45 protein-coding genes, 1 other RNA gene and 2 pseudogenes (1 of these 48 running past the window's edge) are annotated in these 57,671 nt (G+C 38.7%); 29 read left to right on the forward strand and 19 right to left on the reverse strand.

What is annotated here, in order from left to right; genetic code table 11:
- Window positions 1–56: 56 nt before the first annotated feature.
- The 5 genes from rpsG (at window position 57) to rimI (ending at window position 5,811) form a co-directional block, all read left to right on the forward strand.
- Entirely contained in the window at window positions 57–527 is a 471-nt protein-coding gene (gene rpsG / locus PYV58_RS04115) for a 30S ribosomal protein S7 (RefSeq protein WP_004655203.1), read from the forward strand.
- Window positions 528–714: 187 nt separating this feature from the next.
- Window positions 715–2,853 carry an elongation factor G gene (fusA, locus tag PYV58_RS04120; RefSeq protein WP_004723654.1) on the forward strand — a complete coding sequence of 713 codons (2,139 nt, stop codon included), beginning with the start codon at window positions 715–717 and terminating at the stop codon, window positions 2,851–2,853.
- A 93-nt stretch (window positions 2,854–2,946) separates the two neighbouring features.
- Complete coding sequence (tuf, locus tag PYV58_RS04125; RefSeq protein WP_004723653.1) at window positions 2,947–4,137, forward strand: elongation factor Tu; 1,191 nt, start codon at window positions 2,947–2,949, stop codon at window positions 4,135–4,137.
- Window positions 4,138–4,357: 220 nt separating this feature from the next.
- Complete coding sequence (locus PYV58_RS04130) at window positions 4,358–5,239, forward strand: metal-dependent hydrolase (protein ID WP_004817558.1); 882 nt, start codon at window positions 4,358–4,360, stop codon at window positions 5,237–5,239.
- A gap of 113 nt (window positions 5,240–5,352) precedes the next feature.
- On the forward strand, window positions 5,353–5,811 hold the full coding sequence (rimI, locus tag PYV58_RS04135) for a ribosomal protein S18-alanine N-acetyltransferase (RefSeq protein ID WP_004723651.1): 459 nt from the start codon (window positions 5,353–5,355) through the stop codon (window positions 5,809–5,811).
- Window positions 5,812–5,849: 38 nt separating this feature from the next.
- Here the strand turns inward: rimI and PYV58_RS04140 are convergent, their stop codons facing one another.
- The 4 genes from PYV58_RS04140 to trxB all read right to left on the reverse strand — a co-directional run bounded on the left by PYV58_RS04140 (window position 5,850) and on the right by trxB (window position 10,103).
- Entirely contained in the window at window positions 5,850–6,665 is an 816-nt protein-coding gene (locus PYV58_RS04140; protein ID WP_004723650.1) for an arginyltransferase, read from the reverse strand.
- Window positions 6,666–6,688: 23 nt separating this feature from the next.
- Window positions 6,689–7,420: a leucyl/phenylalanyl-tRNA--protein transferase gene (gene aat, locus PYV58_RS04145; protein WP_004723649.1), complete on the reverse strand. Its 732-nt coding sequence runs from the start codon at window positions 7,418–7,420 to the stop codon at window positions 6,689–6,691.
- Window positions 7,421–7,488: 68 nt separating this feature from the next.
- Window positions 7,489–9,039, reverse strand: coding sequence for a class I SAM-dependent methyltransferase (locus PYV58_RS04150; protein ID WP_034614100.1), 1,551 nt, complete (start codon window positions 9,037–9,039; stop codon window positions 7,489–7,491).
- Between the two features lie 110 nt (window positions 9,040–9,149).
- Entirely contained in the window at window positions 9,150–10,103 is a 954-nt protein-coding gene (gene trxB / locus PYV58_RS04155; RefSeq protein WP_004723647.1) for a thioredoxin-disulfide reductase, read from the reverse strand.
- Between the two features lie 312 nt (window positions 10,104–10,415).
- On the opposite strand from trxB, the gene PYV58_RS04160 reads away from it, so the two are divergent.
- Complete coding sequence (locus tag PYV58_RS04160; RefSeq protein WP_034614098.1) at window positions 10,416–13,538, forward strand: DNA translocase FtsK; 3,123 nt, start codon at window positions 10,416–10,418, stop codon at window positions 13,536–13,538.
- Window positions 13,539–13,565: 27 nt separating this feature from the next.
- Here PYV58_RS04160 and PYV58_RS04165 read toward each other — a convergent pair whose 3' ends face one another.
- Window positions 13,566–14,117, reverse strand: a complete 552-nt coding sequence (locus PYV58_RS04165; protein WP_034614096.1) for a hypothetical protein — start codon at window positions 14,115–14,117, stop codon at window positions 13,566–13,568.
- Between the two features lie 219 nt (window positions 14,118–14,336).
- Between PYV58_RS04165 and rhtC the strand changes: the two genes are divergently transcribed.
- Window positions 14,337–14,957 (forward strand): threonine export protein RhtC, encoded by a 621-nt coding sequence (gene rhtC, locus PYV58_RS04170; protein ID WP_034614094.1) that lies wholly within the window; start codon window positions 14,337–14,339, stop codon window positions 14,955–14,957.
- 71 nt (window positions 14,958–15,028) lie between these two features.
- Here the strand turns inward: rhtC and PYV58_RS04175 are convergent, their stop codons facing one another.
- Window positions 15,029–15,520: a copper resistance protein NlpE gene (locus PYV58_RS04175; protein ID WP_004817543.1), complete on the reverse strand. Its 492-nt coding sequence runs from the start codon at window positions 15,518–15,520 to the stop codon at window positions 15,029–15,031.
- 175 nt (window positions 15,521–15,695) lie between these two features.
- Here PYV58_RS04175 and PYV58_RS04180 point away from each other — a divergent pair, with 175 nt between their 5' ends.
- From PYV58_RS04180 to PYV58_RS04200, 5 genes are all read left to right on the forward strand, one after another.
- Window positions 15,696–16,049, forward strand: a complete 354-nt coding sequence (locus PYV58_RS04180) for a hypothetical protein (RefSeq protein ID WP_034614091.1) — start codon at window positions 15,696–15,698, stop codon at window positions 16,047–16,049.
- A 176-nt stretch (window positions 16,050–16,225) separates the two neighbouring features.
- Window positions 16,226–16,819, forward strand: a complete 594-nt coding sequence (locus PYV58_RS04185) for a 1-acyl-sn-glycerol-3-phosphate acyltransferase (RefSeq protein ID WP_004817539.1) — start codon at window positions 16,226–16,228, stop codon at window positions 16,817–16,819.
- 354 nt (window positions 16,820–17,173) lie between these two features.
- Window positions 17,174–18,748 (forward strand): amidohydrolase, encoded by a 1,575-nt coding sequence (locus tag PYV58_RS04190; RefSeq protein WP_034614088.1) that lies wholly within the window; start codon window positions 17,174–17,176, stop codon window positions 18,746–18,748.
- 45 nt (window positions 18,749–18,793) lie between these two features.
- Window positions 18,794–19,801, forward strand: coding sequence for a GTP-binding protein (locus PYV58_RS04195; protein WP_034614086.1), 1,008 nt, complete (start codon window positions 18,794–18,796; stop codon window positions 19,799–19,801).
- Window positions 19,802–19,928: 127 nt separating this feature from the next.
- Window positions 19,929–21,320, forward strand: coding sequence for a cytosine permease (locus PYV58_RS04200; RefSeq protein WP_034614083.1), 1,392 nt, complete (start codon window positions 19,929–19,931; stop codon window positions 21,318–21,320).
- Between the two features lie 302 nt (window positions 21,321–21,622).
- Here the strand turns inward: PYV58_RS04200 and PYV58_RS04205 are convergent, their stop codons facing one another.
- The 4 genes from PYV58_RS04205 to PYV58_RS04220 form a co-directional block, all read right to left on the reverse strand.
- The gene (locus PYV58_RS04205) at window positions 21,623–21,961 is read right to left on the reverse strand and encodes a hypothetical protein (protein ID WP_034614080.1); all 339 of its coding nucleotides are present in this window, start codon (window positions 21,959–21,961) and stop codon (window positions 21,623–21,625) included.
- Window positions 21,962–22,104: 143 nt separating this feature from the next.
- Entirely contained in the window at window positions 22,105–22,836 is a 732-nt protein-coding gene (locus tag PYV58_RS04210; RefSeq protein WP_004817531.1) for a sulfite exporter TauE/SafE family protein, read from the reverse strand.
- Between the two features lie 246 nt (window positions 22,837–23,082).
- On the reverse strand, window positions 23,083–24,789 hold the full coding sequence (locus PYV58_RS04215; protein WP_034614075.1) for a flotillin family protein: 1,707 nt from the start codon (window positions 24,787–24,789) through the stop codon (window positions 23,083–23,085).
- A 30-nt stretch (window positions 24,790–24,819) separates the two neighbouring features.
- Window positions 24,820–25,464: a YqiJ family protein gene (locus PYV58_RS04220; protein ID WP_275059711.1), complete on the reverse strand. Its 645-nt coding sequence runs from the start codon at window positions 25,462–25,464 to the stop codon at window positions 24,820–24,822.
- A 964-nt stretch (window positions 25,465–26,428) separates the two neighbouring features.
- Between PYV58_RS04220 and pnuC the strand changes: the two genes are divergently transcribed.
- From pnuC to PYV58_RS04235, 3 genes are all read left to right on the forward strand, one after another.
- The gene (pnuC, locus tag PYV58_RS04225; protein ID WP_034614071.1) at window positions 26,429–27,013 is read left to right on the forward strand and encodes a nicotinamide riboside transporter PnuC; all 585 of its coding nucleotides are present in this window, start codon (window positions 26,429–26,431) and stop codon (window positions 27,011–27,013) included.
- 22 nt (window positions 27,014–27,035) lie between these two features.
- Complete coding sequence (locus tag PYV58_RS04230; protein ID WP_034614068.1) at window positions 27,036–27,332, forward strand: hypothetical protein; 297 nt, start codon at window positions 27,036–27,038, stop codon at window positions 27,330–27,332.
- A gap of 740 nt (window positions 27,333–28,072) precedes the next feature.
- Complete coding sequence (locus tag PYV58_RS04235) at window positions 28,073–29,233, forward strand: GGDEF domain-containing protein (protein WP_171077774.1); 1,161 nt, start codon at window positions 28,073–28,075, stop codon at window positions 29,231–29,233.
- Here PYV58_RS04235 and PYV58_RS04240 read toward each other — a convergent pair.
- On the reverse strand, window positions 29,230–30,504 hold the full coding sequence (locus PYV58_RS04240; protein ID WP_034614067.1) for an MFS transporter: 1,275 nt from the start codon (window positions 30,502–30,504) through the stop codon (window positions 29,230–29,232). The genes PYV58_RS04235 and PYV58_RS04240 overlap by 4 nt on opposite strands.
- A gap of 194 nt (window positions 30,505–30,698) precedes the next feature.
- Complete coding sequence (locus PYV58_RS04245) at window positions 30,699–30,902, reverse strand: amino acid transport protein (protein ID WP_081407382.1); 204 nt, start codon at window positions 30,900–30,902, stop codon at window positions 30,699–30,701.
- Between the two features lie 204 nt (window positions 30,903–31,106).
- On the opposite strand from PYV58_RS04245, the gene def reads away from it, so the two are divergent.
- Window positions 31,107–31,586, forward strand: a complete 480-nt coding sequence (gene def / locus PYV58_RS04250; RefSeq protein WP_034614064.1) for a peptide deformylase — start codon at window positions 31,107–31,109, stop codon at window positions 31,584–31,586.
- Window positions 31,587–31,673: 87 nt separating this feature from the next.
- Here the strand turns inward: def and glpK are convergent, their stop codons facing one another.
- Entirely contained in the window at window positions 31,674–33,155 is a 1,482-nt protein-coding gene (glpK, locus tag PYV58_RS04255) for a glycerol kinase GlpK (protein ID WP_034614061.1), read from the reverse strand.
- A gap of 130 nt (window positions 33,156–33,285) precedes the next feature.
- Here glpK and ssrA point away from each other — a divergent pair.
- The 4 genes and pseudogenes from ssrA to PYV58_RS04275 form a co-directional block, all read left to right on the forward strand.
- Window positions 33,286–33,644, forward strand: a transfer-messenger RNA (tmRNA) gene (ssrA, locus tag PYV58_RS04260).
- A 307-nt stretch (window positions 33,645–33,951) separates the two neighbouring features.
- Window positions 33,952–34,935, forward strand: a complete 984-nt coding sequence (locus PYV58_RS04265; RefSeq protein ID WP_034614059.1) for an amidohydrolase family protein — start codon at window positions 33,952–33,954, stop codon at window positions 34,933–34,935.
- 63 nt (window positions 34,936–34,998) lie between these two features.
- A pseudogene (locus PYV58_RS04270) lies at window positions 34,999–35,283 on the forward strand (MFS transporter); the annotation flags it as partial.
- A 53-nt stretch (window positions 35,284–35,336) separates the two neighbouring features.
- A pseudogene (locus tag PYV58_RS04275) lies at window positions 35,337–35,570 on the forward strand (hypothetical protein); the annotation flags it as partial.
- Window positions 35,571–35,704: 134 nt separating this feature from the next.
- Here PYV58_RS04275 and PYV58_RS04280 read toward each other — a convergent pair.
- Window positions 35,705–37,306 carry a bifunctional aspartate transaminase/aspartate 4-decarboxylase gene (locus PYV58_RS04280; protein ID WP_034614055.1) on the reverse strand — a complete coding sequence of 534 codons (1,602 nt, stop codon included), beginning with the start codon at window positions 37,304–37,306 and terminating at the stop codon, window positions 35,705–35,707.
- Window positions 37,307–37,360: 54 nt separating this feature from the next.
- On the reverse strand, window positions 37,361–39,046 hold the full coding sequence (gene aspT, locus PYV58_RS04285; RefSeq protein ID WP_034614053.1) for an aspartate-alanine antiporter: 1,686 nt from the start codon (window positions 39,044–39,046) through the stop codon (window positions 37,361–37,363).
- Between the two features lie 534 nt (window positions 39,047–39,580).
- Here aspT and PYV58_RS04290 point away from each other — a divergent pair.
- The 3 genes from PYV58_RS04290 to bamE all read left to right on the forward strand — a co-directional run bounded on the left by PYV58_RS04290 (window position 39,581) and on the right by bamE (window position 47,880).
- Window positions 39,581–47,182, forward strand: coding sequence for an ESPR-type extended signal peptide-containing protein (locus tag PYV58_RS04290; RefSeq protein WP_227504242.1), 7,602 nt, complete (start codon window positions 39,581–39,583; stop codon window positions 47,180–47,182).
- A gap of 6 nt (window positions 47,183–47,188) precedes the next feature.
- Window positions 47,189–47,362, forward strand: a complete 174-nt coding sequence (locus tag PYV58_RS04295) for a YadA-like family protein (RefSeq protein WP_227504243.1) — start codon at window positions 47,189–47,191, stop codon at window positions 47,360–47,362.
- A 101-nt stretch (window positions 47,363–47,463) separates the two neighbouring features.
- The gene (bamE, locus tag PYV58_RS04300) at window positions 47,464–47,880 is read left to right on the forward strand and encodes an outer membrane protein assembly factor BamE (protein ID WP_004717738.1); all 417 of its coding nucleotides are present in this window, start codon (window positions 47,464–47,466) and stop codon (window positions 47,878–47,880) included.
- A 173-nt stretch (window positions 47,881–48,053) separates the two neighbouring features.
- Here bamE and PYV58_RS04305 read toward each other — a convergent pair whose 3' ends face one another.
- Entirely contained in the window at window positions 48,054–49,115 is a 1,062-nt protein-coding gene (locus PYV58_RS04305; RefSeq protein ID WP_034614051.1) for an alpha/beta hydrolase-fold protein, read from the reverse strand.
- Here PYV58_RS04305 and PYV58_RS04310 point away from each other — a divergent pair.
- Window positions 49,114–49,422 carry a hypothetical protein gene (locus PYV58_RS04310; protein WP_034614049.1) on the forward strand — a complete coding sequence of 103 codons (309 nt, stop codon included), beginning with the start codon at window positions 49,114–49,116 and terminating at the stop codon, window positions 49,420–49,422. The two genes, PYV58_RS04305 and PYV58_RS04310, sit on opposite strands and share 2 nt — an antisense overlap.
- Before the next feature lie 132 nt (window positions 49,423–49,554).
- Here PYV58_RS04310 and PYV58_RS04315 read toward each other — a convergent pair whose 3' ends face one another.
- Window positions 49,555–50,364, reverse strand: coding sequence for an IclR family transcriptional regulator C-terminal domain-containing protein (locus PYV58_RS04315; RefSeq protein WP_034614048.1), 810 nt, complete (start codon window positions 50,362–50,364; stop codon window positions 49,555–49,557).
- A gap of 137 nt (window positions 50,365–50,501) precedes the next feature.
- On the opposite strand from PYV58_RS04315, the gene pobA reads away from it, so the two are divergent.
- From pobA to PYV58_RS04330, 3 genes are all read left to right on the forward strand, one after another.
- Window positions 50,502–51,734: a 4-hydroxybenzoate 3-monooxygenase gene (pobA, locus tag PYV58_RS04320; protein ID WP_034614046.1), complete on the forward strand. Its 1,233-nt coding sequence runs from the start codon at window positions 50,502–50,504 to the stop codon at window positions 51,732–51,734.
- Between the two features lie 436 nt (window positions 51,735–52,170).
- A complete protein-coding gene (locus PYV58_RS04325) occupies window positions 52,171–52,605 on the forward strand; it encodes a hypothetical protein (protein WP_004717730.1) in 435 nt (144 codons plus the stop codon).
- Window positions 52,606–52,876: 271 nt separating this feature from the next.
- Window positions 52,877–53,557 carry a GntR family transcriptional regulator gene (locus tag PYV58_RS04330; RefSeq protein ID WP_004717728.1) on the forward strand — a complete coding sequence of 227 codons (681 nt, stop codon included), beginning with the start codon at window positions 52,877–52,879 and terminating at the stop codon, window positions 53,555–53,557.
- A 65-nt stretch (window positions 53,558–53,622) separates the two neighbouring features.
- On the opposite strand, the gene PYV58_RS04335 is transcribed toward PYV58_RS04330, so the two are convergent.
- Both PYV58_RS04335 and PYV58_RS04340 read right to left on the reverse strand, forming a co-directional pair.
- On the reverse strand, window positions 53,623–54,567 hold the full coding sequence (locus PYV58_RS04335) for a PDR/VanB family oxidoreductase (RefSeq protein WP_034614044.1): 945 nt from the start codon (window positions 54,565–54,567) through the stop codon (window positions 53,623–53,625).
- Between the two features lie 12 nt (window positions 54,568–54,579).
- Entirely contained in the window at window positions 54,580–55,656 is a 1,077-nt protein-coding gene (locus PYV58_RS04340) for an aromatic ring-hydroxylating dioxygenase subunit alpha (RefSeq protein WP_034614042.1), read from the reverse strand.
- A 634-nt stretch (window positions 55,657–56,290) separates the two neighbouring features.
- Between PYV58_RS04340 and PYV58_RS04345 the strand changes: the two genes are divergently transcribed.
- Both PYV58_RS04345 and PYV58_RS04350 read left to right on the forward strand, forming a co-directional pair.
- Window positions 56,291–57,637 (forward strand): MFS transporter, encoded by a 1,347-nt coding sequence (locus PYV58_RS04345; protein WP_034614040.1) that lies wholly within the window; start codon window positions 56,291–56,293, stop codon window positions 57,635–57,637.
- Between the two features lie 31 nt (window positions 57,638–57,668).
- Window positions 57,669–57,671, forward strand: partial view of an OprD family outer membrane porin gene (locus tag PYV58_RS04350; protein ID WP_034614038.1) — the 5' end (the start) only. It continues 1,281 nt past the right edge of the window; only the first 3 of its 1,284 coding nucleotides appear in the window; its start codon is at window positions 57,669–57,671; its stop codon lies off the right edge, out of view.

Genomic DNA, 57,671 nt, shown 5'->3' on the forward strand with positions numbered 1-57,671 from the left:
ACACTTTGTGCTGATGCTGGATAAACCTGAAGTGTCATATTTATAGGTAGATTAAAATGCCAAGACGTCGCGTAGTCGCTGCTCGTGAAATCCTTCCGGATCCTAAGTTCAGTAGCCAAACAATCGCTAAATTCATGAACCACGTAATGCAAGATGGTAAAAAGTCTATTGCTGAAAGTATCGTTTACGGTGCTTTAGACCGCGTTCAAGAAAAAAATAAAGTAGACCCAGTTGAATTTTTCGAGACTACTCTTGAAAAAGTTCGTCCTATGGTCGAAGTAAAAGCACGCCGTGTTGGTGGTGCTACTTATCAGGTACCTATGGAAGTACGCCCATCCCGTCGTACTGCCCTAGCTATGCGTTGGTTGGTAGATGCTGCTGCTAAGCGTTCTGAAAAAACTATGGCGTTACGTCTTGCTGGTGAGTTGCTTGATGCAGCTGAAGGTAAAGGCGCAGCGATCAAAAAACGTGAAGATGTGCACCGTATGGCTGAAGCTAACAAAGCCTTCTCTCACTACCGCTTCTAAGCGGCTAAAACAGTCCCTAATCAGGAGAATACTCATGCGTACTGCAGCACGATTTAACATCGCCCTCTACCAAAGTGGGGGATTTGCGGGTATTTAAGTTGCCCATTACGTATCGAGTATCCGTACGCATCAATGCTTCATTGATGCGTCCTGTTTTAAACAACAAAATTTAGGAATGCAAGAAATCATGGCTCGTCAAACCCCAATTTCTCGTTATCGTAACATTGGTATTTCTGCGCACATTGATGCCGGTAAAACTACAACTACTGAACGTATTTTGTTCTACACAGGTGTATCTCACAAAATTGGTGAAGTACATGACGGTGCAGCAACAATGGACTGGATGGAACAAGAGCAAGAACGTGGTATTACAATCACTTCAGCTGCTACGACTTGTTTCTGGTCTGGTATGGGCAAGCAGTTCCCTGAACACCGTATCAACGTAATTGATACACCGGGACACGTAGACTTCACAATCGAAGTTGAACGTTCTATGCGTGTTCTTGACGGTGCGTGCATGGTTTACTGTGCTGTAGGTGGTGTTCAACCTCAGTCAGAAACTGTATGGCGTCAAGCAAATAAATATAAAGTGCCTCGTTTAGCATTCGTGAACAAGATGGACCGTACTGGTGCAAACTTCTTCCGTGTTGTTGAACAAATGCGTACTCGTTTAGGTGCTCATCCTGTACCTGTAGTGATTCCAATTGGTGCTGAAGAAAATTTCCAAGGTGTTGTTGACCTGATCGAAATGAAAGCAATCATTTGGGATGAGGCTTCTCAAGGTATGCAGTTCGAATATGGTGATATTCCTGCTGATCTTCAAGCATCTGCTGAAGAATGGCGCACCAATATGGTTGAAGCTGCTGCAGAAGCATCTGAAGAGTTGATGGACAAATACCTAGAAGAAGGTGATCTTTCTAAAGAAGACATCGTTGCAGGTATTCGTACGCAAACTTTGGCTGGCGAAATCCAACCAATGCTTTGTGGTACAGCATTCAAAAACAAAGGTGTTCAACGTATGTTGGATGCTGTAATTGAATTCTTACCATCGCCTACAGAAGTTAAGCCTATCGAAGGTATTCTTGACGACAAAGCTGAAACTAAAGCGATTCGTGAAGCATCTGATGAAGCGCCGTTCTCTGCATTAGCGTTCAAAATCATGAACGATAAGTTCGTAGGTAACTTGACTTTCGTACGTGTTTATTCTGGTGTTCTTAAACAAGGCGACCCAGTATATAACCCAGTTAAGTCTAAACGTGAACGTATTGGCCGTATCGTACAAATGCACGCAAATGATCGTCAAGACGTTGAAGAAATTCGCGCTGGTGACATCGCTGCATGTGTAGGTCTTAAAGACGTAACAACTGGTGATACGCTTTGTGATGAGAAAAACATCATTACACTAGAGCGTATGGAATTCCCAGAGCCAGTAATTTCTCTTGCTGTTGAGCCTAAAACTAAGGCTGACCAAGAAAAAATGTCTATCGCTCTTGGTCGTTTGGCTAAAGAAGATCCATCGTTCCGTGTACGCACAGACGAAGAATCTGGTCAAACGATTATTGCGGGTATGGGTGAGCTTCACCTTGACATCCTTGTTGACCGTATGAAGCGTGAATTTAACGTTGAAGCGAACATTGGTAAACCAATGGTTGCTTACCGCGAAACAATCAAAAAGAGTGTTGAGCAAGAAGGTAAATTCGTACGTCAAACAGGTGGTAAAGGTAAATTCGGTCATGTATATGTTCGTTTAGAGCCTATGGATGTTGAAGAAGCTGGTAAAGAATACCAATTCGCTGAAGAAGTTGTAGGTGGTGTAGTACCTAAAGAATTCTTCGGTGCGGTTGACAAAGGTATTCAAGAACGTATGAAGAATGGTGTATTGGCTGGTTACCCTGTTGTGGGTATCAAAGCGACATTATTTGATGGTTCTTACCATGATGTCGATTCTGACGAATTATCGTTCAAAATGGCAGGTTCTTACGCATTCCGTGATGGTTTCATGAAAGCAGATCCTATCTTGCTTGAACCAATCATGAAAGTTGAAGTAGAAACTCCAGAAGACTACATGGGCGATATCATGGGTGACTTAAACCGTCGTCGTGGTATGGTTCAGGGTATGGACGACTTACCTGGCGGTACTAAAGCAATTCGTGCTGAAGTTCCACTTGCTGAGATGTTTGGTTACGCGACTCAAATGCGTTCTATGTCTCAAGGTCGTGCGACATATTCTATGGAATTTGCTAAATATGCTGAAACTCCACGTAACGTGGCTGAAGGCATCATTTCTAAATTCCAGTCTGGCGGTAAAAAAGGTGACGACGAGTAATCTTTCGATTACTATAAGCCCAAACTAATTCATAGTTAAAAACCAAGTGCTCATGCAGTGACCCTGCATGAGTAGTTTAAAAAGGAAGCTCTCATGGCTAAGGCTAAGTTTGAACGTAATAAGCCACACGTAAACGTGGGTACAATTGGTCACGTCGACCATGGTAAAACAACTTTAACTGCTGCAATTGCAACAATTTGTGCAAAAACTTACGGCGGTGAAGCTAAAGACTACGCAGCAATCGATTCTGCACCAGAAGAAAAAGCACGTGGTATTACAATTAATACTTCACACGTAGAATACGATTCTCCAATTCGTCACTACGCTCACGTAGACTGCCCAGGTCACGCCGATTATGTTAAAAACATGATCACTGGTGCTGCTCAGATGGACGGTGCGATCCTAGTATGTGCTGCGACTGATGGTCCAATGCCACAAACTCGTGAACACATCCTTCTTTCTCGCCAAGTAGGTGTACCTTATATTCTTGTATTCCTTAACAAGTGTGACCTTGTTGATGATGAAGAATTACTTGAATTAGTAGAAATGGAAGTTCGTGAACTTCTTTCTACTTATGACTTCCCAGGTGATGACACACCTATCATCCGTGGTTCAGCACTTGCTGCACTTAATGGTGATGCTGGTCAATATGGCGAATCAGCTGTACTTTCACTTGTTGAAGCGCTTGATTCTTATATTCCAGAACCAGAACGTGCTATCGATAAAGCATTCTTGATGCCAATCGAAGATGTATTCTCTATTTCTGGTCGTGGTACAGTGGTAACAGGTCGTGTAGAATCTGGTATCGTTAAAGTCGGCGAAGAAGTTGAAATCGTTGGTATCAAAGATACAGTTAAAACAACTGTAACTGGCGTAGAAATGTTCCGCAAACTTCTTGACGAAGGTCGTGCGGGCGAGAACTGTGGTGTTCTTTTACGTGGTACTAAGCGTGAAGACGTACAACGTGGTCAAGTACTTGCTAAACCAGGTACAATTAAGCCGCACACTAAATTCGACGCAGAAGTATATGTACTTTCTAAAGAAGAAGGTGGTCGTCATACTCCGTTCCTTAACGGTTACCGTCCACAGTTCTACTTCCGTACAACTGACGTAACTGGCGCAATCCAATTACAAGACGGCGTTGAAATGGTTATGCCAGGTGACAACGTTGAAATGTCAGTAGAACTAATTCACCCAATCGCAATGGACCCAGGTCTACGTTTTGCGATCCGTGAAGGTGGTCGTACAGTTGGTGCTGGTGTAGTTGCTAAAGTAACTGCATAATCGCTGATTGTGTAAAAGAGCGCTCCTTTGGAGCGCTTTTTTTTGTGGATAAAATAAAGCGTCTATAAATTGTTAGACAATACCCATCAAAAGCTGTCCTTAACTGATATTTGTGTGACCTAATCTGCAATTATTAAACTTTCATAAAAACGTAATATAAAGAAAGAGAAAAACAAACATAAAGAATTTAAGTGAAACTCACTTAATAGGAGGAATCGCAATGAATGCAAAAGTGAATATTTCAAACCGTGCTGGTGCATCTTTCCCTGTACGTCGTATGGATTTTAATTTTGACGATGTACCTGAATATTGGGCAAGTGGTTCAGCGGGTATTACACATTTCATGACTGCATTGTCAGCATTGTTCCCAGATGGTGAAAAACTTTTTATTGATTCTGTGCGTGCGGTACGTTATCACCCTGCGATTAAGGACAATGAAGCATTACAAAAAGAGATCAGTGCTTTTATTGGACAAGAAGCCATGCACACCAAAGAGCATGAAAACTTTAATGCTTCAGCAAAAAAGTTTGGTCATGATGTTGAGAAATACGAGCGTGAAACAGGTGTGTTAATTCAAGGCGCACGTAAATGGTTTGCACGTGTAGTCAAGCCTTTTGGTATGACTCAAGAAATGGTGGATTTAACCGCGACCACTGCATTAGAGCATTTTACTGCAACAATTGCTTCGCAACTGTTGGTCAATGGACATATTCAAAAGTTAATGACTGATCCAACCATGTCGTATATGTGGTATTGGCATGCTGTAGAAGAAAATGAACATAAAGCAGTGGCTTATGATGTTTATGAAGCGGTGTTTGGTAAAGGTATCAAAGCTTATGGCTTACGTACCACGGCTTTAGTTTTTGCAATGGTACTCATCTTTATGGCGCAATCATCTTTTGTGGTGCGTTTATTAAAAGAAGATGGCAAGCTCAACCTAAAAGAGCTCGGTATTATTTATAAATATGCTTATAGCCCATCTAAAGGCATTATCACAGGAATGACCAAAGAAATGTTGGCATACTTTAAGCCAGGTTTTCATCCAAATGATCTCGATACAGTGAGTTTGCTTGAGACATGGAAAGCAAAACTGGGTCTGTAACGCGTTTTAAAGTCAGCATTTTGATTAAGGAGCAACAATTGTTGCTCTTTTTTATTAGACTTATTGGTTTAATTTCTTATAATTCATTTTTAATATTGAGTTGATGAACGCAGATGATTCGTTTAATGCAATCTTCAGATCTGCACGCTGTTTCTCAAATTGAAGACTTGGTACAAAGTCATCCTTGGAAAAAAAGTCAATTTGAAGAGTCTATAACAAGTTATTTAAGTACGGTGATTGAGCAAGACCATCAAGTGGTGGGCTTTTGTATTCTGCAACCTGTTTTAGATGAAGCCAATTTATTACTTATGGCGATTCATCCGAGCCAGCAGGGTAAAGGATTAGGCTATCAACTGTTAGATGAATCGATTGCATTATTAAAAAATAATCCAGTGCAAATCTTTCTTGAAGTGCGTGAGTCAAATAAAGCTGCGATTGCGCTGTATGAAAAAGCCAACTTTCATCAAATTGATTTAAGAAAAAATTATTATCCGAATCAACAGGGTGGCCGTGAACATGCAATTATTATGGTCAAAGCCTGTAGTGATGATTTTTCAAAGTTATTTAAATAAGTCTAAGCAATATCGAGAATGCGAACAGCGAAAGCCGATTATTTAATAATCGGCTCATTCCATTCTGAAGGCAGGGTGGTCATCAACATATCGCCCAACTCTTGAATTTCTTTGGCTTCCAAATGACGATTGATCCGTCGCCATTGTCCATCTAATAATAATTCAAATGGTGCATATTGAGATTTGTAATTCATTTTCTCGGCATGTGGAACCCAATACCCGAGGTAAACAAAATCTAGATTCAACGATTTTACATATTCAATTTGTTTGAGAATCGCAAAAACCCCCAGTGAACGCTTACTTTCATTTGGATCAAAGAAGGTATATACCGCAGAAACGCCATCATCCAATTGATCACAGGTAGAGACACTAATTAAACGATCATCTTTCCACAATTCAAGGAAAAAGCTGTTGGTACAACTGTGAATCAGGAATTTTTCAAATTGGTCATAACTGGGTGGGAACATATCACCATCGGCGTGTCTTTCAATAATATAACGCTCGTACAGATGATAATGCGTTTGTGTGGCCTCTTGGGTCGAAATAATTTTAACGGTTAAATCTTGATTGCGTTTCCAGGCTTTTTTCTGAGCACTGCTCATTTTAAATTCAGTCACTGGCACCCGACAAGATAAGCATTGGCGGCAAAGATGACATTCAGGGCGATAAACAAAATCACCACTGCGTCTAAAACCTACACGCGATAATTCGGAAAGTGTGACAACATCAATACGATGTACAGGGTCGAGAAACACCATACGTGCAGATTTATTTTCTAGATAACTGCAATCATGCGGTGGTGTAATATAGTACTGTAAGTCGTTTAATAGGGACTTAGGATGATAAGAATTCATAAATCATGTCCCTCCTTTTATTTTCATTCCATTAAGCGCGATAAAATCGCTATTGTTTTACTTGAAAATACACGCTCTTGATAACTTTTCCAATCTATAGAGGGTTGTTTTATTACATCTTGTAACGATTTAAGGTATTCATGGCGAGAAAGTGTACAAGCACCAAGGCTGAGTAAGTGATCATTGACCAACTGACAGTCAATCCACGGTAAATTATTTTCTCGGCCCAATAACATCAGTGTGTAAAAAGCCATTTTGGAAACATCGGTTTGAGTGCTAAACATCGACTCACCAAAACAACCATGGCCAATTGTCACACCATACAGCCCACCTACAATTTTGTCTTGATCCCAGACTTCAACACTATAGGCATAGCCAGCTTCAAATAGTTGGCAATAACCGTGAATAATCTCCTCAGAAATCCACGTTTCATCCGCATAGCTACGTGGGAGCGAACAAGAACGAATGACCTGTTCAAAAGCATGATTGATGGTAATTTTATAATCAAACTTTTTCATATTTCGCAGTAGTGATTTACTTGGGTGATAATCCTGAGGGCGAATGATGCAACGGGGTTCTGGACACCACCAACAAATTGGTTCACCTTCGGAAAACCATGGAAATAAGCCATGCGTATAAGCTTCATATAATGTAGAAGGCGCTAAGTCTGCACCTATACAAATTAAGCCTTGTTCATCTGGATCAGCTTCTATTGGATCTGGAAAAATAAATTGTGAAAGGGGGAGTTGATTCACGAGAATTCATCAATAAAAAAGATCAGCTTTATCTTAGCTGATCATGTGATTAAATGTCTAAACAGACCTTATGCAAAAAGTTTCAAATGTTTTGCAATTTTCAGTTTGTCACTATCTAGAAAGAATTGGGCTTTTTCTTGAATGACTTCAAGGCTGGTTTTTGGATCTGAAACGGTATTGCCTTGTTGATCTAATACTAACCAGCCTAGTTGAGTTAGCACATCCCAAACATATTGTGCAAATTCTGTGGCAGAGTCTAAACCATCGATAAAGTGAGCGCGGTAGAAGAGTTGGGTAAACTGATCGGCTGGAATACCAATCCCTGTGAGTGGACAGGCCAATACTTGATAATTGGTATGATAGCTGGCTTGTTCAAGGAAATAACGATTTAATTTCTGAGCATGTTCAACCATATCTTGATTTGAAGCCGCCTGACAAGGTTGTGCCAAACCTAAGTGGCATAAAATCACCAAGGCATTGAGCAGCTTTGAATAGGTAATATCAGGAATGGCCTGTTCAAGCTCTGCAATCGTCTGTGGCTTATAGTCACATTGCTTAAAATAAGCACCGAGTGGTTGATAAATCTCTTGGATTAAATCGAATTCCCCTAAGTATCCTGAAATTGTTTTTGGCAATTTTTCTGGTGCTGTTAATAAGACAAAGGCTGTATTTCTCAAACGATGCTGAATTTCTAATGCAGTTAAGGTATTTTTCCCGCGGATATATAAATCTTTTCTAAATTGTGTATTGGCAAAATAATCACGGCATTGCTCTTTAAAAACAGGATGTTCAATGGTGTTTAAAAATTGCTGATGTTGTTCACTAAAATTAATGTTATCTAGATGTGAATTTAAATCTGTTGAACCCGCATAGGTCAGTTTAATTTCTTCTAAAATTCGCACCACTTGTTGAAAAGAAAAACACTGCCAATCTTGATTTAAGTATTCGTGGATCAAATAGTTTGGATTTTGTTTTTTTAAATCTTGCACTTTGTTGAGTGCATTTGGATTTCTCTGAGCAAAGAGGGGATTTTGCGCTAATAGCTCTTCACTAAAGTTAAGTGAATCATTTACTTTTTGTAGCGGGTTGGTACTGGTGCTATTAAATTTAAAATGACTGTGAAATAACTCGCGGACTGGCATATTGGCAGCCCAACCGGTCAGGCAGTTATAGCTGATATAGACAATCCCATTGGGACTTAAAAATTTTCGGATAAATTGCAAAATTATATGTTGGTTTTCGTGGCTAATCCAACTCCAGATTCCATGTAAACTAATCGAGTCAAACATCGGTAAGTCTTTGTTGAGTAACTCTTCAAAACTTGCATCATAGAAGTGATGCGGAACTTGATTTTGTTCAGCCAAGACATTGGCATGGGCAGCATGAGCAGGGTTAAAGTCTGTACCAAAAAATAAACCAAAACTGGATGCAGCATGAATATTTAGACTGACACCTTGACCAAAACCGAGTTCACAATGTTTGTGACGTTCATTGGTGGGTGGGCAATCAACCCCATTGAGTAATAAGCAAAACTTTTGGTAATTCGGGCTTAAGTCTCTATAGTAACCATAGGTGTAATTTACTTCTGTCTGGTAGCCATCGGTCCACGCTGTTGTCATGTTTTTTCCTATAATTTGTATTCGTTTAAAGTCATTGCTCTTGTTTATTTATAAATCAAAAATAAACAAACCGCCATGTAGGCGGTTTGTTTTTACACAAAATAAATCAATTATTCTAAGCCATCTAAATAGCGGTCAGCGTCAAGTGCAGCCATACAGCCTGAACCTGCAGATGTGATTGCTTGACGATAAACATCATCAGCAACATCACCCGCAGCAAATACACCCGCTACAGATGTCGCTGTGGCATTGCCCGCAGTACCACTACGTACTTGAATATAGCCATTACGTAGTTCAAGTTGATTTTCAAACATTGCCGTATTTGGTTTGTGACCAATCGCCACAAACATACCTGATACGTCAACGTCTTGAGTTGAATCATCTTGGGTAGACTTAATACGTACAGAGGTCACACCAGAATTGCTGTCACCTAAAACTTCATCAACTTGATGGTTCCAGATGATCGAAATTTTACCTTCTTTAACTTTTTCATTGAGATGGTCTTGAAGGATTTTTTCCGAACGTAATTTGTCACGACGGTGCACAAGGGTAACGTGTGAAGCGATATTAGAAAGATATAGTGCTTCTTCAACGGCAGTGTTACCACCACCCACAACCATCACTTTTTGGTTTTTATAGAAGAAACCATCACAAGTTGCGCAAGCACTTACACCTTGACCCATATAAGCCTGTTCAGACTCAAGCCCTAAATATTGTGCTGTTGCACCTGTTGCAATAATTAACGCATCACAGGTGTACTCGTCCATATCGCCTTTAAGCACGAAAGGGCGTACCTGAAGATCAACTTCATTGATATGATCGTATAAAATCTCAGTACCAAAACGTTCAGCATGCGCTTGCATACGATCCATTAACGCTGGACCTGTTAAACCTTCAGCATCGCCAGGCCAGTTCTCAACATCAGTCGTGGTGGTTAATTGACCGCCGAGTTGCATACCTGCAATTAAGGTTGGTTTTAAATTTGCACGCGCTGCGTAAACAGCAGCACTATAACCAGCAGGGCCAGAACCTAAAATAATTAACCGAGAGTGACGAGCGCTCATGAGTCATCCTTTTTTATGAAAAATATAGAAATTGTTTGAATTATACGTGAAACTTTATCAAAGTTGTGTGGCTTCAATGTCGATAATATTGATCATCTAAATCGAATTGAGCTATATAGAATAATCAAATAATATTGTTTGGCATTTTTATCGAAATAAAAGCTTAAATTTCTAACAATGCTTTACAACACAAGTAAATAATAGTGCATCTTTTTTTTAAGAACAGGTGCATAATATAAAAATTTCTTCTCTCAAGAAAGCTGATCAAGCTTCAGAAAAGAGTAATTTGAACAATTGGTTACAGGATAGTATATGACTGCGGTGTCAAATGTTTATGCACAGCGCTTTTTAACAACAATATTCTTGATTTCATTTGGGATATATCTGTTCCTTGCAACAGTCACATATACCCCATTTGATCCAGGCTGGATGCATATTTCGAGTGATACACAACAGGTTTCAAATGCCAGTGGTGTAGCGGGTGCTTGGATTGCTGATTTGTTGTTTGGTTTTTTAGGTTGGGCAAGTTTACTCATTCCTGTATTTATTTTTATAGAAGCAGTCCAAGTATGGTGGCCACGAAGTTTTGTGAGTCGTCCGTTTCGTTATGCTGCTCAATTTTTTATTTTGCTTGCAACCTCAAGCCTATTGTACTTGCTTTGGAATGTACCAGCAGACACATTAGCCAATGCTTCTGGCGGAATCATTGGTTATGAGCTCGGTGAAAGCCTATCTCAACTGATGAGTATTTATGGCGCAGTTGTATTTATCTTACTCTTGCTTGTTGTTCTATTTACCTTAGCATTTGGTATTCAATGGAATAGAACATGGGCAACATTGAAAGCCACGCCTGCTTATTTACAAGATTTGTTTTATAAAAATGTTCCTGAAAGTGAATCTGCTTTTGATTTGACATCTCCGCAGAAAAATAAAAACCACGCGCATACGCATAAGGCTGAACCAATAACAGCTCAAGCTGAATTTGTCGAAGCTGATGATCAGGCATCAGTAAAAGAGCATTTGGTTGTTAAAAATACGAAACACAATCAAACAGCTGAACGCTTATTTGATGACATGATTGAGCAAGAAAATAAAACTCAACATCATGTTCAATTTGATCAAGACGATATTGATGATTTGGAATTAGAGCGGACTTTAGAAAAAGCACATCGTCTAGAACAAGACAGTCAACGTACTGTTTCATCTGGTGAAGTATGGAAAGCCTTACATCAAGATCAAGACCATAATCGTGATATTGATGCCTTGATCAAAGCGTCAGAAGATCAAACTGAAGATAAATATGCAGATCATTTGCCACGTGTGCATCAACATGATGTTGATCATGTGCAGATCAATAAAAAATCTTCACTTGATTGGGATGATGACCAAGTGTTTGATGAATTGTTGTCAGTTGTACCAAATGGACAAACTGCCACAGATATCCATAGCCCATTTAATACTCCTACGGCGCAGACTCATATTGAAGCAGCTTATGTAAATACTGCTGTTCAGGGTGGGCAAAGCGTTGCGAGTGGTGTCGCAGTAGCGGCAACTTCAGGCGTGGCAATACAAAATTTAGCCAATGAATTAGATGAGCTTGCATCGCTTGCAGATGAAGAGCTTCCTGAAAGCCCAACTGCGTACCAACCAAATCAGCAATCTGTAGATGTTCGTACAACTAGTAATTATGCGCAATCTACGCCATTTACCCGTGCCAATATTCAAACCAATTTAAATGCATCAACCTTGGTCAGTGAAGAAGAAAAGTCTTTAATTGCTGCAGATAAAGATGCATTTAGAGATGCTTGGCAAGAAACTGCGGGTAAACCTCAAGACGAATTGCAAAGTGAGTTTGCAGAACTTGAAGATGATTTCGACTTAGATGCACCATTAACCGATGCATTTGGTCGTCCGATGTCACGTGCAATGCAAGTTGCAAATAAGCGTCGAGACTTACCAACATTGCCGGGTTATGAACTGTTAGATAAAGTCGATCCAAATAAAAAAGTCAACTTTACCGCAGAACAATTGTCACGTTTATCTGAACTGTTAGAAATTAAACTTCAAGAGTTTAACGTCAAAGCCAAAGTCATCGAAGCTCAACCTGGACCAGTGGTTACACGTTTTGAGTTAGATTTGGCACCTGGTGTAAAAGCCTCGAAAGTGACCAATATCTCCCGAGATTTGGCACGTTCTATGTCAATGGCATCTGTACGTGTGGTTGAAGTGATTCCCGGAAAACCTTATATCGGGATTGAAGTGCCGAATAGCAGTCGTGAAATGGTACGCCTGATTGAATTGTTAGAAACTCCCGTTTTTAAAGATCCAAATGGTTTGCTTTCAATGGCAATGGGTAAGGATATTTCTGGTAATCCTGTGATCACTGACTTAGGTAAAGCGCCGCATATGCTGGTTGCGGGGACAACAGGTTCAGGTAAATCAGTTGCTGTAAACTCAATGATCCTGTCGATGTTGTTGAAATATACTCCTGATCAATTGCGTTTGATTCTGATCGATCCAAAACAATTGGAATTAGCGAACTACAATGATATTCCTCATTTATTGACACCTGTTGTGACTGACATGAAAGATGCTGTCAGTGCATTGAATTGGTGTGTCAATGAAATGGAACGTCGTTATAAGCTGATGTCTTTTTTAAAGATCCGTAAATTAGCCGACTATAACCGTAAAGTGGAAGAAGCCATTGCAAATGGTGAGGATCTCATTGATCCGACGTGGAAACCAAGTGATTCTGCAACACAAGACAGAGCGCCACGTTTGCAACCATTGCCTTCGATTGTGATTGTTGCCGATGAATTTGCAGATATGATTATGCAAGTGGGTAAAAAAGCGGAAGAAATGATTACCCGTCTGGCACAAAAATCTCGTGCAGCAGGAATTCATTTACTGTTAGCAACGCAACGTCCATCGGTAGATGTCATTACTGGTTTGATTAAAGCCAATATTCCAACCCGTGTGGCATTACGTGTAAACAGTAAAATTGACTCGCGTACCATTCTGGATGGTGGTGGTGCAGAGGATCTCTTGGGCCATGGTGATATGTTATTCCTCGGTCCTGGTAAAATTGATCCTGAGCGTGTACATGGTGCATTTATTTCCGATGATGAAGTCAACCGTATTTGTGACGCATGGCGTGAACGCGGTGAACCGAATTATGTTGATGAAATTCTCACGCCGTTTGACGAAGAACCGACCACACGTGGTTTCGAAGATGGTGATGGTGATCCGAACCGTGATGCACTCTATGACCAATGTGTTTCATTTGTCTTAGAAACACGTAAGGTGTCGGTATCTTCACTGCAACGTAAGTTTAGCTTAGGTTATAACCGTGCTGCCCGTATTGTTGATCAAATGCAGGAGCAGGGTATTGTCAGTGAACAAGGACCGAATGGTAAGCGAGATATTTTGGTCTAATTTAAACAGCTTGCAATGAGCTTAGGCTCATTGCAATGATGTAGGATTGAGAAACAGAGCGAGTAAATACAAGCACCAAAAAATAGAAAATAACACGATAAGTATCATTTGAGCTTTACTAAATTTCTTTTGTTCAATGACCACAAATTGATTGGATTGTTGTTTGGCAAAATTGAGTGCCTTAAATGCCGGTATTAGAAAAATGAAATTCAATACGGTAATCAGATCATAAGGCTCAGGCAGTTTAGTCAGCACTGAAAAAAATATAAATCCTATAAACATCCAGCCTGATGAGAAATTTTCTGTATATCCTTGTTGCTTGGCATAGTTATTTATTTTTTTTAACAAGGGGTAAAGGAAAATAATATAAAGGACTGTCCGAAAAGCCGGCATGATGTCTAATTTGTCTTTTTGCATAAAGAAGCGCCATGCTTTAAACATCCACCAAATCAGATATAAACCCATCGTCAAAAAACATAAGAGCATAAATTTATTGATGCTGATGATCTTTTGCACTTCCATGGAATGATGTGGTGCTTGCTCAATGAGCGTGGTTGAATTTTTTTCTAAATTAAGCATGATTTATTTTTTAGTTAGGTTTTAGTTTTTGATTATAAAGATAAAATACTATTTTCTCCAATAATTAAAATCCGTCTTTTTAAAAGATCGTTAATTTTTATTTGTGATGTAGATTCATTGACGTTCAGCCTAAAGGATTTTATTGAAGTACAGATATCGATGGAAAAACATGAATTTTCACACTAATATAAATCTGTCTCGCTGAACGGAATCTAGTCCATGTTGATCGCATTATGTACGTTAATCTTTATTCATTTTTGTGCCCTGATTACGCCAGGCCCTGATTTCTTTCTGGTCTCGCAAACCGCAATTAGCCGTTCAAGAAAGCAATCTATTTTTGTGGTTTTGGGGATTACCGCAGGGGTGATGTTTTGGGCTTTTTTAGCTTTGGCGGGGTTGAATATCATTTTTGAAAAAATGGCATGGTTAAAGCAGGTGATGTTGGTTGTTGGTGGGATTTATCTGTGCTGGTTAGGCTACCAAATGCTTAGATCAGCTTTGAGTAAGAAAGAAAATGTATCACAGCATCATTTTGAGTTACCACAAAACAATCTACGTTTTTTTCTCAAAGGTTTCTTAACCAATTTATCAAACCCGAAAGCGGTGATTTATTTCGGTAGTGTATTTTCAGTGTTTTTAGCCAATCCACATTTAGATGGTGTGCATTCATTATTATTTATAATTGTTTCCGTGGAAACGCTGATCTGGTTTAGCTTTGTTGCCTTTGTATTTTCATTACCTAGCTTTAAAGCCGCTTACCAAAATGCCTCAAGATGGATTGATGGTATCTCAGGTGGGATCTTCACGCTCTTTGGTGCATATTTGATTGGTCATCGCTAAAAGCATGCTCCCAAATTTAAAAACCTGCTTGAAGCAGGTTTTTGTGCTCTTATTCGGAAATAATTTTTAAATTATTCCACGTCTTTGGTTAATTGATAAAGTTCAGCATTTGGACCCTCAATCTTTTCACCCGTTGCAAAACTACGTGCTTCTAAGATATTTTCGCCAACAAAGTATTTGCGGTTATCTGCATTTTTATCTAGACCGATAATCGATCCAGATTCATCAAAACTAAAATGACCTTGAGTTTTAAATTCTTTGCCTTCACCTTTAACCCCTTCATATTCTTCAGTCAGTTCATAAGTGTGATCTGATTTTAGGATGAGTTTGGTTTTGATTCCTGAGCAATCAGCACACGGAAGCAAACCTTTGTATTCACCAGCCCAATCCAAGCTATTTTGAGCATTATGTTCTGAATCAATCGTTGGGCTTGCTGCTTCATGCGATGCAGCAGCCTGTGTTTGTGCTGTCGCTTTGATATCCTCTGATGCATTATGAGTCGGTTTAGAACAAGCGCTTAATGACAGCGCTAAAATAGACATAACGAAGAGCGTTTTTTTCATAACATAACCCAAATGAATAAATAATTATATGTGAATGATTTTATCCAGAATATAAATTATCTCCCTGATATGAAATGTGAATTATGTAAGAAATTGCTGAGTAATGTAGTTCGATGTTAAAAAGTTAGGCTATTATAGGTGTTCTCTTAGTGTCCTATTTTAAGTATTCGAATCTATGTCTCATTTGGCTGAATATGTTGCTTGTATTTACAATGAAAAAAACGACAATCAAAAAAGCAATGATCAAATCAAAATTGAAAATGTCACTTTGCAATGCGAAAAAAATTATGAGCAAGATATAGAGATCACTCAGACCACCAAAATTTATACATTTTCAGATGGCACACAATTGAAACAAACCATAGAACAAGACAATCAGTTGTTTGAAGTGGAGTCTTGTCTAGAAAGCTGGATTGAATATCAGATCATCCAGCAGTCAAATACGAATATTCAGCCACAAAAAATTCATTTTGATAATCATTGTCGTGAATTACATTGGATTAACTATTTTAACCAAACGAAAAATTGATATATGCAAATTCATTGCAGAATTTAATCAAAACTGAATATTTACTGACAAGTTTTACAATGAATTAATTTTATACATTTATATATTAATTGCTGGTTTTCTATACAAAGTGGATTTTTATCTGATCTATTGGTTGTTACAATCCAGCGCGAATTCTTTATGTTTTGGTGTGCTGGGTGTTTGAAAAATTAGCTGAACAAAGTTTGGGCTGGATGGGATGGCAAATTGATAACCATTGGGATTTAAACATCGACCAATGTGTCATGATTGCAGCGCCGCATACCAGTAATTGGGATGCACTCTATGCACGTTTAGCGCTGAAAGCTTTGGGCGTCCATGTGCGTATTACCATTAAAGACAGCTATATGAAATTGCCTTTTGGACCTTTTGTGCGTGCTATGGGTGGAATCGGGATTGATCGCCGTCCCAAGCAGGATGGCGAGGAACGTCCAAGTATGGTTCAACTGATGAGTGAGCTGTTTAAGACACATCCTAAATTGGTGATGCTGGTGACGCCAGAGGGAACGCGTGCAAAGCAAGAACAGTGGAAAACAGGCTTTTATCATGTTGCTACCAGTGCTGGCGTACCTATTGCACTGGCGTATATGGATTATAAAAACAAGAAAACTGGGATTGGGAAAATTGTTTATCCAACTGGAAATTATGAACAGGACATGGCTGAAATCATGGAGTTTTATGCTCAGATCAATCCGAAACATCCAGATTTATTTAGTATAGATACCCGATTTATTCCAGAAGCTGAGTTTTGATTCGATAGCATCTTTGAAAACTCAAATACAATGGATTTAATTTTGATATGGGAAGGGTGATTTGGCACATTCCCATATTTTATTAGGGTTAAATATTTGCTTTTGTTCGGTTGATACAGCATCTACGTATTTAGATATTATTTTATTAATAACCTATTTTTTAGCTCAATTAAAATACTACTTTAATAATTCAAAAGATCTACATCGTTATTTAAGAATTACTTAATTTTTTAAAATGTCGTATATAAATAAATTGTTGAAATTGGCTTTAAGTTGAAAACAACTTAAAGCCATGGTGTAAATAATTCTAAAAGTTAAATTCAACATTTATTGGGCATAGACAGGGATAACAAGATGAATAATAGCGTCTATTACAATGCAAAATTTCATACTGTGAATCAACTACAACCTTGGGCAGAAGCCATGTGGGTAAAAGACGGTAAAATTTTAGCGATTGGCGATCAGGATGAAATTCTGAGTTTGGCAGCGGATGCTGAGAAATATGATTTAAAAGGGAAATTGGTGATGCCTGGCATCCATGATGCACACACGCATCTTTTGAAAGCGGCACTTCTTCGATTGGAATATTCTTGCCAATTAAATGATCCGCAAACCTTGCAAGAATTGGCACAGCAACTCAAAGCATATTGGGAAAAATATGCCTCCAAACGAACATGGATTTTTGCAGGGCTCTATAACCCATTGATTTTTACCGCTGAGCTACTGACACGAGAATGGTTGGATCAAGTCATTCCAAACATACCTATTGTGATTCATGATTTTTCATTTCATAACGTCATGGCGAACAGCCAAGCACTACATCTTGCAGGAATCACCCGTGATACACCGAGTACGACCCGCGCAAAAATTGAAAAAGATCCTATAACAGGTGAACCTACTGGAATTTTGCGTGAAGGTGGATGGGTAAAATTATATATGGTCGCACCCACAGAGACCGATGAGGAAAATAAGTTCGCGCTTAAAATGGCGGCAAGTATATGTAATCAATATGGTATTACTTCGGCTCAGGAAGCTTCAGCAACAAGATCATTCCTGACAGCAGCTAAATCTTTGGATGATGACGATGAGCTTACACTGGATTTGATTTGTCATATTCCTTGGAAAGCAGAAATTATGTCATTGAGTGATCGTGAAGAAGATGAAAGGGTAATCGCAGAACGAGCGCAATATGCGTCAAAACGTGTCATGGTGAATGGAATCAAAGTGATGCTAGATGGTACATCTATGGCACCCACCTTTAGCCATGTGCCCTTAGATCCGATTTCAGATGAACCTATTACTTACAATTTACTTCTCGATTCCAATGAACTCACTGAAAAAATTCGTGAATGGACCGAAGACGGCTTAATTGTTAAATCACATTGTACGGGTTATGGTTCTGTGCGAATTGGTTTAGACAATTATGAAAATGCCAACAATGTTGAACGTCAAACAGGGCAATTTCATGATATTGCACATGCCCATTATGTTTCTGCAAAAGATCGTAGCCGTTTTGCAGAATTAGACATTATTGCTGAAATGTCCCCCGCGATTTGGCATATCCCAGAATATCAGCAAGCGCTTGGCAAAGCCTATGATTTCCGAACTTTGTATGATGCTGGTGCAACCATGACGATTGGTACAGATTGGCTTTTGCCACCTACGCCAAATCTTTTTCCCGCACTGGCAGGTATTTTACAGCACGGAGATGAAAGTGTGCCTTTGGACGTGGCAGTCAGGATCATGACGTTGAACGGCGCAATTGCTGTTGGCCATAGTCATCGTACTGGGAGTTTAGAAGTGGGTAAGGAAGCAACCTTTATTGTTTTGGATCGCAATATTTTTGAATCAAGCCCTGAAGAAATTGCTGAGACTCAAGTCATCACCACAGTATTACAAGGTCAGCATGTGTTTCAGCGTGCTAACTAATCTACTGGGTTAAATTATCGTTTATGTGCGTAAGGGAAGACATATATGAGCGGAATAAAACGTATTCCTGTGACCTTACTGACAGGTTTTCTGGGGAGTGGTAAAACAACATTGCTGCATCGTCTGTTGGCCGATGATCGCATGGCGCACACGGCAGTGATTATTAATGAAATAGGTGAGGTTGGCTTAGATCATTTATTGATAGGCCGACTTGACGATGGCATTGTCTTGCTAAAAAGTGGTTGTGTCTGTTGTAGCATGAAAACAGAACTTTCAGAAACGCTTAAACTTCTTTACTGTCGTGCTGAGGCAGGAGAAATTCCTGTTTTTGACCGTGTTATTGTCGAAACAACAGGCATGGCTGACCCGATTCCCTTGCTTAAACTTTTGCTAGCAGATGAAAGTGTCGCGACTTTATTTAGTGTGCAAACTGTGATTGCTACGGTTGATACATTATTGTCCTTAAATGTCCCGCATCAGCGGACGGAAAGACTACGTCAAATCGCTGTTGCAGATAAAATCATTTTAACTAAAACAGATTTGTCGCATGCCTTTACAACATTTACCAAGCGCATCCGTACTCTGAATGCGAGTGCTGAAATTATTGATGGTGCGGATGTGGCGGCTGTTGCTTTGGTTATTTTTGATCGTGAAAAGTATCCAGTAACACGTAATTTACTTGGTACGCAGTGGTTTACACATCAGACAAATTCTCAAAATGCTTTCAATAACGCAGCGCACCATAATATTTTTACGCTGTGTTTATATGCTAACCAAGCTTTGTCTTGGGCGCGTGTGACCCATTTTCTTCAGAAGCTGGCACGACTTTATGGCGTGAACTTGCTCCGAATCAAAGGATTGATTCAGGTGGAAGAGTCATTACGACCAGTGATATTACACGGTGTTCAACATTATCTATTTCCCGAATCTTACCTAAATGCGTGGCCTGATGATGACCACAGATCGAGAATAGTGGTCATTTTTGAAGGGGAAATTCATCAACAGATCCAAGCATTATTTGATGCCATTGTGCTTGAGCCAATGACCACATAGCAGAACGCCTGCACCCATAATCCTCAGCATTTTCAATTGCGCAATTTAAGCGTAGGGGGATTTGCATCTTAAAAAAACAATTTGGTTGATCGTAATTTTTTAACGATTTCTCTATTAGGAGACACTCATGGAAGACAAATATGTTCACTCGATTGAACAACATACCATTCAGCAAATCCCATTAAATGCGCGATACGGTAAGGCTCGGGATCTATTCACACTTTGGTTTGGTGGAAATTTGATGCTATTGACGTTTGTGACAGGATCAGTTTCAGTCACCATTTTTCATCAATCTTTTGTCTCTGCTATTTTAAGTATTATTCTAGGGACGCTTATTGGTGGCATCTTTGCCGCACTCCATGCCGCTCAAGGACCGCATCTCGGTGTCCCTCAAATGATTCAAACCAAAGGGCAGTTTGGTGCATATGGCGCGCTTCCAATCCTTGGAATCGTGGTCATCATGTATGTCGGCTTTCTAGCTTCAAATGCGACGCTGGCTGGACAAGCCATGAATTTGCTTATTCCCTCATTCAGTCAATCATCTGGCATATTATTTACTTGTGTCGTTGCAGTGATCGGCACAATCGTTGGTTATCGATTAATTCATTTATTTACAAAAATAACCTTTGTGATCTCTGGTTTGGCTTTTTTGGCAGCATATGTGTGGGTGTTTTTTATTCAAGGTTTACCTTCAGACTTTTTCGCGCGTAATTCTTTTTCAGCTACAGGTTTTCTCGCTACGCTTTCGATTGCTGCACTGTGGCAGATTGCATATGCACCCTATGTCTCTGATGCTACTCGTCATCTGCCAAAAGAAACAGGCGCTAAGGCAGCGTTCTGGGCGACATATTGGGGATGTGGATTGGGTACCATCATTCCAATGTGTTTAGGGGTAACTATAGGATTGGTGACACCGGGTGGAGATGTTATCGCTGGGATGATCGCTTATGTACCTGAGATGGGGAGCGCGTTTATTTTGATTCTGGTCATTTCCATATCAGCGATCAATTCAATGAATTTATATTGTGGTGTACTGACTTTAATCTCTTTTATCCAGACATTTATCCCATCATTTATGCCATTGGCTAAGGGGCGAATTGCGATTTCATTTTTATTAATTGCTATAGCGCTGTGGATTGGAATCAAAGCATCTAGCAACTTTCTGCCCATATTTATTAATTTTATTTTCTTGCTCATCTACGTACTTATCCCTTGGACGGCTGTAAATTTGGTTGATTATTACTGGGTTCGTCATGGGGAATATGATGTCGATTCGTTTTTCCACCAAGATGGGGGAATTTATGGAAAATTTAACGTTATGGCCGTTTCTGCATATATTTTTGGTGTCATTGTTCAAGTGCCTTTTATTGCGACAGACTTGTATACAGGTCCTATTGCCAAGGCGCTTGATGGTGCAGATGTTTCGTGGGTTGTCGGTCTAATTTTAACCTCTATTTTTTATCTGATGGGGATCAAAATTTTTGGTATTAAAGACCATTCAGACAAGACTAAAAACTAAACTATGGCATGGCAATTGTGATGGGGCAGAAATCATATCACTTTGCCTATATTAGGTTTGCTACAGCCACTATTTTTACTGCTTCTAAGGCTGTTTGATCATCAGATAAAATCTGGAGATGAGATCGCTATATTTCACTAGGGGGTGTATTTAAAAATTCAGTAGCACAGGATGAGGGCCTAGGCAATTTTAAAAATGAACGCTGCTCATCATGATTTACGTTTATGATTTTAAAACACAATCATTTAAAACACGGTATTTTTAAGATCATAAACGTTTTGCAGTATTCAAAAATAATCGGCTTATTTAGCGTTGCTTGTTGTTGAGCGTTGTACACCGCCAAGGGATTCACAGGCTGTTTTATAAATATCATATTGCTGTTGAACCACTTCATCGAGAGGAATTTTAAATAATTCATCTCCAGATTTATAGCGATCGACGTACTCAGTGGCTTTTTCTTTACTCACCGCAAGTGAGCGTTCATGATAAGTATTAATTGAACTGTGGGCCAATTCTGCTGTTTCAATATTATTACATTGAAATTGGCTGAGCAGTTTTTCCGCAGTTTTAATTTCACTAGATGTGCCAAGTACACATCCTGTTAAGAGAATACTGGCACTTAACAAAAATGAGTTTTTCATCACAGATATTTAAGAAAAATGAGTGGCGGAATTGTAGGATGAATCGGTTATTAAAAATAGAGCCGCTCGGATATTGTTTTCACTTTAGTAACCAATTGCTGAATAAATAGCCAGCGAAATTTATTCAACTTTCTCTTTCTTTGTTAAAGCAATGATGTCAGTAATAAGAAACAACCTGAGGCAAATAATAAACTCAGCACCAATTGTTTAAATTGTTTTTCTGATATTTTATAAAACATTTGCGCACCAATAAGCGCTGGAATACTCACTGTGAGAATGATCAGTGCAAAATAGGGGAGATGGACCTTGTGGATGGTTCCTTGGCAGAGATAAATAATAATCGTAAACAACTGAATCGCAAAATTAAAATGTCTTAAAATATAACGCTGTTGTTGTTTAGGCAGATTTTTAAGCATTACCCAAGCTGATGGTGCTGCGCCACAAAAACCACCAAGACCACCTAAAATACCGCCTATAAAACCAATGCTTCCATCTGCAAGTTTCCCCAATGCTTGAATACGAGGAAACACAGGGGCAAAGAACATGGTCGGACACCAAATCACTAAAAATAATCCAAGGATGGTCTTAAAGGTATTTCCATCAATGAGGTGTAAAAGATAGGTACCGAGAGGTACACCGATCAATCCTGCAATGATATAAGGAAGTACTAGGGAAAACGGGAGTTGATGTTTTTGTTCTTTTCCCAATGCAATGATATGGCTCCATAGAGAAGCAAATACCACCAATGGCGCTGCCAGCTGTGGCGGTAATACCCAAATCCAAAAAGACATCGCAATCAAGGCAAAGGCAAAACCAGTTAAACCTTGGACAAAGCCTGCAATCATGGCACCGAGAATAAAAATAAACCAAGTCATTTTTAAATTAAACAAAACTGAATAGGGTTAGAGCATAGCATTGAGATAGTCGATCTTGGTTGAATCAGCTGATTTTAAAAGAAATCGTGAGTTTCCATCATGACTTATTGAGATAAGTATATCTGTATCGTTAACATCTATACCATTAAAAACGATCAGGTGTATTAGATCATGAATAAAAATCCATGTAATAAAAAGCCTCTGATGACAGAGGCTGGTAATTAAGGGATTATGAGGTCAGTTCTATTAGTCATTGCTTGGTTTTAAGGATTGCGTTAAACCATTAATATCTCCGCCTTTAATGCCTAACTCATTCATTAAGCTATCAATCAGTGGGGCTTGAGAACGATAGCGCAGCGCACTATTGACCACTTGATCAGACAAAGCGATTTGATTTTGTTCACCAGATTCACTTGTTGTATTGGAACCTGCCATACCGCCTAAACCATTGACTTGAAGAATCTTGATATCATCAATATTTTCCATTGGTTTAACACTTTCACGAATGATTTCAGGCAAGTATTTCAATAAAGCTAAACGAATTTGCATCTCAACTTGTTCTGTTGAAAGCACGTTATTGGCTTCATTGACTGCACGCGTACCTTCAGCATCAACTTGATATTGCTTTTCTTGTGCCGCAGCAAGCAACATTTTTGCATCTGCTTCACCTTTGGCTTTTAAACGTATTTTTTCAGCATCCGCTTGTGCTGCAATACGCACTGCTTCAGCATCATCTGCAGCTGCTTGTTTAGCGGCTTCTGCTGCTACTGTAATCGCAATCGCATCTGTTTCAGCGACTTGCTTTGCAGCCACCAATTCAACGGCTTTTAAACGCTCTGCACGCTGAGTTTCACGAACAGTTGTCACTTCTTCTTCCGCTTTTACCGCTTGTGCACGTGCTTGGTCAGCCAACGCTTTGGCTTCAGATTCAGCACGTGATTTTTCAGCAATCGCAATTGCACGATCTTGTTCGGCCAATTCAATGGTTTTCTTCTGTTCGACTTGGGCTTTTTGGATCAGCTGTGCTTTTTGAATATTTTCATTTTCAACATCACGTGCAGATGCAATACGCTTTAATTCGACTTCACGTTCAGCAGCAATTTGGGCTTCTTCTGCTTCGCGTTTTTTTGCGGCTTCTTGTGTTGCAATTTCTGCCGATTGCTCAGCTTTACGAATGGCGATTTCACGCTCTTGTTGAAGTTTTGCATATTCTTCTTCACGTAGAATTTGCAAGCGTGCTTGTTCTGTTTCTAAGTTTTTTGCTTTAATGGCTAAGTCATTGTCTTGTTCAATGTCATTGCGTTTTTTACGGCGGTCTTCAATGGTTTCAGTCAGTTTGGTTAAACCTTCTGCATCGAAAGCATTTTGAGGGTTAAAATATTCAAAACTGGTTTGGTCTAAACCTGTTAGTGAAACTGTTTCTAATTCTAAGCCATTTTTAAACAGATCTTCAGAAACCACTTGTTGAACTTTTTGAACAAAATCAACGCGCTTTTCATGTAACTCTTCCATTGCCATTTCAGCAGCAACAGCACGCAGTGAGTCTACAAATTTACCTTCCACCAAATCTTTGAGTTCTTGTGGAGACATGGTTTTTTTACCCAAGGTTTGGGCAGCTGTTGCAATAGATTCAGCAGTTGGTTTAACCCGTACATAAAATTCAGCCATCACATCTACACGCATACGATCACGAGTAATCAACGCTTGATCTGTGGCACGTTTGACTTCAAGACGAAGGGTATTCATATTGACGGGAATCACTTCATGTAAAACTGGCAATACAATTGCACCGCCATTTAAAATGACTTTTTCACCGCCAAAACCAGTACGGACAAAAGAAACTTCTTTACTTGAGCGTTTATACAGGCGGGCGATAATAACCCCGATGACAATCAGTGCCACCAATATAATGCCTGCTAAAACAAGGATTTGATATAAGTTTGAATTCAACATTTTATTATACCCAGGTTTGTTATTGAAAAATTAAAGTGGCGTTGCTTGAAAGCCTAGTTTTGTTCTTTGTGTCAAAATCACACTTTGACCTTGTTGAAAGATTTCATCTAATTCTGGTTCAACCAAAATATAATGGGTCTGTCCAAATTGATCGATGACTTTGGCTTGTGCAGGGTAGTTTTGTTTTGCTTCACCTAAAATAATCTGAGCAGTACGCCCAATCAGTTCATCACGGTGAATCGCAGTGGTTTCATCTTTCGGTAAAATTTTTGCAACGAGTGCTGCACACACTCGGACAATTGGCATAGATAAAAAAAGACTGGCTGGCGCAATCAACCAAATAGAAAAATAATTTCCAGTGAAATTGAAAAATATACTTTGCACAATAAAACCAAATAGCGCATAAACAGTCAGAAAAATGATCAACCAAACCAAGACGGGGACACGACCAAGATAGAGCCAATCTAACAGTTGCACTAAAAGGTTGTGATCTGTATGGATGTCTAGATCCGCATGATGGGTTTCTAACAGTTGATCTGGAATAAACTGGTCTAAAAAACCTTGTGAGGTTGATCCAATAATAAGGAGTAAACACTCCACAATACCCAATAAAAACATCAGGCACAGACTGACACTAAACAGTAAGTTGGATGAGTGTGTAAATAATTCCCACATATTGTTCTACTCAAAATTATTGTTGCGCGTTTTTATAAATAAAATTTTTAATTTGAACTGAATAATTAAATGATCATCAGTTAATTCAATTAATAAATTAAGTTTATCGGTTTTGTCGTAGTATTGCAACAAAATATTTGATGATATTAATTAAAATCAATATCTTATAATTTAATATATTCTTTTATATTTTGAAAATTGCTTGAAAAGTAATGCTTGCATTTTAGCCAACTATTCCTTATAACTGATTGAGTTTACAGAGGGAACTGAAGACAAAAAAATACGCAATGATTGGGGTGATCACTGCGTAGAACAACGAATCTGCTTTCACAGTTCGGTTAAGGAGAAATGTTATGAACTTTGGGGATTGTTCATAACTTAAGTTTGATAGTAGAGGTTCCCCTCTGTAAATTCATTGGTATTCACGTAAACAAGTGTTAAATCTCGTAAACATGATTAAAATGTGAACAACATCAAATAAAAACAAGATGTTAATCAATGTTTTTAAACATATTATTTAAAATAAATAAATTTTGCGCTGTATTTCCTCGATTAATCTTTTGTATGCTTTTTCATGCAAATGTGACAGTTTTTATCAGCTATTTTAGTTAAATTTGCTATCGTTCAAAGCTTAAATTGCAGCTTTCAAAAGTGCTGATTAGTCTATGCTATTGAACTCAATTTGCTATATCGCATCATGTCTGAGTATGCTGATTGAGACGCAGAAATACGATTTTAAAAATCAATACGCTATAAACTGTGATTTAAGGCTAATTGTTTACTTTTTAAGGAATTTATATTGTTATCGTAACGATTATGCAAAAAACAAAACAACAGCATTTTTTGTGAATTTTAATTCAAAAATTATATTAAAGATTTCGTTCTCAATTTTAGTTCTGGTTTTGCTTGCAATCATGCCGTATTTTTTCATAATAGCCTTTCCTGTCTTGATTAGCTTTTTACCATGTCACCATTAGAAATATTCGCGGTTATTATCAGTATTATTGGTGTCACATTGACGATTAAGCGAAATATGTGGTGTTGGGTATTTAACTTCTTTGCCTTTGTTTTATATGCCTATTTATTCTTTGAATTTAAATTGTATGGTGAAACAATCTTACAAGTGTTCTTTATGGTGGTGAATTTTTATGGTTTTTATCACTGGCTAAAAGGCAAGCAGCAAGATCATGAGATTCGAATAGAGCCGATTGCCGTACAAACCGTGATTCTGCAAATGATCATCGCAGCTGCTGGAGGGGTAATATTTGGTTTATCGCTACACTATTTTACTGATGCTGCTTTGCCTATGTTAGATTCCCAACTGGCGGCATTTAGTTTATTGGCAACCTATTGGACCAGCCGTAAACATATTGCGACTTGGGTGCTTTGGGTCTTTGTTGATATCGTCTATGTAGGGATGTTTATGTATAAAGAATTATTCCTAACAGCTGCTTTATATGCAGCGTTTGTTGGACTGGCTGCATTTGGATGGTGGCAATGGGAACAGGTTAAAAAGAAACAATCGGCGAGCATGTATAAAGGAATTTAACATCATTATTTAAGGGGCTGCCATGATTATTGATTTTGTTCAAATACAAAAACAAAAGTTTGAAGAACTTGTTGAAAGAATCATGGCTCAACCTGAGCAATATCTCGACTTTGATTCAGTCTCTGATTTTTACAAAGCCCCATGGTTAGATCAGTTCCCACAGGGCACAATGTGGAGCACTTCTGGTTTGGATGATGGCGCAGAAGAATTTTGTATTCAGATCAAATATAGAGCGCTGATTTTTAATATAGAAATTCAATCAACGTCTATCGGTTTAAAATTTAACAGTAAAACTATCAGAGTTTATAAAAAAATATAAAGCCAAGTTTTTTGGTTAAGTCTTTGAAAAATATTTTATTTAAATCAAGCTTAAAACTGAATTCAAATGATTTTGGGGGGTGCTGACACATTGATGTGTGCACTGAATTTAAATGACCATATTGATGGTGTGCAGTTTAAAACAGTATGACAATCAATACAGTGATTTAAGCCAATATCATTGGATATTTCCAGTTTTGATTCTGCTAAAATGATGTTTCAAATTATGAGCTTTAAAGTTGATTTTTTGAGTATGTTTAAATATAGGTTGAAAATAAATTAGGATAAATTAACAATAAAATTATAAAAGTGAAAAATCTTGTTTTTAAAGTATTTGTATCTAACTTGGCATATAGCCTAAAATAATTTAAATGTTGACGGATATATCCAGTAAAATAAAAAACGATTCAATGCGATTAAATCTTGTCAGCGGAAAAAATTTTGTTTATTGAAATATTGGGAAAAAATTAAAGTTAAAATTGATAAAATAAATGTGATAAAATGATTATTCTTCAGAAAACATTTGCAAATAATATAAAGGATTAATATTCTAATCGTTAGGTTTATTTAGAATAAAAATCTATATTTTAGAAATACACTTATATAAAATTACTGGAGTGTTATATTTAACTGATGAGCAAAGATAAATAAAGCGACGGATAGAAGTTCACAATTTTATGGATTGGTTATTATATGGAACAAAAAAGTAGGATGGCAACACAGTCCTCAACGGAGCACTTCATGCATGATGTCATGATCATGAATTGGAGTAATCTCAAGAAGTGTAGCCTTGTTCTATTCTTAGGCGGTATTGCTGTTTTATTGTGGATTGTATGGTGGTTTTTTAGCAACGCTCAAGTTGAGCTACAAGCTTGGATTAATCAAGATTTTTACCCTATTTATCTACGATTATTATTTTTTGCAGCAATTGGTTTCTTTGCACTTATTTTTATTATTCGTGCTTTAAATAAAAATTCTATTTTTGAAATTATAACTCCGTATATAACCATCGGATATTTTGGTCTTATCTTTGTTTTTGGTGCGCATTGTATTGGCATTTTTAGCCCAGCATCGGTTGCTGGTTATGTCAGCTTGGTCACGGTTGCATTGGTATTATTTGAACGAAAAGTGGTGTATATAATCGTCATTCCAATCACTTGTTTTATGTTAATCAGCCTTGGATTAAGTCTGATGCATAAAATAGCCTATGCACCAATTTTTAGTGAACAGTTACAATCCATGTCGGTATATAAAAATACATTTTGGGTGTTTTGCATGTTGTATTTTTATATTCCGATCTTTTTAGCAAGCCTGATTTTATTTGAAATTCTTTTGACTCAGTGGCGCAAAAGAGAGCAAATGATTCAGCAAATTAGTGTACTCGATCCGCTTACAGGTATTTATAACCGGAGGAGAATTGGTGAGAATATTGACTTATTAAAACAACAGCAAAGTTCTTTTGCGATCGTGTTATTAGATTTAGATTATTTTAAGAGTGTTAATGATCAATATGGGCACGATATTGGGGATGCTGTTTTAAAACAGGTTGCAAAAATTTTAACTGAAAATATTCGTGAGCAAGATGTTGTTGGGCGATTTGGAGGCGAAGAGTTCATTATTCTCATGAGTAATGGCGCATTAGAAAATGCGATGAGTCTTGCTGAACGATGTCGCCAAGCAATAGAAAAGGAAAAAATTCGATTAGATCATCAGCAGACCATCAAAGTGACGGCAAGTTTTGGTGTTGCAGTATCAACGAATCCTTTTTTAACAACAAAAGAGGAGTTGATTCGTCAGGCTGATCAAGCTTTATATCTGGCAAAAAACAATGGGCGTAATCAGGTTTGTCATTTCTTTGAAATAGAGCTTACCCCTTCATTTGGATACAAACAACACCGTTAAACCGTTTCAAATTTTTTGCGATAAACTACACTTGTGATAAGGGTAATTAGACAAAGCACAACAATATAGTACACAGCACCAATATCGCGATATAAACTCAACCATTGTACCAATGGCAGGGTTAAGCCACCTGCAATTGCGTAAGCAACATTGTATGAGAATGAAATTCCTGAAAAACGAATTGGGGCAGGAAACATCTTGACCAAGCTATAGGAAACTACACCGACTGTGCCAGAAAATAGTCCCAGTAACATGTACAATCCGAAGATGGTTGAATGAGCGGCATGACCTAAGCTGTAATAAAAAAGAACTGCAGTGATTGCCACACTGAGCGATCCTAAACAAATTACGCGCCCAGCACCAAAACGATCAGCCAGCAAACCTGCCAATATACAACCCAACATTTGCATTAGAATTGCCATGCTTTGCATTTGAAATGCATCCGCACGTTGAATGTTAAATGTGGTGGTCAGCAAATTAGGGGTAGATAGGATAATCACCACAACACAACCGGTCAAAAACCAAGTAAACAGCATTCCAATGACAACGGCAGATTTATGGGATGCCAAAACTTGCTTGATGGGTAGATCTTTTGAGAGTTCTTTACGCGCTTGCATTGCTTTAAATACAGGGGTTTCTTTCAGATAACTTCTTAGATATAAGGCAATTAATCCAAAAACTCCGCCGACTATAAATGGGAGACGCCAAGCCCAAGCATGGATTTCTGCTTCGTTAAACTTAAGCGAAATAAACAGCGACATCAAAGCGCCCAGTAAGATCCCCAGTGACAAACCTGCGGTAAGCAAACCATTGGCAAAACCAATTTTCTTTGTTGGTACATGCTCTGAAACAAATGTCCATGCCGCGGGAATTTCTCCACCAATCGCAATGCCTTGAACCACGCGCATCAACAACAGTAGCAATGGAGCAGCTAAGCCAATGTCTGTATAAGTTGGCATTAGACCAATGAACAAAGTAGGGAGTGCCATCAGTAATATGGATAAACTAAACAGGCGTTTACGTCCGACAAGATCACCAAAATGCGCCATGATCACGCCACCTAACGGACGGAAGAAATATCCTGCGGCAAAAATTCCGTAAGTATTCAGCATTGCCCAAAAAGGACTTAAAGAGCTGGGAAAAAATAGTTCAGCAATGATTTTTGCGTAAAATACATAAATGACGAAATCATAAAATTCGAGCGCACCGCCCAGAGAAGACAATGCTAGGGTTCTTTTTGCTTCCTTATTGAGGCCCAATTTTTCGTCCATGATGATGCAATGCCTTAAAAGAGATATTGAATGTGAATGTAATCATTTTAATTGACTATTTTTTACTTAAAAAATCAATATTTATTTTTATGCATCCTACTTATTTTTATAGGTGATTGAGGCGGCTTAAAAATCATTTTTGCTTTAAAAGCATTGCAATCAGGTAAATTTTTATAGGTGTAAATACTGATCATTTATATGCGAATTAACCATGGGATAACACTTAGAATAATACCGCATACAGACATAATCATTGTATTTTCAATAAAATAAGGAAAAATCATCAAAGTGATGCCACAAATAAAAGGCATATTCATTCTCTGTCTTTTCCCATAGATAAAATAGCCTAAGCCAATTGAGCTAAAGATCAAGCCTAAGAATAGGGGTGCTGTATTCATTATTTTCAACAATAGACTGGACGGTTGTTATTTACACGATCATGATTAAAAATGGCTTAAAAGACAAGCTGTCATTTGGCTTAGGTAAATAGAAATTCATTTGTACATAACCTACATATTTTTGCACAATAATTGAATTGGAAAGCGCATTTCAAATGCTACACTCATATTTATTTAATTTACATTTGATCAAGGTACAAGATAATGAGTGCCGTGTTACCTGTCGCCCAACGTGGTGAAGACGTTTTAAAATTAATCGCAGCGCCTGTGGCTGAGGCTGAGTTTTCAAGTACTTGGCTAAACGAATTATCCAATGCCTTACAGGCCACCATGTTAGAGCGTAATGGTGTTGGGATCGCCGCACCACAAGTCTATGTTTCTAAACGGGTGATTATTGTTGCTTCAAGAGCGAATCCTCGCTATCCAGACGCACCCGAAATGGATGCAATCACAATGATTAATCCTGAAATCTTAGAGAAATCTGAACAGACCATCTTGGGTGAGGAAGGATGTTTAAGTGTGCCGAATGAAAGAGGGCAAGTGGCTCGTGCTGAAGCAGTTACTGTACAATTTTTTACGCTGACTGGCGAAAAGATTATTCAGCAATTTCATGGTTTTCCTGCACGCATTGTGCAACATGAAATCGACCATTTAAATGGAATACTGTTTGTTGAAAGACTTTAAACTGAGCAAGCTTGGCTAAAAATTATCTTGAATTTTATCTTTAATTTTAGCCAAGCTTTTCTAAGCAGAGTTGTTAATTGGATATTGTTAATTGGACTTCGCGCGCTGCAAAGCACCATTCCATAAGCTTAAATGATATTGTCTTTGGTCTGCGCTCATCTTCGGCTCAAAAGCACGATCTAATTGCCAAGATTCGGAAATTTCACTGAGATTATTAAAAACACCTGCCTTTAATCCTGCCAATGCAGCAGCACCCCAAGCGGTAGATTCCAAAAGTTTAGGGCGTAGCACAGGTACATTTAAAATATCTGCCTGAAATTGCATTAGCATATCATTTTGGCTTGCGCCACCATCCACACGCAATTGTTTTAAGGGCTGTGCGATATCCGATTGCATTGCAGTTAATACATCAGAAACTTGGAATGCAATGGATTCTAAGGCAGCTCTGGCAATATGTGATTTATTGGTTCCACGTGACATTCCACAGAGTAAAGCGCGCGCTTCACTGTCCCAATGTGGCGCTCCTAAACCTGTAAAGGCTGGAACCAAAACGACACCATCTGTAGTGTCAACTTGGCAAGCTAACTTTTCAACTTCAGCACTATTTTTGATAATTCCTAAACCATCTCTTAACCATTGCACAATCGCACCAGCCATAAATACACTGCCTTCTAATGCATAATGAGATTGGTCTTGGCACTTCCATGCTAAGGTGGTGAGTAATTTATTTTTGCTATATTGAATATCTGTTCCTGTATTGAACAGCATAAAACAGCCTGTCCCATAGGTGTTTTTGGCTGTTCCAGCTTCAAAACATGATTGCCCAAAGAGTGCAGACTGTTGATCACCTAATACGCCACAAATTGGAATTTCCGCGCCAAGAAGCCCTGTGGCGGTATTGGCAATATAACAATCGGATTGGATAATTTTAGGCAGAACACTCGCTGGGATATTAAATAATTCAATTAATTCCGCATCCCATTGCTGTGTTTTTAAATCCATCAACATGGTACGTGAAGCATTACTTGCCTCGATGACGTGTTCGGAACCTTGGGTTAAATTCCAAATCAACCAACTGTCGACTGTACCGAATGCTACATGATTTTGTTCAGCCAGTGCTCTTAAGCCTTGCACATTTTCCAATAACCAAACCAGTTTTCCAGCACTAAAATAAGGATCGATTCTTAATCCTGTTTTTTTGTGAATTTTTTCAGATAAATTGTTTTGAACTAACTGATTGCACCAGTCTGTAGCGCGGCGGTCTTGCCAAACGATGGCAGGGGCAAGTGGTTTACCTGTTCGCTTATCCCAAACTACAGTGGTTTCACGTTGGTTGGTTAAACCCAGTGCTTTAATGTCTTTGGCCAATAGTCTTGCCGATGCGATTGCTTGCTGTACGACGGTGATTTGTGTGGTCCAAATCTCCATGGCATCTTGCTCAACCCAGCCCGAATGTGGGGTTTTAATTTGGGTTTCCCGTTGAGCAGAGGCATATACCTTTCCGTGCTCATCGAAGATAATTGCTCTGCTAGAGGTCGTTCCTTGATCAAGTGAGAGTAAATAGCTCATCTTTTTTATATTTGTCCCTTGAAAAATAGTGATAGTAGCGCAATTATAGAACTAGGCGCATCATTTGATATAAATGTAGTGAATTATCTGCTTAATTTGCAACAATTATGTTATGATGGCCGTGTTATCTGGGGATGTTATTGGCTTCGACGCCGATGATGAAGCTCATAGATGCATGCCGAGAGCGCATTTTCTCTCGTAAATCAAATTTGCATATTTTAGTCGCAAACGACGAATCTTACGCTCTAGCTGCCTAAGGGCAGCTTGTCCGCTTCACTGAATACTTGTGGTCAGTGGACCCGACTGTAGCGCACGCACACAAGTCCGTATAAAGTCAAGCCTCGGGGCTTTATACTAAACTTAGAGGATCGCGTTTTGTACCCTGTTCGTCGGGTCACTTAATGTTAAAATAATTGACGATATCTAAGCATGTAGTATTCTCGAGTGTAGTGTTGGCGGACGCGGGTTCAACTCCCGCCATCTCCACCAAATTTGTAAATCATGATCTGTCACTTAGTTATACGATGTATCATGAAACTTAATAAAGCCTTGAAATTTAACAGTTTCAGGGCTTTTTTAATGCCTGAATTTCTATCATGGACATAGACAGGCATTATTTGAAAATCACTTATCTATTTTACATATCGTTTAATTAATATTTGCTAGCAATGTCCAAGTCGATCAAAGCTAATTTAACTTTCATAAAATGAAAGTTAAGTTTCCATAATTAATGTTCTCGTATTTTTTTAATCCACCTAAGCTACGTCTATACCTTTAATAAGTTATGGAGTGGTAAATGAAAGGGAAGATTGCTTTAGAAGAACATTTTGCAATTCAAGAGACACTTGGTGATTCGGAACGATTCTTTGTACCAGATGTTTGGAGAACTAAGCGGAGCCAATTACTCGATATAACTGGTGAACGTTTACGCCGTATGGATGAAACGGGTATTGAATACTCAATCATTTCTTTAAATGCGCCTGCGATTCAAGCGATTGCAGATCCGAAAAGAGCTGTTGAAGTTGCAAAAATTGCAAACGACACCTTAGCGGAATTAATCGCTAAACATCCTGATCGCTTCGGGGCTTTTGCTGCATTACCATTACAAGAACCAGAAGCAGCAACAAAAGAACTCAATCGCTGCATAACAGAGCTTGGTTTTGCGGGTGCTCTAGTAAACGGTTTCTCAAATTTAAATAACGATGAAACAGCAAAATATTATGATGCTGAGGAATATTTAGATTTTTGGGCTGAGGTTGCTAAACTCGATGTACCATTCTATTTACACCCGCGTAACCCACTTTTAAGTCAGCAATTGGGTATCAGAGATCATCCTTGGTTAATGGGTCCTGCATGGTCATTCTCAGTTGAAACAGGTGTACATGCGCTACGTTTAATTGGTTCAGGTTTATTTGATAAATACCCTAATATTAATATTATTTTAGGACACCTAGGCGAGTTAATTCAAAATAATATTTGGCGTACATCGCATTGGGCTTCAGCGAATGGCCGAAATCCACTCGGTGTAAAAGCAGAAAAACCATTTATTGATTATTTCCGTAAGAATTTTTATTTAACAACAAGTGGTAACTTCCGCACAATTACCATGAAAAATGCAATTGATGAAATTGGATCGGATCGCGTTTTATTCTCAAGTGATTATCCATTTGAAGATATGGAAGAAGCGACACATTGGTTTGATCATGCCGAAATTGGTGAGAATGATCGAGAAAAAATAGGTCGTCATAATGCACACAAATTATTCAAGTTAAGCATTTAAAGTAGCTCAAGCCAATAACAATGATTGTTATTGGCATTTTTAATGCAGTAAAAGGATTTTATGATGAAAATAATACTAGATATACAGCAAGCCGTTGATACTAGAAAATTATCTCTGCAACAGTGGATAATATTTATACTTTGTTTTTTGGTGATTCTAGCAGACGGTATTGATACGGGGGTAGTTGGGTTTATCGCTCCTGCATTGTTAGATGATTGGGGGATCACTAAAAATGATCTACGCCCAGTGATGAGTGTTGCCTTAATAGGAATGGCGATTGGAGCAATATTTGCAGGAATATTAGCAGATAAGATTGGAAGAAAATGGGTCATTATCGGTTCGGCATTTATTTTTGGTGTTTTAACAATCCTGACAGGTACTTCAAATAACACGACTGAAATGGTGATACACGAGATGTATGGTTTTGCTTTAGCAACTTTGATGCAGCAAAAAAGACTTTTAAGTTACCAGACAATATTAAAAAAGGTTATTGCCAATATGAAGGACAGGCAACGATTCAAATTAAAGACTATCATTTATTTATAGAGGAAACTGAAGGTTTTGATTCAACTCAATTAGTTTCAGCGACCAATATTACTCCTGCAAAAGCAATAAAATGTAAAGTGCAGAATTAAGACTGTTTGAATAGTGTGATGAGATTTGATCGCCACAGGTAAATAGAGCTTAACTTGGTTAGTCATTCGCAAACAAAAAAGATCGCATGAATGCGATCTTTTTCTTTTAAAACGAATACTTAAGCTATCCATGCTTATTTATTCTTTTTGCTGGCTTTTTTATATTCCAGATAGGCTTCTTCAGCAAATTTTCGTAATGAAGTCCCGATTGCTGCATATTGGAATTCATTTAAGTTGGCAAGCGAGGCGCGTGCAGAAGGGTGTTGAACACCAAAACCTGAACCCGGAAGGAGTACTACACCTGTTTCATCAGCAACTCGGAAAAGTAATTCTGTTGGATTCTTATTTTTCATCACCCAATCAGCAAATGCATCACCATATAGTTTCCGTGAGGTATTTTCTAAATTGACCAAGGTATAGTAATCAACGGCATTCGGATCTTGTGGAACTTCAACCCCAAGCTGTCTATAAAGCGCAGCATCGCGTTCTCGAACCACAGATTTCACTGCTTTTTTATAGCTTTGACGAGAATCCATCATATTAAATAAAGCAAAAAGAACCATTTGTACTTGTTGAGGTGTGGATAATCCAGCTGTGTGATTTAAAGCAACATTACGGCTATCGGCAACAAGGCGATCAATAAACTTAATACTAGATGGATCTGTGGTGAGGGATGAGTAACGTTCTTCGAGTTCTTTCTTGTCTTTTTTAGAAAGCGCCGCAATTTTTTTATCTAAAATATTATGATTACTCAAGGCAATGACCCCAAGTCTCCAGCCAGTTGCACCAAAATATTTAGAGAAAGAATAAACCAGAATGGTATTGTCAGGGCAAATTGCAAATAAGGATTTAAAGTTATCTGCAAATGTGCCATAAACATCATCTGTTAAAATAATCAGGTCAGGACGTTTTTTAACAATATCAGCCAAAATCGCTAAACCTTCATCACTCATTTTAACCGAAGGTGGATTGCTTGGATTTACCAAGAAAAATGCTTTAATCGATGGATCTTCTAATTTACGTAATTCTGATTCAGGGTATTGCCAACCAAGATTAGGATCAGCCTCGATGAGTACTTCTTCGAGCTGATAATCATTGAGTTTTGGAATTTCGAGATAAGGGGTAAAAATAGGCGAACCTATGGCAATACGATCACCATGTGAAATAATTTTATTTTCTTTTAATGAATTAAAAATATAAGCCATTGCAGCTGTACCGCCTTCCACTGCAAATAAATCGAGTTCCTCTTTAGGCATACCTTGTACGCCCATTTCACGTAAAACATATTCTTTAATAATCTTTTCGCTGACTCTTAGCATTCGATCTGGGACAGGATAATTACAGCCAAGTATACCTTCGACCATTTCGAGTAAGAATGCATCGGGATCAAGTCCCAATTGGTCACGAACATAAGAAATTGCTTTACCCAGAAAAACAACACCTGGCTTGTCACGATTTTCTAGGATGAAGTGGTCAAAGCGTGATTGCAATCCTTCCGCACGAGGAAATCCACCAAGTCCTTCTGGCATATAGGAAAAAGAAAATTCTGATTCAGTGGCAGAAAATAAACCCAATTGGAAAAAGGCACGCCGTGGAACAGTTGCCAGAAAGTTTGGATTGCCTCGTCCCGCATTGAGCATCATACGGTCGGTATGGCTTTGTGCCAAAGCAATCAATTCATCTTTAAGTTCAAATGGGCTCAGTTTTGCGTATTTTGAATAATCAACGTTCCCCATGGGAAGTCTCCTTAATTATCTTGAAGTGAATGAGTTTGAAATTTATAAAATTATTTATGCTAAACCGACAATCAGAGGGCCAAGCAAGGTTAAAAATACATTTGCGAGTGCATAGGTAATTGCAAATGGGACGGTCGGAATTGAATTGCCAGCTTTGTCGAGTACGCCACCAAAAGCGGGATTTGCACTGCGTGAGCCAGTTAATGCTCCAGCCATTACGGCGACATTGTTATAACGGAGTACATAACGGGCAAAAAGCATTGAAAGAATCAGCGGTACTAGCGTGACCACCACTCCGATCATAAACAGGGACAAGCCACTTTCTTTAATGGTTTGAATGGCCTGTAAACCTGATTGCAAACCGACAGCAGCAACAAAACCAGCAAGACCTAAATCTTTGAGAAGTTGTGAAGCGGCTAAAGGCATATTGCCGTGGACTTGGTTTCGGCTACGTAGCCAACCAAATAACAGACCTGATAACAGCGCACCGCCACCTGCACCAAGGGTTAAAGGAACATCACCAATACGGACAACAAATAGGCCAATGACTAAACCAACAACTAAGCCTGCACCATGGAAAATCCAGTCTGTTTTTAAGCTTTCGGGTAAGGCTTTACCCGCTTCTTTGACTAAGCGCTCAAGATCACTTTTAGTTCCATATACGGTGACCACATCGCCTTGACGCAGGACCGTATCATCACTTAAAGCTTGCGCTTCACTGTTACGTTTAATTGCAAGCACATAAATGCCATGCTTTAAGTAATCTGGGGTATTGGCTTTGATATCTCCAAGGGTACGGTTGGCATATTTTGAGTTTCGTAATATGACATCTGTGGTGTCCATGATCATTTCCATGCCTTGTGAGGATTGCAACTCAGATCCAATAAACTCGGCAATGGAAACGATACTTGCCCTGCGACCAACGACCAGAACAACATCATCTTTCTGTAAGGTAATTTCTGGCGCAACATCAATAAATTGATCGTTGCGTTTTAATCGTTCAATGGTGACGCTCGGTACTTGTGTTTCGAGTTCGGCAATGGTGTGTCCTGATGCTTGTTTGACTTTGTAAATACGACCAACAATTTCAGGCATAGCTAATTCTTGACCAGGTGCCAGTTCAAATGCACCTTTTAACTGCTCTGCTTGCGCTTTCAAAGCATCATCATGAATTTCTCGCCCCATAAATTTTGGCAAGATATTCACACAGACAATAATTGCGCCTAGAGAACCAAAGATATAGGTCACGGCATATCCAATCGCAACATTGGCTTGAAGTTTTTGAATTTCTGCAAGTGGTAAGTCTAGACGAGAAATCGCATCGCCCGCCGTACCAATAATCGCAGACTGGGTCATCCCACCTGCAGCCAAACCTGCTGCTAAGCCTTTATCTAGATTAAAGATTTTTGCCATGATTAAGACTGTAATGAGTCCACATACAGCCATAAAAATAGCCAGCAAAATTTCTTTAATGGATTGTGGCCCAAGCGATTTAAAAAACTGTGGGCCACTTTCAAAACCGACTGCGTAAATAAATAAAGCAAAAAGAATCGCTTTTACACCATTGTCGATTGGTACGCCAATAAGACTTAGAATAACAGCGACAAGTAGTGATCCTGCAACACCACCAAATTGAAACTTTCCAAATTGAAACTGACCGATCCAAAACCCTATTGCTAAGGATAAAAATAATAGGATTTCAGGACTATGTTTTAATTCACCTTGTAGCCATTCAATCATTTTGCGGCCCCACCTTTATTATTTAATCTATATTTGATTATGAATAGAGTGTTCATTTTTTTACGTTCAATGGAAAATACTATATCAGTCGAGGTTGTGTAAAATATCCATATTTGAAATATATTATTTCATGGTTTTTTTATTTATTTAAAGAATATACCAAATATAGTGAATATTAAATTGTGCTTAAATAAGGAATAATTTAATTATTGTGGTGCCTTTTGCTTGCTTATTTATTTTTAATAAGATTCCATGATTGATAATTTTTTATTAAAAGTTAATTTATTTAAAAAATAGATTTAAAAAAAATAAACAAATTTTTTTGTATTTTTAAGGTGTTTTTATTGATGGTTGTTTTGTCATAAATTATTGAAAATAATATATTATTTATTTTTATATTGGATATTTGTTTTTCTGGTGTTAGCAAAGTGTATCGTTTGGTAAACAGTATGGAAAAATATAAATATATTGTGCATTTTATTTGAAAAGTAATTAATAAATCAAAACATCATTATAAATGCAGGTATATATGTCATGAATAAAGTGTATAAATTGGTCTGGAATACTACAGTGGGAAGCTGGGTTGTAGTTTCTGAAATTGTAAAAGGTAATAAGAAATCGAAAATTAATAAAATTGTGAAAGGTTCGATGTTTTTATTATTTATTGTTAATTCAAATGCTATTTTGGCGCAAGATATTAACGAGAGTTTAAATGTAAGTGGTAGTTTAACTGCAACTGGAGATGTGGTTGCAAATGGTGTTTCATTAACAACAGTAAATACTGATTTAAATCAAACAAAAAATGATTTAAATACCCTTGATGATCAAGTTAATAATACCTCTACGGGGTTGGTCACTAAGGTATCACAGGTTGATTTTGATAGCTTAAATAACCAAGTGAATGATTCAAGCACAGGGCTGGCGACGAAAGTGTCACAGTCGGATTTCAATAGCTTGAATAATCAGGTCAATGATGTAAACACAGGATTAAATAGCAAGGCATCTGCGACGGATTTGAATTCGCTGAAGAATCAAACTTGGAATATACAAAGCAATGGTGGAACGTCGAGCGCCGTAAAAGCTACAGATACCGTGAATTTTGTGAATGGTAAAAATATTGCTGTAACCAATGCGGGTACGGATATTTCAATTTCCACTGTGGATGATCCAGAGTTTAACTCGGTAAAAATTGGTGATACTGCAAATAATACTGTATTGACCAGTACAGCAAATGGTTTAGACCTGGGTGGCGATAAGCTCACAAATTTAGCCAATGGTAATATTGCTGCAGGATCTACAGATGCAGTGACAGGCGGGCAAGTGAATGATTTACTTTTCCAAAGTGGTCAAGGTATCAAATATTTCCACACCAACTCATCGCTTGTTGATTCACAAGCCAATGGTTTAAATTCTCTCGCTATAGGCCCTGTGGCAAAATCTGAAGGTGAGCTATCAATCGCTATCGGTCATCTCTCAAATGCTACAGGACTCAACAGTATTGCTGTCGGAAATACAGCCAATGCCATCAATGATTATTCTATTGCTTTTGGTAAAGAAACAGGTGCACTTGGCGCCAATTCAACCTCTATCGGAAATGGTGGTCAAGCGAGAGCATTGACCCCGACTTATAACGTATCCAATACGCAACTGATTGCAATCAACGGTATTCCTGTCACCGCAATGGGAACGGATCCCAGCACTATTACTGAAATTAATGGGGTTGCTGTCTCTGCAACGCAAGTGAATCAATTCCTTACAGCTTTGCAAAATGGTGCCAATATGTCTGTTGGCGATAAAAGTGTTGCATTGGGGTCCTCTGCATTAGCAGGTGGGCCTTCAAGTATTGCGATTGGGGATGCTGCGATAGCAACAGGAACGCATTCAAATGCAATTGGTCAGGGTGCAAATGCCGTGGGAACCAATGCCAATGCGATAGGAACCTCGGCATCCGCTGCCACCAATGCCAATGCGATCGGAAATTCAGTGTCTGCAAGTGGAACTGCGAGTGTCGCAATCGGAAATCAAGCGACTTCAGGAGGCGCGAGTTCAATTGCATTAGGTGATGGCGCAAAATCTAGTGTGGTTAATGGTGTTTCAATTGGTAGTGCTGCAGGAGTTGGTTCTATTGGTTCAGGTACATTTGACCGCAATGGGCATATCGCCGTTGGAGCAAACGCAGGACAAAATATTAGTGGTAACCAATCGATTGCGATAGGGGTTGGTGCGGGTAGCAATTCAACAGTCAACTCAACAAGTTCTGATTACAATATCGCTTTAGGTAGCGATGCAGGAACAAACTTATCGGGTAATCAGAATATTTCAATTGGTTTTGGCAGCAATAAAGATAGAAACGCCACCATACAAAGCTCAGTGGCAATCGGTGCGGCAACATTTACTGAAAGTTTAGGGGTTGCAGTTGGAACACGAGCAAGTGTTGCTCAAGGTGGTGTTGCACTCGGTTATGACTCGATTGTGACGGGTACTTCAGGGGTTGCAATTGGCTTGGATTCTTTAGCGGGTCAAAGTGATGTGGCACTAGGCTCGGGAAGTGTTGCGCAAAATAACTCACTTGGAAACGGCTATATCACCAATGTTTCTGGTGGTGTGGGGGGCTTTAACATTGTTTCGGTCGGGAATAAAAATGAGCAACGTCGAATTACCAATGTTGCAGATGGTTCAGAATTGCAAGATGCGGTGACGGTCAATCAGATTAAAGCTTTACAAAATGATATTATCCGTGTGATGGGCGCAACGGATGCAAAAGGTAATCCTGCAACTATTGGAAGTGGCGGTACTTTACCTCTAATCCAAGTCAATGTTAAAGATTCTTCAGGAAATACCAGTAAGCTTCCAACAACAATTCAAGATGCTTTTGATTTACTGGGTACAGGACAAATTGGTGGTGTAGTACCTGATGCTGTGTTGTATAACTCAGACAAATCAGTTGTGAATTTAGTCGGTACTGATGGAACGATCATTCGTAACGTAAAAGGCGATGAAAATGATCTGTCCTCAGCGGTGAATTTTGGGCAATTAAAAACAGCTGTTGCGGAAGCAGGACCACAATACTTTTCAGTAAATACCACGGATATCAATAATAAAAACAATACAGGGGCAAATGGCGACAATTCTTTAGCAATTGGCCCGAGTGCCAGTACATCTTCCCTTGCAGCGGGGAGTGTTGCTTTAGGCAGTAATGTGATTGTAGCAAGAGAAAAATCAGTTGCGATTGGTGCGGGTGCGGGTTCAGTGGGGGTTTCTTCAATTTCAATCGGTGATTCTTCGATTGCCACAGGTACAAATAATATTGCGATGGGAAAAAGTGCAGAAAGCCGTGGCGAAGATAGTATTGTCATCGGGAATGGTTCTGAGGCGGATGGAACCAAGTCAAACTATGCGGTTGTTGTAGGAAGTGACGCTGAAGTTAATTCCGCAGATCAAGGGATTGCAATTGGTCGCCAAGCATTGTCTCAGGGAGATAATGCGACGGCAATTGGTTATCAGTCTAAAGCCAATGGTGCACAGAGTGTTGCATTAGGACGCTTTGCCACAGCAACTGCTGAAGACAGTATGGCCTATGGCGATAATGCTAAAGCTTCGGGTGTGAATTCCACTGCAATAGGTTCAGATGCAAACAGTACTTCTCAAGATGGTTTGGCAATAGGCTCTCAAGCAAAAAGCTATGCAGCAAAAGCCACGGCAATTGGGCAAAATGCAGAAAGTGCGGGTGAAAATGCGATAGCGTTTGGTGTTAACAGTGTAAGTCGTGCTAAAGATGCCACTGCGATAGGCAATAATGCAACTTCAAATGGAATCAATGCGATTGCACTCGGTAAACAATCCAATGCAAACGCTTTAAATTCAATTGCGGTAGGTACGGGAACCAATGCACTTCAAGAAGATGCGGTCGCTATCGGAAATAGTGCTTCGGTGAGTGCGAAAGGCGCAACTGTATTGGGTAAGTCTGCAACAGCATCACATGAAAATGCTGTAGTTTTAGGAAATAACTCAGTTTCGGCAGCTTATGTGGCAACCAAATCAGCCACAATTAATGGCAAAACCTATAATTTTGCAGGAGCTCCGACTGCATCTTCTAGTGTAAGTGTCGGAGATGTCGGGGCTGAACGAACCATTGTCAATGTTGCTGCTGGGCGTATCAGTAGCTCAAGTACAGATGCAATCAATGGCAGTCAATTGTATCAAACCAATCAAGCCATTACCGATTTAGCAGACACGCCATTAAGTTTTGCCGGAGACACTGGCGCAAAAGTGGAGCGTAAATTGGGTGAGCAATTAAAGCTCACTGGTGGAGCGACTGGGGTACTTACAGATGGCAATCTTGGGGTTGTAAGTAATGGTACAGATACTTTGCAATTAAAATTGGCCAAAGATGTCAACCTGACCGCTCAAGGAAGCTTAAGCGTCGGCACTTCCAAAATTACAGATGGGCAGGTGGAAATTAAAGACAGTGCCAATAATAGTAATATCAGCACCTCCACTCAGACAGTGATTACTGCTGGGGCAAGCAGTAATAGCATAAATGCCAATACCATTAACTTAAAAAATGCGAGCAATAATGTTGTGTTAAGTGGCACAACAGGTACTTTGACAGGACTAACCAATAAAACTTTAACTGAATCAGACTTTGCCAAAATGGGGCGTGCAGCAACAGAAGAACAGCTTAAGTTAGTCAATGAGGTGGCTGAAAATGCCAACAAAGGTTGGAATTTAACCACCAACAAAGACGTTACAGGCACCACAAATATTGCAGCCACAGATACAGTCGATTTTTCAAATAGTGATGGCAATCTAGCCATTGGTCACACAGGTGCAAATGTCGATCTAAAACTTGCAGAAATCGTTAATGTGGGCGGACTTCCAGGTGGGGCAAACATTGCCATTAATGGCAAAAATGGCACCATTACAGGATTAACCAATACCACTTTTGATCCAAGTAATTATTTATCTGGGCGCGCTGCAACTGAGGATCAATTGGCAACACCAATTACATTTGCTGGAGATAATGCTGGTGTGAATGTCGATCGTAGATTGGGGCAACGCTTGAGTATTGTCGGCGGTGAATCTGTTGCGAGTAATTTAACCGACAATAACATCGGTGTGGTTGCAGACAGTACCGACAATAAACTAACCATTAAACTCGCCAAAGATATTCAGCTCGATAGTGTAAATGCGAGTGGCACAGTGATCGATAGCAAAGGCTTAACTTTTGTAAACGCAAGTGGCGGTGCTGTGCCGAATTCACCAAGTGTGACCGTGACAGGAATCAATGCGGGGACCAATAAAGTGACCAATGTTGCATTGGGTGATATTAGTGATAGCTCTATGGATGCTGTAAATGGGAGCCAGATTAAACAGATTATCGATAAAGGATTTAGCATTAGTGCAAATGCTGACAGTGCAGCAAAAGATACGATTGGTCTCGGTGAAAATGTTGATTTTAGTGCAACCGATGGCAACATTAAAATTACCAACACAGGCAATAATGGAATTAGCTTTGGGCTTGAGCCAGTGGTCAAGATTGGACTTGCCACAGGTGGAAATCCAATAACAGTCAATGGTAATACAGGAACAATTACAGGCCTAAGCAATACAACCACATCCAGTAATGACTTTGCTACAGTCGGTCGCGCGGCCACAGAAGAACAGCTCAAACAGATGCAAACTGGGCTCAATGATGCGGGCTTTGGCTTAACGGCTGGCGACGGCAATACCACCAACAAAAAATTGGGCGAAAGTATTGAGGTTATTGGTGCCGATAGCAATATTGCCACCAAAGTCACTGGTGGCAAAGTTGAAATAGAGCTCGCCAAAAATATTGATCTGAGTAGTGCAGGCAGTTTAACGGTCGGTACCAGTAAAATTTCTGATGGTCAAGTTGAATTAAAGGATGCGGGCAAATCCAATATTAGTACGGTGAATAGTACAATTGTCAGTGATGGTAGCAATAGCAGTACGTTAGGTGCAGGAAATATCAATGTCAGTAATGGCACTTATCAAACCCAAGTCGGCCCAACACAAATTGTTGTAGGTGGTGCAAATCCAGTTACGGTGAATGGTTCAACAGGACGGGTGAGTGGTTTAAGCAATACCACTTGGGATCCAAATGCAATTTATAATCAAAAACAAGCTGCGACTGAAGAGCAGTTAAAACAAGTCAGTGATGTTGCTCAGAATGCCAATAAAGGCTGGAACGTCAAAACGGATGCTATTTTGGGGACAACGCAAGTCAAACCAGGAGATACGGTCGATGTTGGCTTAGCAACAGGTGAAACTAATTTAAATGTCAGTGCAAAAAATGACAGTAATGGAACAACAACCATTGATTTCAGCTTAAATAAAGATCTGAATATTGATAGTGTCACTGCGGGTACCGCAACGGACTCCACTGTACTGAATAAAGATGGTATGACCGTACAAGACGGTAGCACTCAAAGTGTGATCAGTTCTGGTGTGATCAGCGTCAAAAATACGGTCAATCATGTTGTCCTTGATGCCAATAAAGGCACTCTAGAAGGTTTAACCAATAAGACTACATCAGGTAAAGATTTTGCTACCACAGGTCGTGCAGCCACAGAGGAACAGCTTAAAGAAATCCAAACTGGACTGAATGATGCCGGTTTTGCTTTAACCGCTCAGGATGGCAATACAGTAAATAAGAAATTAGGTGAAAGCGTTGATGTAATTGGTGCTGACAGTAATATCAGTACCAAGGTGGCAGCTGGAAAAGTACAGGTTGAGTTAGCAAAAAATATTGATCTTACTTCTGCAGGAAGCTTAACGGTTGGTAAAAGCAAAATCAGCGATGGCAAAGTCGAACTGAAAGATGCTGCTAAATCGAATATCAGTACCGTCGATGGTACATTGGTGAGTGATGCAAATAATAATAGTAGTTGGATTGGTGCAGGCAGTATCAATCTAAGCAATGGCATTTATCAAACCCAAATGGGACCAACACAAATTATTGTGGGCGGTGCAAACCCTGTAACTGTGAATGGTGCAACAGGGACTATTGGTGGGCTGACCAATAAAACATTTAATCCAAATAACTTTGTTAGTGGTCAAGCTGCGACAGAGGATCAGCTTAAAGCGGTGAGCGATCGTATTCAAACAGCAAACCAAGGTTGGAATTTGACCACCAATGGAACCAATAGTAATCCAGTCAAATCAGGCGATACGGTCGATTTTAGTAACAAAGATGGCAATATTAATATCAGTAACAATGCCAATAATGTCAGTGTCGAATTAGCCAAAGATATCCAGGTTGACAGTGTGACTGCAGGCAATACCGTAATCAATAATGATGGTCTTAGCATTACTGGCGGGCCAAGTGTGACTAAAAATGGTATTGATGCTGCGGGTAATAAAGTCACCAATGTTGCAGAGGGGAGTATTGCTCAGAGCAGTAAAGATGCGGTGAATGGAAGCCAGATTCATAATATTATTGGGGATGGTGCATTCCAAGGCGGAGATGGCAATACCATTACCAACATCGGTGGGACAGGTGCAACCAACATTAATGATGCGATTAGCTCAATCAACCAAAAAGCTGGGCAACATTCTACAGTTATTGCTGGGCAGAATATGACGGTCACTGAAACAACCAATAGCCTAGGAGGTAAGGAATATAAGGTTGCAACAGCAGATGACGTAAAATTTAACACGGTTACTGCAAATACGGTTACTGCAGATAATGTCATAGCAAACACAGTCAAAGTGGGTGATGTTGCAATAGATCAAAATGGAATAAATGCTGGGAATAAAAAAATCACCAATGTTGCAGCAGGTGAAGTATCCAGCACTTCAAAAGATGCGGTTAATGGTTCACAACTCAATACATCAAACCAATACATCACCACATCATTAGGCGGTGGCGCAAAATATGAAAATGGTCAGTTCACTCCGCCAACCTACAATGTAAATAACGGCTCATATCATAATGTGGGTGATGCCTTAGGTGCGCTTAATCAGGCTGATATTGATTTAGGTAATAAAATTACCAATCTAGGCGATCGTTTAGAGCAAGTATTTTATGACACCAATGGTCGCATAGATGATTTAGAGAAAAGAGCCAGTGCAGGCAATGCGCAAGCACTTGCAACAGCAGGTTTACCTTAAGCTTATATTCCAGGCAAAAGTATGATGGCAATCAGTGGGGGGACTTACCGTGGCGAAAGTGGGTATGCGATCGGGATGTCATCAATTTCAGATAATGGTCGATGGGTGTTTAAGGTGAGTGGAAGTGGTAACTCGCGTGGTGATTTTGGGGGAACTGTAGGTACTGGGATCCAATGGTAGTTTAGGGAAGCTAAGGCATTTTAGCCATGTAAACAGTGTCTTAGCTTACCATTTTTTGGATTCAAATTAACGAGAACAAGAATTTATGCGAGAGTCGACATATGAAAAATTTATTAATATTGAGTTTAATTGCCGTAACATTGAGTGCTTGTGCCACAGGAACCATTATTTCTAAAGAGGGTAAAACCGAGCAAGCGAAATGGCACAAGGTGGATGATGTCATTTTAAATAAAAAAGCGGGAACATTCCCAAATGTACAGAACTTGAATCAAGTCAGAGCAGGAATGACCAAAGATCAACTTTACGCGCTGATTGGTCGACCTCAATATGAGGATGGCTGGAGAGCTAGAGAATGGAATTATTTGTTCCATTTCACGACTGCAGACCGTACCAATGACACTATTACAACCTGTCAGTTTAAAATTTTATTTGACCAAGAAAAGATCGCAAGAAGCTTTTACTGGAATCCAATACAGCCTAAAGATGGCCTCTGTCCTCCCTCTCTTGAATTAAAGTAACAATCAGTGATTAGATGATTGAAGGCTTTAAAATTGTATACTTTAAGCATTTAATTTTTTGCGTGTATGAAATTCATACCCAAACTACAGTGTGTAAAGAGAAAACCCGCATCGATGTGAACACTTTAAATAAGCGGTCATATCGTTGTGGCACATTTAAATCATATACGTTTTTATGATGATGTTTTAACACGCCATTGAGGATAGATCGAAAGGATATAGTCCTGAAATTGTTGTATCACTTTTGGATTGTTTGAACGCTTTAAATAGTCTAAAACACGATCTAAGTAAGCCTCACTGGGTTGTATCTCAAAGCCTAAATTTTGACTTAATTGAGCATAATGTTGTTTTATAAGATTGGGGTTTTCTGGGATCGCTTTAATATTGACTCGCATACCTTCAAAAATATAACGCAAACCATCAAGATTACCTTTCATTGGCACAGTACCGTGATCTTCACCCTCATACTGGACATATTTATAGTTCAGTTGAGTAAAAGGCTGTTGACTTAAATATTGATTGAACTTTTTGATACCCTTGTAATGGTTGTCTAAACTGTCTGTATTTTCACTGGCACCAACTTGGGTTAAAAATAAAGTTTTATGCTGAAAATCTTGATTGTTCGCTTCCTTAAAACGTTTCAGCATGATCTCATCATCCCACCAAATACTAGGGTCATGGACAATATAGGCTTGGATATTTTGTTGACCATTGAGCATATGATTGAGTGCGGTAATACCTCCGAAAGAATGACCAATCAATATATTTAACCCATTCGTACGATATTTTTTCTCAATATCAGGCATGAGCTCAGATTCTAAAAATTTAAAAAATGCGACATTTCCGCCAGTTTCACCTTCAATTACACGTCCTTCATTAATTTCAGGCTTTTGCTTGGTTGGGGTTAAGTCTCGAGCACGATCTGTATTGACGATCCCAACAACGACCATTTCAGGAATCGAAGGGTAAGGTGACTTCGATAATTTTTCCACAATTCCTGTCAAATAATGGAAGTTAGTTTCGCTATCTAATAGATAAATCACAGGATATTTTTGCTTGGGATATTTGCCATATGTTGCAGGGAGATAGATCTGGATTGGTCTTTTTTCATTTAAAACTGAAGACACGAAGTTGTGTGTTTCTCCAATTTTGATGCTGTTATCCGCAAAACTAGGTATTGAGATTTGCATGATCAACACGCCTAGCGCCAAGTAGAGAGAAGTTTTCTTCAACATGAAAAATGACCTATTCGATAACAGTGATGTGATTACGCATATTGAGAAACTTATTGATTGCTCAAGTATGGGTAGTGATGATTTACAAATAAAAAAAAGATTAAATTCAGTTCAGGTTTTGTTGCTGGCTGTTAGTGCTTTTAGCAGAAATAGGGGTTTTGCAGCATCTGTTTGTATTTTTATAACTGACCAAAGTCATAGAGCTGAGTATACGATTTGCTATTGGCTGAATAAGAATAGATTGGATCATAAAATTGATTTTTATAAATATGCGAATAATAATTATTATCTTTTAAGCCGGTGGTAAAAATCAATATGGATCTTTATGTTTTATAAATTTATATTGTTTTGCGCTGTTATGAACAAGTTAAAAATTATGCGTTTAAAAAAATTAGCCTTTAAGCACTATGGTTCCCATTAAAATTTCTTCAAGGTATTTTTAAACCATACTCCTTAACTCATAGGCTGTATTTCTCAGTAAAGGCAAAACTTGCTGAATCAGCTGTTCTTCAGTGACACGATGTGTTTGTGCAATACAATTTAACGCAGCGATGGCTTTGCCTTGTGCATTTAATACTGGAACTGCAATCGCAATAACCCCTAATTCATGTTGTTCTTTTGATAGGCAATAATCTTGTTTTTGAATTTCTGCCAATACTTGATAAAACTGGACTTCATCTTGAATGGTATAAGCGGTGAGGCGTTTCAAACTATATTTATTTACCCAGTGTTTTTGTTCTTCTAAATTTAATGCTGCCAATAAAACTTTGCCTGTTGAGGTTGCATGTGCAGGCAAACGATTGCCCAAATGCATCCCATACGGGCTGAGGCGTAAATTATCATGTTGAGGTAGGTAGCTTCGCGCAATCGGAACAACTTCATGTTCATCTAAAACCACCAGCGAAAAAGTCAGACTGGTTTGTGCGCTTAACAGGTTGAGAATAGGTTGCACAACTTTAGGCAGATGTGCAGAGCTTAAATAGGAGCTCGATAAGCGTAATACTTTGTGAGTTAACCAAAAGTAGTGATCATCAGTTTCTAAATAACCTAAATATTTTAAAGTTCGTAAATATCTTCGTGCCGCTGTACGACTCAATCCTGTGCGCTCTGCAATTTGAGTCGAATTGAGTTTTTGACGATCAACCCCAAAGGCTTCAAGCAAGCTTAGTCCTTTGGCGAGTCCAGCAATGTAATCATCTTGCTTAATGGTTTCACCTGAAACTTCGTTCTCAATTAAATCGTATCTCATCGTTCATCCATTCCCGATTATAATTTTATGGCCGATATACGGTCATTGTTGCCACTATACGGCGATTATCCAGTTTTCACCATATCAAAAAGAGATCAAAAAAATTAATTTAATGGTCAGGATATGGAGAAAATGTTATGGAAAATTTAACCACACAAGTGGCGATTATTGGTTCAGGCCCAGCAGGGCTATTGCTTGGACAATTGTTGTTTAAAGCAGGTATCTCCCACGTGATCATTGAGCAACGCAGTGCTGAATATGTAGCTGCACGTATTCGAGCTGGGATACTTGAACAAGTATCGGTTGATTTATTGAAGCAAGCGGGTGTGGATGAAAATCTAAACAAGTTTGGCTTAGCGCATGATGGTATTGAAATTTTAACCAATGGCTTAAAGCATCGTGTGGATTTATCTGAGTTAACTCAGGGTAAGCAAGTTACGGTTTACGGACAAACGGAAGTCACAAAAGATTTAATGCATGCACGTGAAGCGGCAGGTTTGTGCACTTACTACGAAGCTGAGAATGTACAAATTCATGATTTTGAGCAAAACCCGTATGTTAGCTTTCAGCAAAATGGTCAATCGTACCAGCTAAGATGTGATTTTATTGCAGGCTGTGATGGTTATCATGGGGTCTGCCGTGCAAGCGTGCCACAAGATAAAATCAAAACTTTTGAAAAGATTTATCCATTCGGTTGGTTAGGTGTGCTTGCAGATGTTCCACCTGTTTCAGATGAATTGATCTATGTGCAGTCAGAACGTGGCTTTGCTTTATGTAGTATGCGTTCAAAAACCCGTAGCCGATATTATTTACAAGTTCCTGTGACGGATCATGTTGATGAGTGGTCAGACCAACGATTTTGGGATGAGTTAAAAAATCGCCTTGATGACGAAAGTCGTAAGAATTTGGTTACAGGTACTTCAATTGAAAAAAGTATTGCACCTTTACGCAGTTTTGTGACTGAACCAATGCGATTTGGAAAACTATTTTTAGCAGGAGATGCGGCACATATCGTTCCACCGACTGGAGCAAAAGGTTTAAATTTAGCTGCATCTGATATCGCTTATTTATCAAATGCCTTAATTGAATTTTATCTCAATGGTTCAGAACAAGGCATCGAGGAATATTCTGAAAAATGCTTAAAACGTGTGTGGAAAGCAGAACGTTTTTCATGGTGGATGACGCATTTACTACATCGTTTTGAAACGGAAAGTGAGTTTGATCATAAAATTAAGCAGGCTGAATTGAGTTATATTTTAGATTCACATGCGGGTTTAACCACATTGGCTGAAAACTATGTGGGTTTACCTTATGAAATTAAAACATTTAATGAGATGCAGGATAGTCGTTCTGACTTGCTTAGTTATTAATTTTAAAAAAATAGAAAGTTACCTATTTTGAGCAAGGTTTTAAATCTTAATTAAATATAGGTGGCTTTTTGTTGCTAACCAAATTAAACGAAAAATAAAAAGCTTGATCTTCATGTTTATAATTAAGCTGAATTTAAAATGATATGGCTTTATTTAAAGTTTTTTTTAAACGTATTTTAAGTAATTTTTTGATAAACAATGAAAAGATATAGTTAAGAAAAGGATACTAAGATTAGAAAAAAGTAGTGTGATTATTCATAAATAATGTGAAAAAAATACTGGAATTTTTGATACTTAAAAAACAAAAGGTTCTGGATGTTACAAATTATTTTATAAAAATAAATACTTAAGAATGAGAAAATACCAAGAATTGGGTATTTTTTTACCAATTGGAAAATAATAATTTATTTACTCCATAACTCAAAGAGTAATTAAAATGACTAATTTAAATATTTTAAGTATTGATCAAAATGAAGAGTACATTGTGGTTTCCCTTAAAAATAATGAGGGTAAAAACTATGAGGTTGGCTATCCAAAATCTGCAGGATATAGCTTAGAACTAGTGACAGATACGTTGAATAAAAAGCAAATTGATAAAGTTGAAGGAAGCCGTTGTGAGTTGAAATGGGAAGTCAATGTAAAACCAGGTTATACATCTGATTGCGCAAAAGCATTAGGTATTGCTGAAGGGAATGTAATAGGCGGTATCAGTAAGATATATCAATGCCGCATACAATTTCGTAATACAAAAGGTTGGGGATTTACATTTTATGATTTAAGTGGTGATGACTATAGTTGTTCAACCGTTTTAAATGGATGGCACTATATTGATTATAATTCTAGCGAGCCTACAATCATCGCTGTTGACTAATAGAATTGTTATTCTATGTAATTGATATATTAAAGATTTGATAAAAAAGCACACGCGTTGCTTTTTTATCAAAGAACTACATCAATTGAGAGGGTATCAATAGTTATAGTTAAGGTTGAATTTAATATTAAGTAGGTTTTATGTCTGTAATGTAACTTCTTAAACCAAAACATTAGCTTCAAACCAAATAGATTCAAATCGAAAATTTGTTTTCATTTTATAGATGAACTTGTTAGCATCAAAGGGTATTTTTGATAGCGTGTGACAGTGAATGTCTTCAGGTCAACAAGTTTTAATTAAACTTAGAAAAATGATTATTGCTGGGGAGCTAGAGGGCGGTGCCAGAGTGGCAGAGATCCCAACGGCTGAGTTGCTTGGGGTGTCCAGACAGCCTGTGCGTATGGCATTTCGTTTGCTTGAGCAAGAAGGCTTGCTGATTAAAAATCCGACTCGAGGTTATACGGTTCGAGAAATTTCAGAAAAACTGATCAATGATGCACTTGAAGTGCGTGGCATCCTTGAAGGACTGGCTGCTAAAACCATTGCAGAACAAGGTTTGACGGAAGAACAGAAAAAAACACTACAAAATTGCATTGTCGAAACTGAAAAACTTTTTGATGGAAAAACTGAGTTTGGTGATCATGAGCTGGAACGTTACCATCACTTTAATGTGATTTTTCACGATACCATTATTCAAGGCGCGCAAAATGTTGCATTGATCCAAGCCTTAGCCAAAAACAATCAATTGCCCATGGCCTCGGCCCAAGCCATTACCTATGACCAAACTCAAGCACTTTCAGAATATCGTCGCTTACATTATGCCCATCTACAACACTGTTCAATTTACGATGCTTTAATGCATAGACAAGCTGGGCGTGCTGAAACATTGATGCGGGAACATAGTAGTGTTGTGGTTTTGGGCGAGACCTTAAGAAACGTGTTGTCTCAATAAAACCGAAAAGAAATATCAACAGACCCTAAGCAGCTCTTTTAATCGAATCAAAGGGCTGTTTTTCATTAGAATTCAATCAGCAAATTTGTAGATTTTGCGCGGGAACAGCAGGGGGTAAACTGGTTATTTAATGCATGTTCTTCGTCAGTCATAAATACATCACGGTGATCTGGAATTCCTGCAAGCACACGCGTGATACAGGTTCCGCAAATACCTTGTTCACAAGAAACAGGGACATCAAAACCGTTCTCAATTAAGGCTTGGGTTGCTGTTTGATGAGGCTGTACTTCGATTCGACGGTCACTGCCTTTGATTTCGATGGTAAAAGCAGCATTGTTAGATACCTCTGACTTTTGTGCGACAAAGTGTTCTTGATGTAGCAGCTCTGCTTGCCAGCCCATATGTTGAGCTGACTCCATCACAAATGCCATAAAACCTGCTGGCCCACAAACATATAAATGTCTATCGGATGCGTTCTGCTCCAAGACGGACGACATATCACATTGAGTTTCTGGTTGATCTTGAATATGAAAATGAATCTGACCTGCAAAGTGTTCGGTTAAATTTCCATAGAAAGCAATCATTTCATGACTACGTACAAAATAATGCAGCTCAAATGGGATCCGCTGAGCTTTAAGTCGATATGCCATTGAAAGAATCGGGGTAATGCCGATACCGCCTGCAAATAAGATTGCCTTTTGGGTATGAGGATGAATTTCAAATAAGTTACGTGGTGCGCCAATACGTAATTGATCACCTTCACGGTACTCGGTATGCATGCAACGAGAACCCCCTCTGGAATGCTCATCATGCAAAACACCAATCACATAACGATGTTTTTCACTACAACAGTTTGAAAGTGAGTATTGGCGTGTTAAGCCATTTTTGAGATGTACATCAATATGCGCGCCTGCCTCAAAGCTTGGAAGGGCAGAACCATTGCTTGAAATCAATTCAAAGGCTCGAATTGATGGAGTAAGCTGGTGAATTTTACCAATAATAACGTCCATGTGTATTCTCCTTTAAATCACCCGAATATTTGGAAACTTATGTTTTGTTGTTTCAGGCGTGAGCGTGCTTTCTTGTGCCAGTAATCGGTCAATCACTTTACGTGACTGTACGCCACCAGCATCGATATTCAGCATCAGTAACTGGCGATGGGGATTTCGTAAAATATTTTGTTGCTGTTGTTCCAGCATTTCTAAATCTTCGGTAAAGATTTTGCCTTGACCTTCGCGAATGAGATCGGTGAGGGTCGGGTTATCTTGTTGGAAATTACGTGCCATTCCCCAAAAATACCAATGCGAGGTTTCTGTTTCAGGGCTAATAAAATCAACCACGATCGATGACACTTTTTTATCTTTAGGGGCATGATATCCGCCATGACCAGCATGAGCGACACCCACTTCAATATGTACATTACTTGGAGCAACGAAGTGACAGCGTTGCCAACGATCTACAGCAACATCATCTGCTAAGTTATTACAACGAAGTGCCATTTGCCAAAATGGAGGAGCGATGACATTTTCCATATAACGTTCAGTAATGACATGATCACCATCGACCTTGGTGACAGGAAGTGCTTCATCAATTTCTTTTTGCCCAATACTGTTCGAATGAACATAGGTTTCATGGGTCAAATCCATAAGGTTGTCGACCATCAAACGATAATCACAATCAATATGGAATAAACCACCGCCATAGCTCCACTCAGGATGATCTGCCCATTCTAGTGTTGGGAGTTTGGACTCATCAGCCAAAGCTTGATCACCAGGCCAAACCCAAATAAAACCAAACTTTTCTATGGCTGCATAGGCTTTATTACAGGGGAAACCGTTTACACGTTGAGCTGGCATAGAAATGGTTTTTCCTTCGCATCCTATGACTAAACCATGATAACCACAAACTAAATTGCCATCTTCAACATAGCCTAATGATAATGGGGCGCCACGATGTGGACAAAAATCTTCAACAGCAGCAACTTGATTTTCTTTGCCGCGATAGAAAACAATTTTTTCACCACAGATGGTGCGACCAAGCGGCTTGTTTTGGATATCTTCAGGATAGCAAGCAACATACCATGCATTTTTTATAAACATTTGTGATGACTCCTTATCACTTATTGGATCCAATTTATATCAACACAAATAAACAGTCAATCCATAAAATGATCATTAAATCCTTTTATTTAGGCTTTGTTATTTTGTTTTTATCAATATTTTGCTGTTTTTATTTAAAAAAATATCTCTGCGATATTTATGTGGTTGATTGTACTTTTATTTATTTTTGGATCCAATTGGTGTTTTTTTTGTTGAATACCTCTCGCATTGCGAAAACTAAAATATTTAAGAATAAGGGGGCTTTTTAATGTCTCAATAAGGTCACTTACTTAGTAGAAGCTAATTGAATTTAATGGATCCATTTTCATGTAATTTTTAAATTTATACATTTGTTCTTTATTGTTTTTTGTTAAAATATTTATATAAATCAATTATATTTTACGTTTAATTTTTATTTTGTAAATATTTTTTAATAATACTATTGATTTTTTGGATCCAATTAATCAAGATGAAATAGAGCAGGACGCTCCAAAAAAATATTCTTGTTCAAAAACGAGTTTTAAAAAATTAAATTATTCCTCTAGGTAATTATGGATACGGATATGCATAACCACCCAACGACGCAGCTCAGTAATGTCGTGTGCGTATCTGATCCAGATTGGGAGATACACAAATGGAAAGAGATGTGCTTGGTGAGATAAGTCAAAATAAGATGAGCCGCTATCAATGGTTTGTGATTTTGATTTGTGTTTTTCTTAATATTATTGATGGTTTTGATGTCATGGTCATGGCATTTACTGCACCTTCAGTTTCAGCGGATTGGTCGCTTTCTGGTGCTCAAATCGGTTTGTTATTAAGTGCTGGTCTATTTGGTATGGCTGCTGGTTCGATTTTTCTGGCACCACTTGCCGATAAAATTGGTCGCCGTTTACTGATCTTAATTTGTTTGGTGATTGCTGGAATCAGCATGCTGGCATGTGCTTTTGTCAATAGCCATAGCATGTTGGCCATGCTTCGTTTTGTCACAGGGATTGGGGTTGGCGGTATTCTTGCCAGTAGCAATGTTTTGGCCAGTGAATATGCCAATACGCGCTGGAGAAGTTTTGCGGTCAGTTTAATGTCTACAGGATATGGGATTGGTGCCACACTTGGTGGGATATTGTCACTGACACTGATTGAACATTTAGGCTGGCGCTCGATTTTTCTTGCAGGTGGGATCACAACTATTGCAATGCTGTTGGTGAGTATATGGTTATTGCCTGAGTCCTTAGATTATTTGTTGGCAAAAAGACCGCAACAAGCGCTAGCGCGAATGAACTCAGTATTACAGCGTATGGGCTTAAATCATCTAGATGCCTTACCTGATTATGCAAAAAGTGATGCAAAGGGTGGCGGAGATTTTGCCAAATTATTTGGTGGGCAACAGGGCTTTCAAACATTGTGTCTATGGGGTGCTTTCTTTCTCGTAATGTTTGGCTTCTATTTTGTAATGAGTTGGACACCGAAAATTTTAATTTCAATGGGAATGTCGGCTGAACAAGGGGTAACCACAGGTATTTTAATTAGTATTGGTGGGATCTTTGGTGCAGCAATTATTGGTTTGCTGGCATCCCGTATCAAAATCTTCTATGCCTTAAGTCTATTTCTAGGACTAACTGCCGCATGTGTGTTTTTATTCGTAGCTGTCTCGGCCCAAGTGAGCGTGGCATTGATTGTTGGCCTATTACTTGGAACGCTGATTAATGGCTGTATTGCTGGTTTATATTCTATTTCACCTACAATTTATGATGCCGATATTCGTAGTCGTGGCGTAGGCTATGCCATTGGTTTTGGACGTATTGGTGCCATTTTATCGCCAACAATTGCAGGCGTTTTTTTAGATAAAGGTTTAGCGCCAGCCACACTTTATGCATATTACGGGGTGGTATTTATTTTGGCAATTGTGCTTATTTTAATGTTGGGTAATGCATTTTATCGACATAAAAATGAAGCAGCCTATACGCTTAAAACAACAACTTAATCCTCTAAAAATTAAATAGTTGAGATAAAAAATG

The organism is Acinetobacter sp. TAC-1 (assembly GCF_029025845.1).
Lineage (GTDB): Bacteria > Pseudomonadota > Gammaproteobacteria > Pseudomonadales > Moraxellaceae > Acinetobacter > Acinetobacter guillouiae.

Bases quoted from the DNA above. Each gene is read 5' to 3' on its own strand.
- PYV58_RS04140 (WP_004723650.1), bottom strand. From the start codon at position 6,665: ATGAATTCTTATCATCCTAAGTCCCTATTAAACGACTTACAGTACTAT.
- PYV58_RS04190 (WP_034614088.1), top strand. From the start codon at position 17,174: ATGAATAATAGCGTCTATTACAATGCAAAATTTCATACTGTGAATCAA.
- PYV58_RS04200 (WP_034614083.1), top strand. From the start codon at position 19,929: ATGGAAGACAAATATGTTCACTCGATTGAACAACATACCATTCAGCAA.
- PYV58_RS04175 (WP_004817543.1), bottom strand. From the start codon at position 15,520: ATGAAAAAAACGCTCTTCGTTATGTCTATTTTAGCGCTGTCATTAAGC.
- PYV58_RS04290 (WP_227504242.1), top strand. From the start codon at position 39,581: ATGAATAAAGTGTATAAATTGGTCTGGAATACTACAGTGGGAAGCTGG.
- PYV58_RS04345 (WP_034614040.1), top strand. From the start codon at position 56,291: ATGGAAAGAGATGTGCTTGGTGAGATAAGTCAAAATAAGATGAGCCGC.
- tuf (WP_004723653.1), top strand. From the start codon at position 2,947: ATGGCTAAGGCTAAGTTTGAACGTAATAAGCCACACGTAAACGTGGGT.
- PYV58_RS04220 (WP_275059711.1), bottom strand. From the start codon at position 25,464: ATGTGGGAATTATTTACACACTCATCCAACTTACTGTTTAGTGTCAGT.
- PYV58_RS04325 (WP_004717730.1), top strand. From the start codon at position 52,171: ATGACTAATTTAAATATTTTAAGTATTGATCAAAATGAAGAGTACATT.
- PYV58_RS04245 (WP_081407382.1), bottom strand. From the start codon at position 30,902: ATGAATACAGCACCCCTATTCTTAGGCTTGATCTTTAGCTCAATTGGC.
- PYV58_RS04310 (WP_034614049.1), top strand. From the start codon at position 49,114: ATGAAAAATGACCTATTCGATAACAGTGATGTGATTACGCATATTGAG.
- def (WP_034614064.1), top strand. From the start codon at position 31,107: ATGAGTGCCGTGTTACCTGTCGCCCAACGTGGTGAAGACGTTTTAAAA.
- PYV58_RS04335 (WP_034614044.1), bottom strand. From the start codon at position 54,567: ATGGACGTTATTATTGGTAAAATTCACCAGCTTACTCCATCAATTCGA.
- fusA (WP_004723654.1), top strand. From the start codon at position 715: ATGGCTCGTCAAACCCCAATTTCTCGTTATCGTAACATTGGTATTTCT.
- PYV58_RS04230 (WP_034614068.1), top strand. From the start codon at position 27,036: ATGATTATTGATTTTGTTCAAATACAAAAACAAAAGTTTGAAGAACTT.
- PYV58_RS04265 (WP_034614059.1), top strand. From the start codon at position 33,952: ATGAAAGGGAAGATTGCTTTAGAAGAACATTTTGCAATTCAAGAGACA.
- bamE (WP_004717738.1), top strand. From the start codon at position 47,464: ATGAAAAATTTATTAATATTGAGTTTAATTGCCGTAACATTGAGTGCT.
- PYV58_RS04315 (WP_034614048.1), bottom strand. From the start codon at position 50,364: ATGAGATACGATTTAATTGAGAACGAAGTTTCAGGTGAAACCATTAAG.
- glpK (WP_034614061.1), bottom strand. From the start codon at position 33,155: ATGAGCTATTTACTCTCACTTGATCAAGGAACGACCTCTAGCAGAGCA.
- PYV58_RS04150 (WP_034614100.1), bottom strand. From the start codon at position 9,039: ATGACAACAGCGTGGACCGATGGCTACCAGACAGAAGTAAATTACACC.
- PYV58_RS04165 (WP_034614096.1), bottom strand. From the start codon at position 14,117: ATGCTTAATTTAGAAAAAAATTCAACCACGCTCATTGAGCAAGCACCA.
- aspT (WP_034614053.1), bottom strand. From the start codon at position 39,046: ATGATTGAATGGCTACAAGGTGAATTAAAACATAGTCCTGAAATCCTA.
- PYV58_RS04195 (WP_034614086.1), top strand. From the start codon at position 18,794: ATGAGCGGAATAAAACGTATTCCTGTGACCTTACTGACAGGTTTTCTG.
- PYV58_RS04210 (WP_004817531.1), bottom strand. From the start codon at position 22,836: ATGACTTGGTTTATTTTTATTCTCGGTGCCATGATTGCAGGCTTTGTC.
- rimI (WP_004723651.1), top strand. From the start codon at position 5,353: ATGATTCGTTTAATGCAATCTTCAGATCTGCACGCTGTTTCTCAAATT.
- PYV58_RS04180 (WP_034614091.1), top strand. From the start codon at position 15,696: ATGTCTCATTTGGCTGAATATGTTGCTTGTATTTACAATGAAAAAAAC.
- pobA (WP_034614046.1), top strand. From the start codon at position 50,502: ATGGAAAATTTAACCACACAAGTGGCGATTATTGGTTCAGGCCCAGCA.
- PYV58_RS04240 (WP_034614067.1), bottom strand. From the start codon at position 30,504: ATGGACGAAAAATTGGGCCTCAATAAGGAAGCAAAAAGAACCCTAGCA.
- pnuC (WP_034614071.1), top strand. From the start codon at position 26,429: ATGTCACCATTAGAAATATTCGCGGTTATTATCAGTATTATTGGTGTC.
- rhtC (WP_034614094.1), top strand. From the start codon at position 14,337: ATGTTGATCGCATTATGTACGTTAATCTTTATTCATTTTTGTGCCCTG.
- PYV58_RS04280 (WP_034614055.1), bottom strand. From the start codon at position 37,306: ATGGGGAACGTTGATTATTCAAAATACGCAAAACTGAGCCCATTTGAA.
- PYV58_RS04330 (WP_004717728.1), top strand. From the start codon at position 52,877: ATGTCTTCAGGTCAACAAGTTTTAATTAAACTTAGAAAAATGATTATT.
- PYV58_RS04305 (WP_034614051.1), bottom strand. From the start codon at position 49,115: ATGTTGAAGAAAACTTCTCTCTACTTGGCGCTAGGCGTGTTGATCATG.
- PYV58_RS04215 (WP_034614075.1), bottom strand. From the start codon at position 24,789: ATGTTGAATTCAAACTTATATCAAATCCTTGTTTTAGCAGGCATTATA.
- PYV58_RS04205 (WP_034614080.1), bottom strand. From the start codon at position 21,961: ATGAAAAACTCATTTTTGTTAAGTGCCAGTATTCTCTTAACAGGATGT.
- PYV58_RS04235 (WP_171077774.1), top strand. From the start codon at position 28,073: ATGCATGATGTCATGATCATGAATTGGAGTAATCTCAAGAAGTGTAGC.
- trxB (WP_004723647.1), bottom strand. From the start codon at position 10,103: ATGAGCGCTCGTCACTCTCGGTTAATTATTTTAGGTTCTGGCCCTGCT.
- PYV58_RS04130 (WP_004817558.1), top strand. From the start codon at position 4,358: ATGAATGCAAAAGTGAATATTTCAAACCGTGCTGGTGCATCTTTCCCT.
- PYV58_RS04340 (WP_034614042.1), bottom strand. From the start codon at position 55,656: ATGTTTATAAAAAATGCATGGTATGTTGCTTGCTATCCTGAAGATATC.
- PYV58_RS04160 (WP_034614098.1), top strand. From the start codon at position 10,416: ATGACTGCGGTGTCAAATGTTTATGCACAGCGCTTTTTAACAACAATA.
- rpsG (WP_004655203.1), top strand. From the start codon at position 57: ATGCCAAGACGTCGCGTAGTCGCTGCTCGTGAAATCCTTCCGGATCCT.